This window comes from Paractinoplanes rishiriensis (assembly GCF_016862375.1).
In the GTDB taxonomy this organism is placed as follows: Bacteria; Actinomycetota; Actinomycetes; order Mycobacteriales; family Micromonosporaceae; genus Actinoplanes; species Actinoplanes rishiriensis.
On the sequence record NZ_BOMV01000016.1, the window covers coordinates 1 to 57671 of the forward strand.

Below are 57671 nucleotides of genomic sequence, written 5' to 3' on the forward strand. Positions count from 1 at the left end.
AGTGGAGCCGACGGGAGACAGGGACGCTCAGGCATCGCGATCACCTCACAGCTGAGGAAACAAGCCGCTGCCATATCGATAGCAACCGAGAGGCAGCCCTGTCAGCCGCCAAACGCGCAAGGTCATCCCCTCGACGCTCACCGGCCGTCCAAGAGCACACCACAAGGTGATCAGGCGTTCCTCGACCGGACCACCCGAACGGGCAGCGGTCTTTCCAACATCCTCATTTGGCGATGATAGTGCGCGCAACCCCGGGTCCGGATTCTCGTCGGCGAATGAGCCCGCCGCCCTGGCCGATGACGTTCTCCGAGGACTGATTTCCTGGATATGGGGCTCTCCCTTGATCCATTCAGGATCAAGGAACCAGGGCGCTCGACGGCCCCAGGAGAACCCTACCTCCTTGAAATTGGGTGCCGGCCACGGTAAGCCTAGGCGGATTGCGAACCGTGGCTGAATAGAGCACGTCTCGGAATCAATTTCTGAAGACGGAATCCAGAAGCGCCCGGACCGCACCTCCGACGATGCCGGATACGGTGGCGAGAAGAATTTTCCAGGTAGTTTCATGCCGACGGCACGGTTCCTGATCTCGCATTGTCATTTCTTCCTCCGGGATGTTCTGCCATGTCTCTGATACAAGAAAGCCACAGCGATCCGGTGTCCGGAAGGTGAGCGGACAAGGTCTGCCAGTAAACGCCATACTCGGACATCCGCGACCGGCAACGGCCGTCTGACGTGCGGTGGTCTGCGGTAGTCTCCGTGACAACATCGGACAGTCACGGACGATCGCGGACGGTGAAACGTGCGGCCTGACGATCTCGACCCGAGCTCCGTTGTAACGGGTACGGAGCTCGCGGGCCTGTTGCGGCGCCTGCATGTACGCTCCGGCATGTCCTATCGCGATCTTGAGCGCTGGGCGGAGAAGCAGCGCCAGGCGGGACGTGCTTCGGTGTATCTAAGCCGGGCTACGCTCACCGACGCGCTTAACGGGAGGCGCGTGCCCAAGAAGGAGTTCGTCCGGGCATTCGTCGAGGCGTGCGAGGTTCCCTTTGCGGAGCGATCCGGCTGGATCAGCGCGTGGCAGCGTGTCGCGGAGCAGCGGCACGACGCGCGGTCCACCGCCCGCGCCGGCCTCGAAACGCCGTCCCCTCCCGAAATTGCCCGGCCGCATGGCGAAATTGCACGGCTGCACGGCGAACTGGAGGCGCTCAAAGCCGACCGGTCGCGGCTGCTGAACGAACTGTCCGCGGAGCGCGAGCGGCACGAGACGACCCGGCGCGAACTGGCCGACGCTCAGCTCAGACTCAGCGAACTGACTGTGCAAGGGCTGGCGGGTGTGGCTTCGGCGGCCCGCCACCAGATCCTCGTGGCGGCCGTCGACGCGCTCTTGAACATCAATTCCCTCCGCGACCCGAGCGGCCGGAGGCTGCTCATTGACCTCCTGCAACGAGAGATGGATCGGCCGCTGAACCTCCACGACCATGCCGCCGCCCGACCACACATGGTGGAATTGGTCAGCGAATGCCTGAACCAGGAGGGCGGTCTGGAGGTTCTCGCGAGTTGCACCGAACTCCTGGATCCCAGCAGCCCGCGGACCGCACACCTCCGAGAATTGGCCGATGAATGGAGGACCTACCAACTCTTTCCGGGCTACGACTTCAACCAGGCTCGAACCATTCTTTCGCAAACTGAGGGAGCGCAGGAGGTGGCCACTCTGGAAGGTATCCCGGACCGGATCCGGGGAGGCGGAAAATCTGCCTGGAATATCTTTACGGCACTGACCGGCTGCTCTGTCAAAGAAGACGGCGAACCTCCCTTTCTTCCTTTTCTCCGGCGGATCAGGCCGAACTTACATAAGTTCGAAAGGGAAGAACTGAGTCGACTGATAGCGGCCTTGAGCGCCGAGGTATCCAAGGTCGGGTAGTACCCGCTTTCGAGATGGGTCAGATGCGCCAACGAATCCAGTGCCACGCTCGTCCAGAGATCAACCTATTATTTGCGTCGCCGATGCAGCAACCTCATCGGCCGCGTCGAGAGCATGCAGCGCCATACCTTGGTGACGCGTTGTGAGGTGTGACGGCCTCTGCTGCCTCGATCGGATCTGGCGCGCACACAAGGTGGCGCGGTGGACAAACCCTGGGTTCGATGGCCACGCCCGCAGTTCGGCCACCTGGGCGACAACTGGCGGCACGAGTGCACGGCCGGCAGCGAAGATCTCGACCCGCGTATCGTGCTCGGGACGGTGCCGGACCGGCTGCTGCCCTACTGGGGCTGTGGTGCTATCCCGTACGCGTACGGCGGTTGTTCGACGGCGATGACGACGAAACAACCGGTGCCCAACCCGCCGGCCGAGCTCTGGCCCTGGGCAAAGGCCCTAGCTCCGACGGGCAAGTACCGCCCGGCACGACACATGACCGGCGCTCTCACGGCCGACCATTGTGGGCCGCCGGGTTACCGTTTCGCGTGGAATGCCTCGACGATCGTGCTGGGGATCCGTCCGCGTTCGGAGACCTCGTAGCCGTTCTTGACCGCCCACTCGCGGATCGCCTGGTTCTGATCCCGGTTTGACCGGACCGGCTGCGCGGCGCGGGACGTGAGACGGCCGGTGCCGCCAATCCGGCCGACCTTCGTCGCGACCGCCAGGTAGGGGTCGAGGGCTTTGCGGAGCTTGCCGGCGTTCTTCTCCGACAGGTCGATGGTGTAATTCACCCCGTCGAACCCGAACTCGACGGTCCGATCGGCGTCCCCGCCGTCGAGATCGTCGGTGATAACCGTAATTACCTGCTTGGCCATAGTGTCACTCCCAGAACCTTGCCCGCGGCTACAAGTACCTACCTTCGGGTACGATAGACGATGAAATGACAGACAGCTGCAGCTCGTCGACCACGCCACACCGGCATGCTGCGGGCGCGTGCCGTTATGGACCGTCGTCACCTGCATCGAGTCGCAGGAGACTTAGTGCCCTGCGAGACAAGATCGGCTCCGCCTCTCATTGACCGTGGCAGCACGCGGACATGCCGAATTGAGTGCGTTCGGGAATGGTGTTCCCCGGCCACTCCGCCCCGATAGCGGAGATGGCCTGCCCTTTTCTCCGAAAGACTCCTCCTATTTCAGATGCCACGTGGCGAAGTTCCACAGTGCCGCAGTGGAGAGTCGACCGGCGTGCGAAGTGCGGGAACGCGCTGAGCGTCCCGGTTCGGTTGATGGAGCTGCCGACGGGCCGCGCTGGTAGCTTCTGGACCATGATTCCTGCGCCCAGAAAGTGAGACTACTGCCGATTTGCCGCCTTGGAATCATTCCTGCTCGCGGCGGGGACGCTTGCGGAAGTAGTCTGCCGATACCCCTCGAAGCCGATGGATCATTTCGTTGGTCAGCTGGTTCGGGCCGGCCAGCAGCTCGTCGATCATGGACACGTGGTGCGCCCGGAGTCTGTTTCTGCTCTCTAGCGAAACTATTGCATCGAGAATTACTTGGCCCGGGATGCGTGGCGCTTCCCTGAGTAGCATGCGCATAAATAAGGTGATCGCGAGAGTCGCGCTCTCAGGGACGTCCGGGCCGCCGAACCCTGATAAGGCGACAGCAGCGCGCTCGTAAGCTCCTTCCAACTCGATGCCATCGCTCAACTCGGACGCCAGCCAAAGCCGGATCAGGCTATGCGCGATGGACTCGAGCTCGCCCGTTCGTTGGATGACGAACGCCGAAAGTGTGTGTGGTATGGAGTCGATCAGTGGTTGAAGCGCATGCCGGAATGCATCGTCGCTCAAGTTACCGCTCAGCTGTACCGAGCGCTGTGTTGACTCGAGTTCAAAGAAGTTTGAGATCACCGAGGATGCCTCCCACGACCGTTCCTCGGCTCCCGGAGGAATACTGTGGGACCAGAATGGTTCGACCGATTCGATGCGACTCGTCGGGCTCGCGGATTCAAGCTCGATGTCGCGTCGACCATCGGACCAGGTGCGTCGGATGTCGAGTACCCGGGTGACGGCGAACCAGTGTTCGCTGGGCACGGCCGCGCGCCAGAGATGGGCGGCGTGGCGCAACGTCGACGCCGGATCGTCGTTCTCAGGCAGCAGCTCGCTCGCGCGAACCGGGCCGAGGCACAACGTGATCAATAGCAGGTTGAGGGCGTAGATCGCCGTTGCGTAATCGGGACCTCGCTCGGTGAGATCGCGGGGAAGTCCGTCTCCGCCTCTCCCTCTGTTCCACTGAAAAGTCGCAAACAGCAGCCGCATGCGGGCGATCAGCCAGTCTCGGAGCCCTGACCGATCGACTTCCCGCAGCAAGCTCGCGGTGAACGGCAGTACTGTGGTCCGGATTGACATCGGCATTGAGTCGAGTAGTGACTTGAGAAGGTCGTCGGTCGGTCGGCCGGTGCGGAGCGCCCGAGCCCAGAACCGGTCCCGGGCGGCGTCAGCGAGTTCCCGCACGACGAGCCGGGCGACCAGGTACTCGCCGAATGTGGCGTGCAGAAACTCGTACGTGATGAGGGCTTTGCCGTCTTGTAAGGCCTGCGTCCGCTGGATAAAGAAGAATCGTCCGACCAGCTCCTCGCCTGCGGTGAGGGTACCGCGGAAGGCGGTGCCGAGGGAGCGGACCGGGCTGATGCCGAGAGCGTCGAGGTCGGTGTCGAGCTCGGCTTGGGTCACCCATTGCCGAGAACGGTTGAACATGGCGAAGGCGACGATGGACAGCCGGGTCAGTTCTTCCTCAACGGCCATGGTCATTCTTGTCTCGGGCTGGTCCGGGTGCAGTCGTCGTACCTCGCGGCGAGCGAAATCGCCGAGCAGCCGCTCATACAGCTCTGTGGTGTCGAACGACGTGTCCGCCGCACGGCGCCGCAGTGCGCCGTCAGTGGCGTCGTAGAGAGCAAGCATGAGCAGCAGTAATGGCTGTTCGGTGAGCTCTGGGAACCGGTGGACTACGGCGCTCGGTAGCTCTGGGCGGCCGCGGGCCGTGCTGACCTGATTCCAGTTTGCCAGCCATTGGTCGACCTGCGGACCGTCGAATGGCTCCAGACGGGCGGCGAGTCCCTTTGCTGGGATCCGAGCTCGGTCGGCCACGGCGACCCGAGTAGTCACGACGACGGCTACCGGGCGGTCCTGCCGTGCCTCGCGTTGCTGAAAGGCGAGGACACGGCTCAGATAGTCGGACTGGTGGACGCCGGTCGCCTGCAGCAGCTCGTCGAAGCCGTCGAGGACAATGACAGGGAGGGCGCCGTCGAGGCTGCGTGCCAGGTCGGCCCAGGTGACAGTCTCGCCGATCTCGCGCCGCAGGGCGTGTTCGATCTGGTCCTGGATCTCTGCTTCGGCAGGTACCTCGCGTAACGGCACTCGCACGGCGAGGAAGTCCGCCGGCGGGAGGTGGGCGGCCAACATTCGCGTCAGCGTTGACTTGCCGGCGCCAGGATGGCCGAGTATCAGCATTGGTGCATCGGTGGCCTCGGGCGTGGTGAGGTAGCCCGTCAGGAAGGCAGTCAAGTTGGGCCGTGACGGGACTTCCCACCAGCCCTCGTCAGCGACTCGGACGCCAGGTGCGATCGCCTTGATACGAAACCGGGGGTCCACAAACGCGTCGCCTAATCGTGGGATGCCGATTTCTTCCGGCCCTCCCTCAATGATCGGCCGCAGCAGCGCCGCCCGGTACGAGCGGGCTACCGCAGCCCGGTGCCGGTCAGGGTCGCGGCCCGAGGTAGTCCGGACCAGGATCTCCTCGACTTCAGCCAGGGCGCTGGCCGCAGCGCGGGCTTCGAAGCGGCCGACCCACACCGCAAACTCGGGCATCTCAACCGTCAGGCGCCGGTGAGCGTCGTCGTATCGTTCGAGCGCTCGGCCGACCAGAGCGCCTTCTCGACCGACAAGACGTTCTTGATCGGCAGCCGCGCATGGCGTTCCGAGACCACCCACCTCGAGGTAGTCCATCAGGGACTGCTCCGCAGCCGCGTAAAACTCGCCGAGGTCACTGACAAGGTCGGAGTATGACCTCTCGGGCGACGGTGTCGGGATATCGCTAACCAGCAGGTAAACTAGCCAGTTCCGCTCGGTCGACTCGCCGAGCATGATCGCCAGTTGCTCGTCGCGCTTCACTTTGAGCTTCGCGGAGGCAAGCTCGTCCAAGGCCTCGAAAAAAGCGCTCACTACCAGGACGGCGTGTGCGGCTTGGAGTCGACTGCTCCGGTCGTGCCGGGCCAATCCGCGCACCCGATCGTGCAACTGGCCGGTGAGCTGCTGGCTGAGCCGGATGACCTCAGCCTTGAGGTCGAACAGGCCCAGCGCGACCGTGCTGCCGCCGGCCGTCGCCACTGCAAGCCCCGCACCGAGTAAATTGTCCAAGGCCGCGACTACGGGTCCCGATCCGCCAAGTACACGGACAGCGTCCAGATAACGAAGGCGGCGCGGCACCAGTCCAGTGTGGCGGCTGTGTCGTCGCGCTGTCGATACGATAGTGGGCAGATGCCTTCGATCGACAACAACCCGTCATTGTTCCGTATCATGGCGACGGCTTTGCTCGCCCGCCTGCAATCGCTTGTGCGGCGCTGCGAGTCGCCAAGATCCAGTGCACTGATCTGCCGCGACGCGCGCGTTACCGGATGGCGGGGTGGTCACGCATCGTCCGAGCGCCAGACGCTCTCGAACTCGGCGTCGGTGATCTGGAAGGTCTCCCAGTCCTCGTCGGAGTCAAGAGACTGGCTTCGCTGAGACCTCCGTAGCGATCTTCGTCGTGTCCAGGCCCATAACGGAGGACACGGCCTGCGTCGTAGACCTGGACCTGACGAACGGGCCAGCCTTCGTCGTCGGCGACGCCGGCATGCTCGGGGAATTCGTCGAGGGGGACTTGTTCCGCGCTGAGGCGATCGTTGTCGGTGCTCACGACTACGACACCCAGATCGGCGGACACACCGTCGCGCCGAAGCTGCAGGTCACGTCGATCAAGGCGGTCAGCGACAAGTAGACGCAGAGAAGCCCCACAGGTCATGTTCACCTGCGGGGCTTCACGCGTCGTACGATCAGAGCAGCACGTGAATGCCGATCATCACGATCAGCATGAGTGCGATCAGGCGGACGGTCCGGGCATTGCTTCCTACGGCGTACCGGACCGTCCGACCAGCCTCCACCACAGCAACGTCGAACATTGGTTGATCACCTCCTCTCCGAAGGTTCGGATGTGGAACCAACCATAAAGGTCACCGATGAGGTTTCCGGACCGCGCCAGTCCGTCCGGAAAGCAGAAGCCAGCGCCTGACCTGCGCTTATGCGCCACGACGCATCTTGCGCGGCCGCCTGTCCTGCACCTGGGAAAGCGTTACAGCAGCTGGGGTTTGACCACGTACGCCCAGCTCACGCGCCCGCTTGCCGACACCGCCGAAGCCATGCAGCACGTCCTGTCGGTAGCGCTGAAGTCGTGGCACGCGACGCCCCAGACCATGAACCAACCGCCCACCCCTGCACCGGCAAGGAAGCGGCGGATGCCCGCCGCAACGAAGCCCCGCCCAGCACTGCACTGTGGCGGGCTCAGTCTCGGTCCCTACACCAGTCATCGAGGTGGGCGACGAGTTGCAGTTGCTGAGAAACTGAAGAATTGGGCAGTGGCGGCCGGCCGAGCTCGTAATTCGGCCTTCTACGGGGCGCCGCCAACGCGTCTTACTTACCTGCCGTGAGTCGTTCACTACGGAGTGTGATCCCGGCCGGCATGACCGGCGATCGCTGAACTGGTCGCCCCGCTCGGAGACTACCGCCGAGTCCGGGGCAGCGCTGATGACGAAACAGCCGAGGTCGCGTTCATGCTCGCCGCCAGGCTGGCCGAAGCCGGCGCCTCCGATGAGGCTCGAGCTTGCCTGAACCACCTGGTCGGTACCCTCAATCAAGAACTCGGCCCGGGAACACAGCCGCATCATCTGGGTCCGCTTCCAGGCTGTTTATCTCAGCGCACGAACCGACGGCTGGCAGAACGCAGCCGAGGCGATGCGGGTACTTCTCGACGACGTGGATCGTCTTGTTACGAGGGGACGCCTCAACTCACCGAACTACGGGACCATATCGACCGATGCCTCAACGCAGGCTTCGATTGAATTCACGCGGGGGAAGACTCGGATGCTGGCGAAGGTGCTGCGGTCGATGGTGGTGGATGATCGGGGGACAGGCGGTTCGTGACGGCTTCGAGGTAGTGGGCTGCGGTGGTGGCGCCGGGGCGCAGGATGGTGGCCGTGCCGTCGTCCTCGAAAGCGAGCACCGCGCCCGGACCGGGGTCCGCGCCCGGTGTGTAACCGGCCTCTGTCATGAGAGCGGCCAGTTGTGGCCAGTACCGATCCAGCGCCGGGTGCTCGGGCAGGCCGTGTCGCGCTATTGTGGGCAGCCGGCGGAACCATCCCCAGTGCAGCGCGGCAACGGCGTGCGCGAACCGGGCTCCCGGCCGGCGGTCGGGGCCCCAAATGCGGTCGTCGCTGTCTACGTCGGGCGGGGTCAGCAGGAACAGTCTGCGGTGCCCGCCGGTCTTCCGCAGGTGGGTGAATTCCCACTTCGTGCCGGCCGACAGCGCCGGGACCGCGAGGATGCAGCGGGCGCGTCCGGCGGCCGCGGCAAGGTCGTCCTGCCAGCTTGTGTCGTGGGCGTAGCGGCGGGCGGCGCCGAGCGGGACGACGCGATCCGCCGGGCTGCCGAGCGCGACCATGGCGCCGATCTGCTTGTTCACCTCGTCCGCGAGGAACTCCTCGGCGGTCAGGTGGTGGAACGGCGAGTCGACCCGGAACGGCCGCAGCTCGGTGTCGAAGTCACGGATGAACAGGACGGTCGTTCCCGGCGTGTCGAACGGATCGCCGGCCGGGGGCAGGAACCGTCCGGCCCATCGCAAGGTTCCGACGCCGAGACCGACGATGCCGGCGCCGCCCATCGCGCAGATCAAGATGGCGATCAGGTGGTCGAACAGCGTGTCGTCCCAGGTGTCGATCGCGGCGAGCACGGCGATGGGGATCCCGCCGAGGGTGAGGAGGTAGCCGGTTGCACGAGTGACCTGGAACAGCGACGCCGTCACCCAGCCGACCGGCCCACCACGGCGGCGGCGAGGCAGCAGGCGCAGCCCAGCACGACGATGATCCCGGACGCGATCCCGCCGCCGCCGAGCAGGATCAGTCCGACCAGCAGGGCGGATCGGCCGTAGCTGACCGGTGCCACGACGATGAGCAGGGACGTGAAGACGAGGAAGAACACCACGCACATCAGGACGGTGAGCAGGTACTTGCCGCGCAGTCGTCCGCCGCGCCGGAGTATGCGCCCCGCCATGCCGCCGAACACGACCATCGCCACGCTGAAGACCAGCAATCCCGGAAGGATCGCCAGGAAGTAGACGATCCCGTCGAGCGCCGGTTCGACTAGGAGGCCCCACCCGTCGGACACGCCACCAGTCTGAACCACGGCTTCCGGTTTGACATCGACCAGCGAGACACTGGGTCAATCTGCACGTCGGCAATCGTGGAGCGGAGGGGACGTTCCTGATGGCGAAAATCAAGTCTTCCGACCTTCCCGTCGGCAGCGTCGTCGCCAACGACAAGACGGCGTTCATCAAATCCGCTCTCTCCACCACTGGCGGGGCACCGACGGCACGTATACGGACGATGGCGGGATCGACCGGCGGCTCAGGCGCGGCGCGGTGATTCTGCGCCGCGGTGCGAACGAGGTCTCTTGATGCTCAAGCCGCTGCGTACGAGACCGAACCTGCAGTTTGAAGCCTTGATCACGACCGCCCGGCAGTCGTCCAACCCGACGACTTCGCCCTGGTCGCGCTGCTGGGGCTGCTCGGCCTGCGGGCCTTCGAAGCCTGCGGTGCCAGCATCGGCGACCTGGGCGAAGAACACGGCCACCGGGTGCTGCGCGTACGCGGCAAGGGCGGCAAGGTCGTACTCGTCCCGCTGCCGCCCGCGGTGGCCCGCGCTGTCGACCGGGCCGTTGACGAGCGCACCACCGGGCCGATCCTGCGCACCACCGTCGGGACACGGATGGACAGGCACGCCGCGACCCAACGGCTCAAACAACTGTCCGCCACCGCGGGGATCCGAATGCCCCGCATGCACCCGCACATGCTGCGTCATACCTTCGTCACTACCATGCTCGATGCCGGAGTCAGCCTGCGTGACGTGCAGATTGCCGCCCGGCACGCCGACCCCAAGACCACGATGCGCGACGACCGGGCCCGGAAGAACCTCGACCGGCATCCCAACTACATCCTCGCCGCCTACATGGCCTCCGGAACCTGAACGCCGAGGCCACGGGCCCGATCGCCGGCTCGCGGACATGCCGATGACAGGGCGTTCATCTCGCGCATAGATATGCCCACATACGCGAATTCATTGATTCGATTAGTTCGCAAGTCCGAACGATGGCCCCTCGGAACGTTGCGTCCGACTCAGTGCCAATGCGATCTTGAACCCTGTCGTCCGCGCCTCCCCGATCTACCGGATAACCCCCTGGTGTCGCCCAGCCGCTGGTAGAGACTATGGACAGTGGGCACGCCGCGATGTACTGGATAGCAGCCCATTATCCAGTCTTCCGCTTGCGGCCGGTCAGATTCCGATCGTGCGGCGCGGCCGAAGTGGTGGGCGCGGCCACCAATCCGAGAGTCTGTGCGAGCAGCACCGTGGCGAGGCGGTCGGTGGTGCCCAGCTTTCGGTACAGGTTCTCCTGATGTTTGGTCACCGTGGACGGCATGACGCCAAGTCGGCGGGCGATTGCGATGGCCTTTAGTCCCTCGGCCAGCAGCGCGAGGACGGCCAACTCGCGTGGGGTGACGCCGAGGTCTGCGCTGTGATTGTCTCGGCTGACCGTCGAACTGGGGCACGGCGAACGATCTCGGAGCCGCTGGAGTTCGGTCAAGTGCCTGTCGAGGCTGGTCAGCAGAGGTTGAACGCGGAGGGCGAACTCGCGGTCGCGGGAACTGAAGTCCGTGCCCGAACGACAGACGATGAATGCCCGAACGGCTCCGGCCGGGGCGTGCAGCGGTATGGCCAAGTGCCGGACACCGCCGTCGAAGTCGCGTTTCGTGGCCGCGTAGCAGGCATTCTGGCGCCAGTCGGCTTCATTGATCACGTCGCTGACGGTCCATGGAGTCCTGTCGCCGGTGGCGTAGACGAGGGCCAGCGGATGGGTGGCTCCCACTTCCCGCTGCCGTTCATCGAGTGGAATGGTCCCAATCTCATCAGGCGTCCATGCCAGCACGTTGGCGGTGGCCAGGGCCGGCCGGAACTCACCATGAAATATCGCGGCGGCGCCACGGAGCGCATCGTTGAGTCCTTTGGTGATCACCGTCCATGGCGGATCAGGCTCTTGGCCATCCAGTACCGCGACGACGATGTCGAGGATCCGCTGATATTCCCTCACGCCAAGGTTGGCCATGGATACGAGGGTCCACCTGTCAAGAAGATTCTTCTACGGAGTTTTCCTAATACCAGCGACGGCGCTGGCGCCGCACTCTCACAACGGGCGCAACATCGACATCAGCGCGCATTAAGCCTGGGTCGGCCATCTGGCACCTCAGGTCTAGTGATCTTTTCCTTGGATGCTCGACTCTGTCGCCTGTTCGACTCAACCCGATGAAAATCGGCACAGACTGCTACCGAAATTTGGGATGATCATGGCATGGACGAGGCCGTGGCCGGCAACACGTGGCCGCGAATCGATGTGCGCGGGGATGGTGTTGGTCCTTGTTGCGGGGCTCGGCGCCGGGCTCGCTGGTCCGTCGGCGGCTGCGCTTGCGAATCCGAGTGGACCGCTGGCCGCCCAAGCCCACGGGGACAGCGCCACGGGTGGCTTGCCTGCAAGCACCGCAACGCCGTCAATGGCCGGCACGGTCGGTCCTGACGGGGCGTACAGGCACGGACTGAGCTTGGACGTTCCGTCGTTCCACGGGCTGGAGCCCCAAGTCGGCATCAGCTACTCCTCCGCCGCGGGAAACGATCTGGCCGGCTGGGGTTGGTCGCTCACCGGCGACTCGACGATCGAGCGGACCTCCCGCGGCCGCGGCGTACCGGCGCTTGACGCCAGTGACGTCTACCGCCTCGACGGCAACGACCTCATTCCGTGTGCGAGTCAGAAGCTGAAGGGTCCGAGTTGCCTCGCGGGTGGCACCCACTCGACGGAACGAGAGACCTTTCAGCGTGTGAGCCTCGAGGGCTCGAGGTGGCAGGTGTGGGATACCAACGGGACCCGCTCGACGTACGTCGACAGGTCACCATTCAGCGCCCCCGACACGGTGTGGAAGCTTGCGGAACGGACAAACACCCACGGCGACCGGATCATCTATCAGCGCTGGTGCGACAGTGGTGATGCGTGCTACCTGGAGGAGATCGAGTACGAGGACAGCACCGACCCGGCCCAACGCACCCGCATTCACCTGCGCTATGCGCCGCGTCCCGACCCCTACACGTACGGTGTCGGCCCGCTCGTGATCAGCGTCCGCTACCGCCTTACGGCCATGCTCGTCTCCACTGCCGGCGCGAACCGCAACGCCCTGGCCCTCCAGTACGAGCCCGCCTCGGCGCAGGAGCCCGGGAGGTACCCGCTGCGTACCGCGACGCGGTACGGAAACGATGTTGTCGTTGACGCAGCCGGCACCGTCACGGCCGGCACCGCTCATCCCCCCGAGACCTTCGGCTCAGCGTTCAACGCCGGAAACGATCCACTACCGCCCACCCACCTGCTCACCGACGCACTTGGCCCGCCGTGGACGTCGGACGGGGGCGGCAGCTCCTACGGCGAGTGGTCAACTTCAACGTCACTTCCTTATCGGGTTACGAGTGACCGTTGGATGAGTTTCGACGCCGACGGCGACGGGAGGTCTGACTACGTTGCCGGGCAGTGGGCGCGAAACGCACAGGGCGATGCTGTCGTCCTGTTGCGGACAGCCCTGCGGACCGGAGACAACACCTATATCTACAGCTCACAGCTCACACCGTGGCGCTTCGGGCCGCTCAAGGACACCTGGTGGCGACTGGTGCCCGGCGACTACGACGGGGACGCTCGAACCGACCTTGCGAACATATTCTGGGACCCACAGTCGAACCGGGTGATGGCGGAAATCGCCCTGTCCACCGGACACGGTGCCTTCATGCTGATGGGTGCTCAGCCCACCGGCATCTCCGGCTGGGACATTCATGCGCGCTGGATGTCGGGAGATGCCGACGGCGACGGCCGCGCCGATCTCATGAGCGCCCGCCCGCTTCCCCCCGACAACACTGTCTCGTACTGGCATGCGGGATTGACCGTGGGCTTTACCGCAGCCAACGGGAGGACCGGTTTATGGCGGGCAACGCCAACCGAGTGGGGTTTTACCCTTGGGGACGCGCCGTTCTGGTTCGTCGGTGACCACAATGCGGACGGCCGAGCGGACCTGCTGAGAGTCATGGAGGTTTGGGACCCCAACAACCAGTTCATTGCTGGTTGGCTCGCGACGGCGTTGTCGAATGGTGACGGCACTTGGACTCTCAACAAGGTCGACACAAGAAAAAAGTTCGAAGGAGCCGTAATGCGGGCGGGGCCTCGTTGGGCCGGCACCGGCGTTGGCGGCGACATGGCACACGCGGGCGACTTCGATGGCAACGGCAAGACAGACCTGATGTTCACAACATTCCATGTGGCAAACCAGCAGTTGCGGTTGGGGTTCACCGTCGGCCTCGCCAACGATACAGGCGGATTCGATCTGGTGCACTCCACTACTTCATTGGACGGCAGGTTCCAGAACACGGGCCGTATCATCCTGAGCGGTGGTGCCTCGTACCCGAATCAATGGATGGCCGGAGACGTAGATGGAGACAGCCTTACCGATCTGATCATCACGTCACCGCTGGACAAATCCGAAGCGCCGACGAAATTGCAGGTACTGACGCTTGCCTCAAAGGGCGACGGGACGTTCACCGAACCTGCCGACCTCAATAGTGCTTCAAACATTCCGTTCACCTGCGCGTGGCACAACGGCGAAACAGACGCGTGGTGCGGCGGCGGTGTTGAGCTTGAGGCCCTTCTGGGCGACGCCAATGGTGACGGGCGCATGGACGTTATGACAGCAGGGCTTGAAGGCGACGACTTGAATGGAACCACGCGACTGGACACCGTACTTTCCCCGAACAACGGCCTAGACGGGCATCGGTGGAAGACGACCGACATCACCGGCGACGGTCTCAGCGACCAGGTGTACGTCCAATACACCAACCCGGGTCTGAACGTACGATCCTCGATCGCTGATCCGGCCGCGCCTGCGGGCCGCCGGCAGGTAGCAGGTCCAGTGGCCAACGCCGGGTGGTTCAGCGAAGCCGATGTGCGACAGTGGATGGCAATCGACGTGGGCCGTCCGGGTGGTGGCGGACCAGACGGGCGTGCCGACCTCGTTCACCTGGCACGCGCCACAACGCCAGGAGCAACCGACAAGACCCTTTCCACCGTACTGTTGTCCCACGGCGACGGCACATTCGCGTTCAAGCAGTCAACCGCGGTCGCGCCCGACCCGGAAGCCTCGACCCGGTCATGGGTGCCAGAAGACGTCGACGGAAACGGCACGATCGACCTTGTACGTGCCTCCCCTAACGGCTCGAGCGGCCTAATAGTCGAGACGCTGATCGCCGACGGCGACGGCACCTGGACACACGTGTCGTCCCCCACGACTGTGCCGGTCCCGGTCACGGCACCACACCGGTTCGTCTCCGCGGACGTCAACGGCGACGGCCTCGGGGACCTCGTTCAGGTCCAGGCCAGCAGCTACGCCGCGCCGGGCAGCCCCACCGAGACCGTGCTGACACTGCTCTCCAACGGCAACGGGACTTGGGCGTCGCGGTCGAACACCACCCCGGCAGCCAACCGCGAACCCGTGATGACATGGCAACCGGGCGAGTTGAACGGCGACGGCCTGACCGACCTCGTCCGGGCGCGCCGTACCCCTGGCGGAGTCGCCTTCGATCGGCTCCTGTCGGCCGGCCGAGGCACATGGGAGGCCTCCGTCGGCACGACCCACACGATCGGTCTTCACGGAGCGCGGTGGCGCGCACTTGACGCCAACGGCGACGGGCTGACCGACCTCGCGATGCTCTCCACAGTGCTGAACGGCGACACCCGGATCTACTGGGCGATCAACACCGGAACCGACATGTTCGTGGACAGCCAAACAGCTGCGCTGTCCGATCGAAACGTCGCCCATTGGGTGGGCGGGGACATCAATAATGACGGCACCGATGAGCTGGTGATTCCCCGCCGAGCGGGCGCCGCCGTGTCGTTGGTGGCCCTCCAGGGACAGTGGCGGCGACAGCTGCTGCAAGGCGTGGAAAATGGTCTCGGGCTGGCAACCAGCATCAATTACCGCTCGGCCGGAGGCAACCACAGCTCGATGCCAGTCGGACAGCAACTGTCGGTGGTCAAGAGCATTCGTCGCCAAAGCTTGCCTGCAACCTCAGGCAGCCCTCCCGTCGTCAAGTACGGCTACGACGGCGGTCGGTACGACTTCACCCGAGGCCGGTTCTTGGGCTTCGGCATCGTCACCGCCAGCGAAGGCAACACGGCGACATCTACCTCCTACCGCCAGACACCTGGATGCGCCGGCCGGGCAGAGCAGATCGAACTGCGTGGCCTTGCTGGCCCGTACTGGCAGGACTCGGTGGCCTACGCCGATCCGAGTACGAAACAACAGGGCCCGTGGTCTTGTCTGCCCGTGGAACAGATACGCGAGGAATCGGAGCAGACGACGAAATCCCGAACTGTCGTCACCAGCAGAATGTTCGACTCCTTCGGCAACGCGACGCTCGTCGAGGAGAAGGGCGAGTTCGCCGACGCCAACCGCGACGGAGTTGACGACGTCGCCGACGACAACCGCACCCGCCGCACCAGTTTCGCGCCGAACCTGACGACCTATGTAGTGTCACTGCCGGCCAGGAGCGAACTCCTCAGCGGGAACGGGGTGCTGGTGGCCGCCGTGCGGACCATCTACGACGGCCAGTCCAGCCATACCATCTCACCACTGAAGGGTGACGCGACAACCCAGAGCGCCCTGGAGACCAGCAGCGGACGGTATCTCGACACGATCCGAACGTTCGACACCCACGGCAATCCCCGCCTGGTCACCGACCCCGCCGGCCGCTGGACGAACACCACCTGGGACCCGACGTTCGCGCGGTTCCCAGAACAGACCTGCGACGCATCCCTGTGCCGGAGGACGGCCTGGGACCTGGTCCTCGGGCAACCAGCCCGCAACATCGACGAGAACGCCCTCGTGACCGTGCACCACTACGACACGTTCGGCCGACACCGGCGCACCACCTATCCGGACGGGGGCTGCCTCCAGCACGCCTACCTGGGATGGGGAGCGTTCCTCCCGCCGTTCCCCCAGCGGATCCAGGAGTCCTACTGCGTAGTCGTCGGCGGGGGCAATGACGGTGTTGCTGGCACCGTATGGCGCGAACAGTCGCTCGACGGCCTCGGACGGGTGTGGCGCGAAGAACGGTCGGGTGGCTACCGGCGGGACCGTCGCTTCCTGGCCGCGACCCACCTGGTCGTCAGCGAGGACGGTTGGCATGACATCGCCGCCACACAGGTCACCACCCGCTACCACTACGACGACGCCCGCCGGCTACGAGACACCCTGCGACCCGACGGTTCGGTTGCCACCCTCACGTACGGAGTCGGCACCATCACCCAAGGCGGCGCCATCGGTCAGCACCGCACCGAGACGTTCGACGGCCGAGGTCGCGTCCGCGCGGTGATCGAGAAAGACACGGTAGGCGGGACGACAGCCGACCTACACACCAGCTACGACCACGACGCGCTAGACCAGCTGCGGTCGATCACCGACGCCGCCGGTCGGGCGACCACATGGCTGACCAACTCACTGGGCTGGGAACACGGTGCCTGCGATCCCGATCGGCACTGCCGTCGCCGCACCTTCGACGACGGCGGGCTTCCCCTCACCGAAACCGACCACCTGGGTCAACGCATCGACTACCTCTACGACGTCAGCGGCCGCCGCACCGGCAAGGCGCTGCACGACCCTGCCGGCAACCCCACGGACACGCTGCGCTGGGACTACGACGTCGACCCCGCAACCGGCCAGCCGGCCGGGTGGTCCGCCGGCCTCGTGACCTTCACCGAACACGTCAGCGCCAACGGCACAAGTGTCGAGCACCGGCAGTACGACAACCGGGCCCGCCCGACGCTGATACGCCGCTGCGTGGACAAGCAGTGCATAGAAGATCGCACTACGTGGGATCCGGCCGGGCGCATCGCGACCATCGAGTACCCCGACGCTACAGGCGTGGTGTCACCGTCGTCGGAGACCGTTGGCCACGGCTACGACGCGGCAGGGCGACTATCCAAGGTCACCGGCTACGTGACCAACATCGGCTACACCCCCGACGACCAGGTGGACACCACCACACTCGCCAACGGCACCGCCGAAAAATCGACCCATGACCCACTCCGGGCGACCCTGACCGGCATCGCCGTCCACGGTCCGAAGGGCATGGTCGCCGACACCGTTTACAGCTACGACACTGCCGGTCGGCTCAAGGGCGAGGACCGGGCTTCCCCACTGCCGTTCCAGACGCGTCCGCACTACGACGCGATGAACCGGCTCGAGGACGTGGTCGGGGCCACGCCGGACACCTTCGCCTACGACACCACCGGCAACATCACCGCCCGGCAGACCACCGGCAACTACGAGTACACCGACCCGCAGCACCCCCACGCGGTCACCCGCGTTTCCGGCCGTGAACTGAGTTACGACCGAGTCGGAAACCTCATCTCCGACCACAACCGACAAGAGTTCGAGTGGGACGCCGAGGGCCACCTGACCGCGGCGACATCGAGCGCCGGAAAGGTCACCTTCGCCTACGACGCCGACGGTCAACGCACCCGCAAACATGCCAAGGCCGGCGACAGCACCTACCACGGCCGGTACGCCGAAGTCGCCGCCAACGGCGACATCATCCGCTCCTACTACGCCGGCGACCGCCTCGTGGCCCGCTCAACCCTGCTCTGGGACACCCGCTATTACCACCCGGACCGGCTTGGCACGCCGATGATCATCACCAACGAAACCGGCCAGCTCATCGAGGTACTCGCCCACGACGCCTTCGGTGTCGTCACCGGCGCCTACAGCCAAGTACCCGACGACCGCGACTTCACCGGCGGACGAAAAGACGACGAAACCGGGTTGGTGCTCCTCGGCGACCGGTACTACGACCCAACGATCGGCCGGTTCATCTCCCCCGACAATGTAGTAGCCGACATAGGCCGGCCCCAGACACTCAACCGCTACGCGTACACCACCAACAACCCCGTCAACAGGGTCGACCCCAGTGGCCACATCGACACCGAAGCCGGACAGCATCAAGCGCCGCCACCTCCGCCTCCGCCGCCGCCAGCCTCGGGCATCACCATCGGTACGTCCAAGCGAAGCGCCAGCCTTGTTGCCGTACCTGACGCGGTCCTGCCACCAGCGGGAACACCGACGCCCGACGGAGCGGCCGGCCAAACCCCTAGCGGTTCCACGACGCACTACGTGGGATGGGGCGTGGGAATCAGTCTCGACCTCTCGTTCATCCAACCATTCACGTCCGGACAAGGCGGCAGCTTGGGAATCAATCTCCAGTTCCTTTCGGCAGGCCCAGACCGTGGATTCAAGATCTGGAAGTACGTGCCCGCCGCTGATCCGTCGGCAGGCCTATCCGTTGGTGCCAGCCTTCAGTTCAATCTCGCATGGGGAAATGGCGAATGGTCGGGACTATTCGACAATTACGGCGGCGGTGTGGGTAGATGGGGAGGGGCTGCATTCGAGTCTCCGGGGGCAGCCGAAACCCAAGAAGGGTGGCAGGGGGTATCCATCGGCCCCGGTGTCGGCCCCATACCGTTGCCGTCATTTTACGGGACGCGCACGAACTACTCTGAGGTGCCGATTCCAGGTGTCAAGTTCCGTTACCCGGGTCGAATATTCTAACCGGGACTCAAACGTCACGCCTGAACGCAGGTGATCGGCCACCCGGAAAGGCGTTTGATCTAGATAGGGGTACGGCGTGCGGTCGGCCTGCCGAATTAAAGTAGGTGTGGATTTCCTCGCCTCGACAAGGAGATCCCTGTCTTCAGCTCGTGCGGGATTGCCGCAATGCCAAGCTGCGGGTGATAGCGGCCCGTTATCCGATGCAGCGGCCGTCACATCTCCGCCGCTTCACCTTGTTTCACCACAGCCGCGAAATCGATCAACGGACACGCGGACCTACACCACCTCCGGCATCGGCCCCCGTGCATGACTATGCATGACCCGTGGCGATTGGAAACGCCCGGATTTGCCGCGATCCGAGTGCGTCCTGGGTGGTCGGCCTCGCGGTCTTTGGTGTCAGTCAAGCGAGGTGGCGGGCTGGCCGTCGTCGGTGAGGCCGTATCGGCGGATCCTGTTATCGCCGGTTTGGGAGTTTAGCCAGGCTAGTGCTTGCAGGGCGCTGGGATCGCCGTGGTTGACCGCTTGGCGGTACCGTGCTTCGGCGCCGTGGTGGTCGCCGGCTCGGTGGCGGAGTTGGGCGAGGTCTCGTAGTGCGGTGGTGTCTCCGTGGTGGGCGGCCTCGTGAGCGGCCGTGAGTGCTTCGGTGTGGTTGCCGGCGTGCTCGCTGAACCAGGCCAGCTCCCATAGGGCGGTGATGTCTGCGTGTTCGGCGGCCTCGCGGTAGAGCGCGGCTGCGCGCTCGTGGTCGCCGGCCTGTTCACGCAGGCGGGCCAGTTTGCGGAATGTGGTGGTGTCGCCGTGGTCGGCGGCTTGGCGGGCTGCCTGGGCGGCGCGATGGTGATCGTTGTTGCGGTCGCGGAGCCGGGCGAGCTTCCACAGCGCGGTGATGCGGTCGTGTCTTCGTGGGGCTTGTCCGTCTCGCCGGGCATGGTCCGACAGATTGTTGTCACTGTGGTCGCCGGCTCGGCGGACGGTCACGCCGGCATTGTCGAAGCCGCCGGTGCGCTCCCAGAGCCTGGCCAGCTCGCGCTGCGCGTCGATGTCGCCGTGGTCGCCCGCTTCCCGGTACAAGGACGCTGCGCCGTCATAGTCGGCCTTTGCCAGTCGGAGCATTGCCAGGTGCCACAGCGCCGTGGTGTCACCCAGTTCCGCGGCTCGGCGAGCGGCTGCAACGGCACCGTCGTGGTCTCCTGCTTCGTGGTGGAAACAGACCAGTTCCCGCAGCGCGTACGTGTCGCCGCGTTGCGCGGCTTGGCGTAGCAGGGCGACAGCGCGCCGGTATCGGCCGCGGTGATGGGCGGCCGTCGCGAGGACGCGAAGGGTGCCGGGGTCGGTGATGGTAGTGGCTGAGGCTTGCCAGAACGTGGCCGGAGGGAAACAGCAGGCGCGGGAGGTGCGGCCCGTTTCTTCGAGGTAGTCGGCCAGCCGGTAGGCAGGCTGGCCGACGTTTTGACCGCTTCGGGGTCGGATCCGGGTGAGTGGGCCGCGGGCGCCTTTGCAGGATTGGGCGGTGTAGGCGAGAGCCTGTTCCAGCCAGTTATCGGTGAGCGCATCCCACTCGCTGTCGTCGAGATAGCCCGGTGCTGCCTGTTCGAGGAGGCTGTGCGGAAGGGCGGGGGGATGACCGAGCCGGCGGGCGTCGATGGCGGCGTCGAGGATGGCCCGCGCCGCGGGTGGCGCTTTGTGATACCGCTGTAGCAGTTCGGGCGCGCCGGCAAGGTACTGCGTGACCCGGCCGTCGTCACTGTGCTCGGCGGCTTGCCGCAGCCTGGCGTCATCGGAGCGCCGCAGGGCGGCGAGGTCGGCGGCGGTGAAGGACGTGGGTACGTCAAGGTCGGTGCCGGTCAGTACGTCGCGGGCCTGCGCGTGCACATCGGGCTGGTCACGGCCGGGCCGGACGGTCAGCGTGTTCCAGTGTTCGGGCCACAACGTCGCGAGGATCAGCACGGGCCTGCGGCCCAGATCGTGCAGCAGGGTGCGCAATCCCGCCGCAATGCGTTCGCCGAGCCTCGTATCGGGCGGCGACAGGTAGAGCTGAGCCTCGTTGAGCCACACAATGGTGTCCGGCCCTACCCGCTCGATCTCGGCGGCGGCCGCCTCGGGACGGGTCGGGTCAAAGGGATGCCATACCCTCCACCGGCCTGGCTGCCGGGTCTCGAGACGGTGGACAAGTTCCCAGCAGGCCCGCGTCTTACCCGTCGAGGAGCCACCGACCAGGGTGATCATCCGACTCGCCCCGGTCGCGACGCCGACGGCGAGTTCGTCGAGCTGGGCATCATGAGCCCGCCGCAGATACGGCGGTAACTCGGGCAGAATGGGCTGCTGCCCGGGCAGCGTGATGACCCGGTGGACCTCCAGCTCCAGCGGATCGCATTCCTTAATCGGCTTGCCCAGGCGCGGCGATTCCGCCGGCGGCGGTGCGGTCCGAGCGGCGACCCACAGGTCGCGGACCTTTTCCGCCAGAGCGAAGGTGTCCTGGTGCCCGGCCGCGCGAGCGAGCGCGACGGCGACGGTCACCGTGTCCTGCTGAGATGCCAGACCGTCACCCGCGACTATCTGGCCGATGCCGTCTTTGCGGGGAGCGCCGGGAAGGCTGCTGTCCATCGCGATGACGTCGGCAAGCGCATCCAGGCGCGGGCAGTCCGCCAACGCGTAGAGGTGGTAGATCGTGTCGCGCAGGTCCCGGGCCGGGCCCGCGGGCAAGCCAACTCGCCCCACCGGGCGGCCGCTCGGACGCAGTGAGCGGTACTCGTCGGCCGTCAGCACTGCGCCCAGCGTCTCTGTCCTAGCCACCAGACGCCCCGTCGGTACTCGCCGGCGTTCGGTCTGGGCCACCGGTGCCGCCGTCAGCATGAATCCAGCTCGGCGGCACCTCGACCGCCGCCCAGATCCACCAGTCCAGGGAGCACGCCATGTATGTCGCCGATCTCACCGCCACCGCAGCCACCGCATACGTTCTCATCCATCTCGTCGGTGCCGCCCGGGACGTCGGCCTGCTGTGGATCACCGTCAGGCACGTCGCAGCGGACCAGCAGAGACGGCACATGATGATCGAACGGCGAACCTCCGCAGGCCAAAGTCCGGTCGGCAGGCCCCGCCAGCCCCGCACTCGCGTACGCCGCACCAGCTACGTCCGGTGAGCCTGACCCCCGAAAGGTGGCCGCGTGGCGGAGCAGGACCTCCCGCTGGATGAAGGCACGACAATCAATGCTTACTCGGCCGACGTGAGCTGGCTCGGCGCTGTACCGCAACCAGCCCGTCGATCGTCCTGGCACATCGAGGTGCCCGACCAGCGGGGTAGGAAACACTCGCACCGTCCCGTTGTTGACGCAAAGTGAACTGAACCGGCCTGTCGACGGTACCGACCGCACGGACTCACGCCGCGACCTGCGACGGTTCCGGCAACAACACGAAACGCGAATCGACCTCGGATGAAGATTCTGATGTGCCCTCGCGGTCGATTTCATTACCCGCGATCCGAGCGCTACGCAGCGTCATGGTGGGTCGAGCCGCTGACGTAACGGACATGCCGCAACTGGGTCGTTACACCGTGCAACTTCGGCTCCGGGTGGGTTGGACTTTCCCTTCCGTGTTCAGCTCGTTGTCCTGCGGTAGATTCGCCGCCGCAACGACCGGCGACGGGGAGGATTAGCGGGGATGGACGCCAGTACCGATGAACTGCGGCATGCGCACAACGTGCTGTCGGAGTGGTATGCGCAGAACTTGGCCGGGATGCTGGAAAGCATGCCGGTCGAGCGGGCGATGCTCGACCTGTTTGCCGAGTTGACCTTGGCCGTGGGTGCGGAGGTCGCTGACGTTGGCTGCGGCACCGGGCGGCTTCTTCCCTACCTCGCGGGCCGGGGCCTGTCGCCGCGTGGGGTGGATCTGTCACCGGGGATGGTGGAGGTGGCCCGGCGGGAGCATCCGGGTTTCGAGTACGAGGTCGCTGATCTACGGGAGCTGCCGTTCAGGGACGCGTCGCTGGCCGGGGTGGTGTGCTGGTATTCGTTGATCTTCCTGGCCCCGGACGCCCGGGTACCGGCGTTCACCGAGTTGGCCCGGGTCGTGCAGCCGGGCGGCTACCTGGTGGCGGCCTTCAAGCACGGCGACGGGACCGGGCATCGTAACGGTCCCGGTAGCCGGGTCGGCAGTCTTGGCATCGACTTTGATCGGTACTGGCTGTCGGCGCGGGAGATGGAGGACCGCTTCACCGCTGCGGGTTTCGCCCCGGTCTTCCAGGGCAGCACCCCACCCGAGGGCGCAGAGCCGCCGTACGGATACATGCTGGTCCGCAAGACCGGCTCCGGGAACGCATAGTGCGCGGATCTGCTGCGGAGAATGCGGCGCGGCGCCGCGGTGGGCGCGTCGAAGGCCGGCCTTATTCGGAGCGTGGAGCCGACGGGCGGTTGCGGGTACAACGCCCGCCGGCCTGATCAAGGGTACGGGTGCGGAGGTCGAGGGCCTGGCCCAGAGCGTTGGTGTGCCCCCGGACGTGCGGATTTGCCGGGTCTTCTCTTCGTGGTGTTTGTGCGGTGGACCTTCTTCTTGGGAGGGTCTGGCGGTGGCTGTGACGGGGTCGGCTGGGTCGTCCGCGATTCCGCCAGCGGTTGAGGTCGGTGCTGGTTGGCGCGCCGACCTGCGGTACAGGTGGGCCGCGTTCGCGGCGAGTGAGGCCGGTAGCGCGCTCGGGTACGCGGCGTTGCCGATCGTCGCGGTGCTGGTGCTCGAGGCGTCCGATTTTCAGGTCTCGCTGCTCAATGTGCTCGCGGGCGTGGTCAGTGCCGTCCTGGCGCTGCCGCTGGGTCCGTGGATCGAGCACCGTCGCAAGGTGCCGGTGATGGTCGCCGCGGATCTGCTTCGGTTCGTCGTGATCGTGTCGGTCCCGGTTGCCGCCTGGCTGGGCTGGCTGACCTTTTGGCAGCTGTGTGTGGTGGCGGCCGTGCAGATGACCGCCAGGTTGGTGTTCGACTCGGCCGGTGTTGCCCAGTTGCGCACGCTGGTGCCTGAACAGCAACGCGCCGCGGCGAACGGCCGGTTCGAGACGACGTTGTGGACCGCGAACACCGTCGGTCCGCCCGCCGGTGGTGTGCTGATCTCCTGGCTGGGCGCCACCGTCACGATGGTTCTGGACGCGGTCAGCTTCCTCGTCTCCGCACTGCTCCTGCGCCAGCTACGGACACCTGAACCCGTACCACCGAGCCGGCCGGCGCAGCATCATTGGGTACGCGACACCGTCGCCGGGTGGCGATACATCCTCGCTCACCGCGGGTTGACTGCTCTGTTCTGCAACTCGATTATCTTCGGGGGTTGCATCATGGCCCTCACCCCGCTGCTGACCGTGTTCGTGTTGCGTGATCTCGGTTTCCCGGCCTGGCAGTACGGCCTGATCAGCGGCGTGGCAGGCGTGGCGGGGATCGCCGGTTCGTATGCTGGCGAAGCCGGCGGCGACGCGGCTGGGCGGGCATCGGGTTCTGCTGCTGGCCGGTATCGGCCGCAACCTGTGGCTCGGGCTCATCCCGTTCGCTCCGGCATCGACCACGGGACTGGTCATGATCACCGCCGCCGAGTTCCTGCTCGTGTTCTTCGCGGGCATGTTCAGCCCCACCTTCGCGACCTACCGCATGAACGCCACCGACGACGCCCACATGTCCCGCGTGGTGATGGCGTGGTCGATCACCAACAAGACCGCCCAGCCGATCTTCATCGCCGCCGCCGGCCTGCTCGCCGCCACCACCAGCACCAAAACCGCACTGACCGTCCTCGCCGCGATCCTGCTCAGCGCAACCGTCTTCCTCCCCTGGCGCCACAACAGCGAAGACTCGGACCGCGCCCGCTGAGCCACCGCCAGCGTGACGGAGCCCAGACAACAGAGCCGACTCAGCCAGCGTCCCGCACGTCCCACCGAGGCCGACGCCGCCCGCCGCAGAGCAAATGATTACAGATAGTAGTCATCGGAGTACGTCAAGTACCCGGTCATGCCGAGAAGCGCGCACCCGATCATGCCTATGGGCCGACATCGATTGTGCGGATTTGACCACGTGCCGGCCCAATAGCGGATCGGCGGCGAGTGTGTTCTGGATTCGGATATGGAAGCCACGTGGCGCCCCCGCGACATGGACAAGTTCTGGCCAGGCGTGACGGTGGGCGCGGGCGCCCCTGATTAACGCCCTTGCGGCTTGGTCCTTATCCTTCGGCCGAGACGAGGCGCCACAGCACGACTCGGTTACCCCCGGTGCCCACCGCTAGTAGTTGCCCGTCCGGGCTGTACGCCACTGCGTTCGGGTAGTTGCGGTGGTCGAGGTGCAGGGCCTCTTGGAGATCGTCGGCCAGATCCCACACCCGCACCTTCCTCCCGACGGAGCTGCTTGCGGCCATGTTGCGACCGTCGGGACTGAATGCGACCGCGCTGGTTCCGACATCGATGCCTGGGGTAACGCGTGGCTTTTCCGCCGGAGGCTCCCACAGACGGACATTCACGCCGTCCACGGTGGCCAGAAATCGACCATCGGCGCTAAACGCCACCGCCTTGATCGGCGACCCGGAACGCTTGTCTAGCCTGAAGACCGGTACGTCGTTCAGGAGATTCCAGACGACGATGTCACCTCCGCCCCCCGTTGCAGCCAGCCTGTTACCGTCCGGGCTGAAGGCCACCCTGGTCAGCCAACCGCCGATCGGCACCGTGCGATGGAATTCACCGCCGGGCATTTCCCAGATCAGCACCTCAGGCCCGGCCCCGCAGGCCAGCAGCCGCCCGTCCGGGCTGAACGCGACCCCCTCCAGAAGGGGATAGCTGCCCAGCGTGTGCCTCGTCTCGCCGGTCGCGATGTCCGACACCCGCACCCTTCCGTCCGTGCTACCGGTCGCTATCAGTTCGCCGGCCGGGCTGAACACGACGTCGGTCACCGTTGCCGGGTGAGCCAGCACCTGCCGGATCTTACCGCCGGGCAGTTCCCAGAGCCGTACGCTCTTGTCGTCGCTGCCGCTGGCCAGCAGCGATCCGTCCGGAGAGAACGCCACGGCGTGGACGTTCCTGGACCCGAACAGGCCGACCTTGGACGGATGCCGCAGGATGGCGACCTCGGCGGCCCCGATGCGCCGGAGGGCTTCCGGGTCTGGGGTGTCGGGCCCGGCGGCCGGCTCCGCAAGGATCCTCTCGATGACCGACAACAGACGCCGCAGGTCGTCTTCGTAGCGGTCGTGGCTCAACTTGAGCGCATTCAACCGGGCGAGGTTCAGCAGATCGTCGGGAAGATCCTCTCCCCACAGTGGTTTCGCGTCGTCCACCAGCACCGGGATCACCCGCACGCCCATCTGCAACGCCGTCCGGATTTCCTCGCGCACGAGGTCACCCGGATCGTCGAGCCGCCGCCCGTCCCGGCCCTCGATCGTCGCCCAGCGTGGACCGACAAGCGCGACCAGCACTGCGCACGACTCGACCGCCTGCCTGATCACCTCGGCGAAGTCCTGCCCGGCCTCGATCGACTCGACGTCTATGAAGACGCGTGTACCCGGGAAACGCTTGGTCAGCTCTTCACGCAGGAGACGCGCGTAGGGCGCGGAATCCTTGCGACGATAATTGAGGAAGATCCCGTAGGGTGACGGATCGAGCACACCCGACACCTTAACCGCCCCGTTCAGAGTTGGATTTTCGCTGATCGAGGGTGACGAAACAAGGCGCACTTGACCTGCACGGGATGCGAATTTCTAGATCACCTTCACGGCAGAATCGGGTGCGCCTACGGCGAATGAGGCGCCACTTCGCCTTCGAGGATCTTGGTTAGAGCCTGGCGGGTGGTCGCCAGGTTGGCCAGCTCGCCCTCGTTCCGGCCACTCGGCGGCGAGTTTGGCCTACTCCTCGCGTAACTCGTAGAGGGCGGCGGACGCGACGACTTACGGGCGGCAATCAGGTCCAGAACGGTCGTCGAGTAGCTGTCAGGGCTTGCCTATGAGTAACCCAGCACATCCTCATCTAGCCGCGATCCGGGCAGTGCAGAACAGCAGCGCTCACCCGCCGATCGTTGATCACCCGGCACCCGACCAGATCCTGGCGGCTTAGGTACCTCCGACGTATAGCCCAGCCTCGGTGATGCCGGCGAACGATCGCTCTGGGACGGTGGGCGTCCCCACCGGATTCGTTTCCGGTACTGGACGATCATGGTTCGGTGACGGACGAGACGAAGCGCCGCGGCCGGTTGGTCGTGCTACGTGGCAACTCCGGGTCGGGCAAGACGACGACGGCGCGGGAGCTGCGCCGCCGGCATCCGGGCCGGTTCGTGTGGATAGAGCAGGACAACATCCGGCGGACCATCATCGACGAAGACGGCCTAGCCCAGCGACCCCTCACGGTCGACATGATCGAATGCTGCGCACGACTGGCGCTCGCCGGCGGCCGCGACGTCATCGTCGAGGGCATCCTGGACGCCGCCCGCTACGGCTCGATGCTGCATGCCCTGCATGCCGAGCACCCGTCGGTCTTCTGCTACTTCGCGCTCACATTCGACGAAACCGCACGCCGTCACGCCACCCGGCCCCTCGCCGACGCATTTGGCGTGCAGGAGATGGCTCGCTGGTACCGCGCCGACGACCGCCTGAGCGACGTACCCGAAGTTGTGATCGGCGCAGAGCAACCTCTGCACGAGACCGCCCGCCGCATCCAGGACGATCTGACCAACCTGCCCTGACCGACACCGAAGGAGACCCATTCGGCAGCGACCTACCTTCCAAGACAAACAGCACTGTGTCAGCTACCGCAACTGTCATGGTCAGGGCGTGATACTGCTGTCGCTGCACTGCGCTGCGTTCTTATGGTCCCCATGAGCTCATGATCAGTGCACGGGCGGTACAAGTCCATCGCCACCACCTTGACGTCCGCTCATGGCACCCCTCTGTGTCATCAAGGCGTGGCCGGCACCAGTGTTCTAGGCTGTGGTTCGGCGGGTCCGGGAAGTGACTTCTCCGAAGTGTCGGCCCAGGGGTTCGGGTCGGCCGCGCTGGATTGAAGAGTCGCCCCCACGTGTCCTCCCGGGCCCGTCTCGAGCCGTCTCGCGTCAGCGGTCATCTGCCGGTAGACGACGTCGGAAAGCCGCCGTTCCAGGGCGCGCATGGCTTCCATCGTGGTTTTGCCCTGGGCGAGTTTGCACCGGTAGTAGCGGCGGCCTTCGGTGTCGTTGCAAAGCTGGACGACTGCCATGATGTGCAGAACCGGAGTTGATGCGCCGGTTCCCAGCCCGGGAGAGCCGGTGGCGGTTCTGGTCGCCGGAGGACGCGTCGATGGGTGCGGTGCCGTTCCAGGACGCGAAGTGGGCGCGGCTGGTAAAGCGGCTGATGTCGGCGATGTCGCCGATCAGGCGCGCGGCGCCGGACTGGCCGATGCCATGCAACTGCTGCAGCCGGCTTCCGGTCGCGGACACGAGTTCGGTCAGTTCCTGGTTCGCGACCTTGATCTTCTTGTCGATCGTGACGAGCTCATGGATCAATTCGGAGGCCAGCCAGCGGCGGGTCTTTCCGACGACGTCACGCGGCCGGACGGTGTTGAGCAGGGCCCGGGCCTGCTGGGCGGACAGGAACTTCATCGCCCCGCCAGGCACCAGCTCGAGCAGCAGGTGATGCAGCCGGAACACGATCTCGGTCCGGGAGCGGCCGAGTTGGTCGCGGCGGTCAACCAACAGCCGCAACGCCACGGTCGTGTCGTCAATGACGACTTGCCGCAGGTCAGGGGTCCGCAGGGCGACGACGGCGACGCTGTGCGCGTCGACCGGGTCGGTCTTACGGCCCTGACCGGTGGAGAACACGCGGGCCCGGGCCGACAGCTTCGCCGGCACGTCTACCACGGTCCCGCCGTCGGCGAGCAGGCGCTGGGCGACGTGCCGGCCGATGCCACTGCAACCCTCGACCGCCCACTCGGCCGGTGTGTTCACGGCCGGCGGCGAGCATCGCCTGGTAACCGTCGCGGTCGGTGCCGAACCCGCCCGCGGCCGAGGACGCGTTCGCGCTGGTCGAAGACCTCGACGGTCGCGGAACGCTTATGCGGGTCCACCCCGATGATGACCTGGGCCACCTGCTGGCTCTCCCTTACGTTCGACAATGTGTCGACGGGAGGGCAGCGCTACTTTGAGCTGGGCAGTCCCCTCTAATAGCCACTCCGCGCCGCGGTGACCGGCAGGGCGCATGCCATGAGTGAGCCACACCAAACCGCGGTGGGCAGCCGCGAGCGAGCGATCCCGCCGGTCACCTCGACCAAGCCTGGCCGGGCTGCGGTCGTAGATCAATAAAACAAGTAGCCGCGATCCGAGTGGTGAGTCGGTGAGCGGCCGCTGCCTTGGGGATCCCGGTGTGTGAGCCGCCGAGCGGCAGTGCCGTGGCTTATTGCCGGTACGAGGCTGTCAGGGCTGTGGCGTCCTCAGCCAGGGGTGCTTATGGTGGAGCGTTCGCTACGTCCGATTCAGTACTTTGACCGCGAGTTCGATGATTGACGACGACCTCGAAGCGAACGCCGACGCGTTGGCTTGATCTTGAGGTGACAGAGGTGGGCTGGGTCGTTCCGAGCGGGGCAGCGCCGACCCGCGAGTCGCACGTGCAACGCGGCTCAGTCACCAGTCCGGTGGAGCGGGCGCATTGCAGATGCCGGGAGACCACCGGACTGGCGCACCAGGATCGGTAAGCTCACCAACGGATCGCTCACCGCCGCTGGGCGGCTGGAGTATGCCGCGCCAGATCACGGTAGCGGAGCCCAGAATATGTCGTCGCTGCGGCGTATGCGGCACGCTCGAGCTCATCGCTGTTGCTGATGCTGGCGCCGATCGAGAGCCGCCAGCGCGAGACTATGGCCACGTACGCTGGATGAATGAGCATCACATCGGCCTCGACCGTCACTTTGGGTACCCGGTTCGCGAGTGACCTTCCCGAGATGGCCGTTCCGTGGCGTGCCGAGGATCCACCCGAGTCGCGTCTGTTGGTGCTCAATGAGCCGCTGGCCTCGGAACTCGCCCTGCAACCCGCTTGGCTGCGCACGCAGCACGGAGTTGGCCTGCTGACCGGGACCACGCTTCCGGCCGGCGTCACCCCGGTCGCGCAGGCGTATGCCGGGCACCAGTTCGGCGGGTTCGCCCCTCGCCTCGGTGACGGACGTGCGCTGCTGCTGGGCGAGCGGATCGGCCGCGACGGCCGCCTGCGCGACCTGCACCTCAAGGGCTCGGGGCGGACGCCGTTCGCGCGCGGCGGCGACGGGCTGGCGGCGGTCGGCCCGATGCTACGCGAATACTTGATCAGCGAGGCCATGCACGCCCTCGGGATCCCGACCACTCGGTCTCTGGCCGTCGTGGCCACGGGACGCGAGGTGTACCGCGAGACGCCGCTGCCGGGCGCGGTGCTCGCCCGAGTCGCGTCCAGTCACCTACGCGTCGGCAGCTTCCAGTACGCCCGCGCAACCGGCGACGTCGACCTGCTGCGCCGTCTCGCCGACCACGCTATCGCCCGCCACCATCCGGCAGCGGCCGCGGCGGACCGGCCGTACCTTGCTCTGCTGCAAGCGGTGATCGCCGCTCAGGCGTCCTTGGTAGCGCAGTGGATGCTCACCGGATTCGTCCACGGGGTCATGAACACCGACAACATGACGATCTCGGGCGAGACCATCGACTACGGCCCCTGCGCGTTCCTGGAGGCCTTCGACCCAGCGACGGTCTTCAGCTCTATCGACCACGCCGGGCGCTACGCGTACGGCAATCAGCCGCTCGTGGCGGAGTGGAACCTTGCCCGCCTCGCCGAAGCCGTACTTCCGTTGCTGCACGAAGACCAGGCGCAGGCGGTCGGGCTCGCTACAGAAACGCTCAGCGGATACCGCCGGCAGTACTCGGCAGTCTGGTCCGAGGGAATGCGCGCGAAGCTGGGCCTGACCGAGGATGCGGACAAGACGGCGGTGTCGACGCTGGTCGACGAGCTGCTGCCCCGGCTGCACGAGAGCCGCGTGGACTACACCTCCTTCTTCCGAGCGCTTGCCGCGGCCGCCCGCGGCGACATCGGCCCGGTCCGCGGGCTCTTCGCCGATCCAGAAGCAGCCCAGGACTGGGTTGCGCGCTGGCGTGCCCTCGAACCGGACGGCGCAGCAATGGACAGCGTGAACCCGCTTTACATCCCCCGTAATCACCTGGTCGAAGAGGCCCTTGCGGCGGCCACCGACGGGGACATGGCCCCGTTCGAGCACCTGCTGGCCGTGGTGACGTCACCGTACGAGCAGCGCCCTGGGCAGGAGCGCTTCGCCGCGCCCGCGCCGCCGGATTTCGGGGCGTACCGCACCTTCTGCGGCACGTGAGCCACCAGCCGGTGTCCTGAGCCATTACCTGCTGTCAGTTCGTACGACGATAAACACCCCTCCCGCCACGGTGCACCAGTGGGCCGACATCGAGCTAGCCAAGAGTGTGCCCCGCTGCGGACACCGTCTGCAGGCGACGGTCGGGGCGGAGACCCTCGGAGCCTGTTTGCGATCTGGGAGTGCGTGCTCGGGGCCGTCCATCGATCGCCGCGATGCCGGATCAGGAGTTAAGAGACCACGTCGGCTCGAATCCGGCACCGCGAACGGTTCCTCCCGCGTGGTGTGGCTCCGCGATATGTCCCTGCGCCAGCGCCTGATCCATAAAGAAGAAGGCCGCCCGGGTGAAGCTTCCTGGGCGGCTTCCGTGTTTGCTATGGCAGTGCAATCGTCGTAGATAGGCTGGCCGACGGTTGGCCATCGGTTCGTGTCGATCTCCGGACACAAACCAAATCCCAACGGTGCGGCAATGGCAGGTAGTCGCTACCGGCGCCTTCGCCCAGCTCCGACCCCGCCACAGCGGTAAGCACCTGGACGTGAACGCCTGGTCGACGGTCAACGGCGGCAACATCCAACAGCGGACATGCAACGGAGCCAACAACCAGCTGTGGTCGTTCGCAGCCGCGTAAACTTGCTTCAACAGCGGCCCTGCCGCCTCAGTGATTCAGCGCGCGCGGCGGTAGTGCATGGCCACCGCGCCGTTGCGGAGCGGCTTCGCCGAGAGCAGCTCGAGCTGGCGCGTGCCGGGCAGCCCGCCCTGGTGCAGCGTCGGGCCGTGGCCGGCGATCCGGGGGTGGACGAGCAGCTGGTACTCGTCGATCAGGTCCAGCCGGTCGAGCTCGGTCGCGAGCTTGCCGCTTCCGAGGAGGACCCCGTCCGGGGTCGCGTCCTTGAGCTGCTGCACGCCCTCGCGTAGATCGCCGGCGATGTGGTGGCTGTTGGCCCACGAGTAGTCCTTGCGCGTCGAGGACACCACGTACTTGGGTTTGGCCTCCAGCTTGACCGCCCACTCGCGCATGGCCGGCGGCACGTCCTCGTCGCCGCGGGCGACAGCCGGCCAGTAGCTCTCCATCATCTCGTAGGTGACGCGACCCCACAGCATCGCCCCGCTCTCGTCCATGAGACGGGTGAAGAAGGCGTGCGTCTCGTCGTCAGCGATCCCCTCCTGGTGGTCGACGCAACCGTCCAGGGTGAGGTTGAGGCTGAAGATGAGCGGTCCCATGGCCGGCGAGTCTAACGCCACTTCCGGTGGGTCTCATTGGGCGTGAGTCTGGACTTGGACCGGCTCCGTCACGGTCGTCGGAGAGGTGACCGGTTGCCGCGGCGACGCTAACCAACGTCGGTCTGGCCACGGCCGGCCGAGAAGGCGCCCACCGCCGCGGCCGCGGCGAGAGCCACGAGCACGAAGCGTCCGGCCGCATCGGCGGGATCGGCCCTCGACCCGGACGGCACCTGCATCAGCAGCATGGCGATCACCGACAGCCGGGCCGAAAGCAGCAGCACCGGCCGGTCTTCGCCGATCAGCGCGACGACCAGGAGAGCAGCGACGAGCACGATCGAGTACGCCACCCGTTCGGCGCGGCCGGCATCCTGGACAAGGGTCCACACGAGCGCGGCGACCACCAGCGCGGCCGACAGCGCACCGAGGAGGAACGCCGGCCGGGCCCGCGTGGTGCGCCAGCGCAGCACGGACGCGGCCACCGCCACGACGGCGAGCAGCGACCCCGCCACGAACACGAGCATCGCCCACACCACGTGGTCACCCTGCTCAAGGAAAACCGCAACCGCGTCCGGGACGACAATGGTGACGGCCACCGCGACCAGGGCAAGCGTCGCGCTGACCACCGTCGCGACCGGCATGATCCCGCGCGGCCGCGGCAGCACCGGGAGCGTGACGCCGGCCAGGACCAGCACGGCGCCGCCCGCCGCGAGGTAGAAACCGGCCTCCACCATAGTCTGGAAGGAGCGGTAGCTGACCACGCCGACGAGCAGGCCGAGCAGGCCGGCGGCGAGACCGATTGCCGCCCCTTGGGCGACATCGCGTTCTTTCTTGTACGGTGCCAGCATCGCAAACAGCAACGCGGCCGCGACGAGTGCCCACAGCCCGAACGTGGCCGACCGGAGTTGCTCGGTGACGGGTGTCAGCGGAGCGGGATCTCCCAGCCGCATGCCGAAGCCAAGCACCAGCAGAACGCCACCCAGAGCCGCGAGAACCTGAGCGGGCACCAACCGGACGCCGACCCGGCGCGCGGGCGGTTCTCGGGTCGTGGCGGGCGATGCCGCGTCGGACATGGGCGGGATGTTCACCGCCGCAGGCGGCTGTGCGACTTCGGCGGGAGGCACCGGCTCGGGCGTACGCAATGCGGGCTCCGGCGGGACCACCGCCGCGGGCGGCGCGGCCTCGGCGGCCGGCCGGGGCGACGGGGCCTCGGCGTCCGGCGCGGGCGGTGCCGCCGAGCCGAGCGCCGCGGCGGCCGCCGCCGACACCTTGCGGCTGTCGTCCTCGGCCAGGCGGTCCAGCGCCAGCCGCGCGGCCAGCGCCGTCCCCGCGTGCCGGCCGCGCAGCAGCCGCTCCAGCTCGGTGACCGCGCCCAGCCGCACGCCGGTGAGCGGGTGTTCGATCGCCTCCTGCAGCTCCGGCTGCAGTCGCGCCGGGGTGGTGACCGGCCGGCTGCGGCGGGCCAGGTAGAGGTCACCCTGCACGTCGAACGTCCACTTGCCGGGAGTCTGGTGCGGGGTGGCCCGGCGGACCCGGTCGTAGACATAGTCGTACAGCTCGTCGAGGCCGATGAAGCCGTCCTGATCACGGTCGGCGTCGCCGGTCTCCAGCCCGGTGACCAGCGCGCTGGTGAAGACCGACGGCTGGCCGGGGCCGGTCTCGGCGAGTAGCTGGCCCTCGAACGCGTACTCCATCGCGCTGGAGGCGGTGATCACCGCGCGCCCATGCCCGCCGAACTGGTCCTCGATCGCGATCGCGTCGCCGGCGCGGGCGACCATGCCGCGCCCGAACGCGCCGGCATAGCAGCAGTCCAGGATGAGCACGATGCGCCGCGACCGGCTGCGGGTCATCCGCCGGTTAACGAACTCGGCGGCGACCGCCGTCGCGCCGAGCCGGTGCAGCTTGGTCGATGCGGCGGCGAAGAACAGCTCGCCGTCCGGGTCCTTCACCCCATGCCCGGAGAAATAGCAGAGCAGCAAATCGTCGGCGGTACGGTCGGCGAAGAAGTCCTCCACCGCCTCGTTCACCACCGGGCCGGACTCGTTGATCACCGACTGCACCTGGAACCCGCCGATCCCCGGGTCGCTCAGCACCCGGGCCAGCCGTTCCGCATCGTGCGCCGGAGCGTGCAGCCGGCGCAGGCCCGGGTCGTCATACGCATAACTGGCGACGATCAGCGCATAGCGGCCGCCACCCGGCCCCGGCTCTACAACGCCGCCGCCGGCAGCCAGCGACTCGGCGGACTCGCGGCGGCGCAACCAGGCGTCGGTCAGCCGGCGCTGCTCCGGCGTGGGCGAGCCGGACAGCTCCAGCACCTCGCCGTCCATCTCGACCCGTACGCTGCCCTGCCGGCGCTGGGTAAGCCAGGCGGAGATCGCGTTGACGACCGCCGCGAGCACCACCGACTGGGACAACGTCACGATGATGGTGCCGATCGCGGCCAGCTCGACCGCCCGGGCACCGAGCGGCGCGGGACCACCCGGCGCGCCCTCCACCGCCGCGTCGAGGTCGGCCAGTTCCCGGCGCAGCCGGCGGGTAACCTCGTCCAGCCGCTGCTCGTCGGCATCCTCGTCGTGGACGACGATCGTCACCTGCGCCATCTCGCACCACCTCGCGGCGCCAGCGTAGAAGCGGTCCGGAGCCCGCCGGAACCGGCGTTTCCAAAAGCCGACACCACCGATCGCGTCGCCGCCCGACAAAGCACCATTTCGGAATGCTCCCCGATCAATCATGAGCACTCTGTTGACGCTCGCCGAGCAATGGCCGTTGCCATCCGGTATTGCCGACAGAAACGGACATTGACTACTGTCGATGGCGAACCCCATGGTGGCAGAACGGAGGCCCACCCGAGCCTCTTCCCGGGAGGAGTGCCATGCGGAAGGCGCTTCACAGCTTGTGCGCCACGCTCGCAACGGCTGGGACTGTCCTCGTCCCGACCCCCGCTCACGCCGTCGGCCTCAGCCTGGCCTCCGCAAGTCCGCCCCCATCCGACCAGGTCGCAGTCGATCTGGTAACGGCCAACGGCTCGGGCTGCCCCGGCGCCACGGCCACGGCCACGATGTCGCCCGATAACACGGCCATAACGGTCAGAGGCGGCGCCCTCAACTACACGGCCCTCGTAGGCGTGGGTGCCACGCCCACCGACTGGCGGAAGAACTGCCAGCTCAACCTGAGCGTCAATGTGCCCACCGGGTTCACGTACGCGATCACCTCGGCGGATTACCGCGGTTTTGCCAGCCTTGCGACGGGCGCCGCCGCGATCGTCCGGGCGAATTACTACTTCCAGGGCCAATCCCAGACGGTCTACGGCAGGCAAAACTTCACCGGACCGCTCGATGACGAATGGCAGATCACAGACTGGATCCCACTGGCCGCGATGATCTACGCGCCCTGCGGTGGGCAGCGCAACCTTAACGTCAACACTGAGCTGCGAGCCATGGCGGGGACCTCGGACGTCAAGAACAGCACGAGCTACATCTCGATGGAGGATGGTTCCGACGCGATGGCGATCCTCCATTTAGGTTGGGCCACCTGCCCATCGGACACGCGGTGACGTGAGCGATATGCCCTGAGTCGGCAAGCCCGTTTCACACTTCAACCGCGCCGGCCGAGTCATCGGAGCTGACCGGCGGCACTGACAAGGCCGCAGGTCTCGACGTCACAGTGACTGTCACCCGGCGGCTATGGTTCGGGATGTGGGCGAGAGAACGGGCATCCTGGCGTTCGGCGACGACATCCCGGCGCGGCTGCGCAGCCGGCCGGTCGCGGACATCGACCGCACGAAGGAATTCGTCGAGATGATCCATCCCGGATACCTCGTCGAGCCGATCGGTGGCACTGCCTTGCGGTACGCCACCTATCCACCGGACGACGTGGTGTTCGCGTCGAGTTCCGCGGACCTGGACATAATTTGCGACCGGCGGCTCACGTTCGACAATCCGGCAACGCTGCCCGAGCACCTGCAGCGGATTGGCAGCGGCAGGCGGATTGCGACACTCGGCACGCATTCGGTCGTGGACTGGCTCTCCTGTGCGGCGTGGTCCGACGGCGTGCTCGTCCGTTCGCTCACCGTGTCCCCGGACGGCGGCATCATCGAGAACATCGGCGAGCCACTGCCGTTCGAGACGCCGTACTGGGCCGGCGAGCACCCCGTCGTGTCCACCGGCGAGGACCCGTACCCGCTGCCTTTCCACCCGCTCGACCTCGGACAGGCGGCACAGCGTCACCTCTTCGGCTTCGTCACCGAGGGCCCGAGCCACCCTGACGACGTGCCGACCGGCGAAGTCCACCTCCTCGGCTTCCGGGTGACCGATCCGACCGGCGAGGAAAAGGAAAAACGCGAGTTCATGGCCCAGATGCTCCGCGAGATCCTGGGACAACCACCGGTTTGAACTCGGACGCGATCCGGCACATTACGTTCGAAGATTCACCCGCCACACCGGCATTGGAAAGACCTCGCTGTGCGGTGCACTTTTCGGGGCCGGGAAATCAACGGGACCTGCCCGCCCAAGCCTCCGTGGCCCGGCGGCCGGGACCTGCACACCGCCGACGCCGCCGGCGGCAGTTGGACCTCACCGCGAGTCGATCGTGCGTTCGGCGCGCCATCCCATGCTCAAGATCGCCAGTTGCGACCGGCACCCACTGTCCTAAAGCGTCGCGTTCACGGCCAGGTGTCCAGCAGTTAGACGAACCTTGACACGCCCATGCTCGGGCTCCTAAGTTCTTCGCAAGTATCGGGTAGAGACCGCAAGTTTCGGGCCTGGCCGCGCTGCACAGCCAGCAGGGCCGGGTGTCGAACTCCGGAGAGTTGGCAGCGAGGCGGCTGCCCGTCGACTCGGGGCGAACAGACTTTTCCGACAAGGCCCGCCCTCGGGGAATGGGCGAGGTGTCAGCTACGGGGTTGGTCGCCGATGCGGCCCTGAACGCATCCTTGGCCAGAGCCTTTAGCAAGTTGCCTCAAGAAAAGGAGCAACTGAAAAATGAAGAGTGATAGATCATTAATCAAATCCTACCGCTGTCTCGCAGTCATCATACTGTTCTCCGTATTCGCGGTTGCCCCCGTCCCGGCCGCTGCGGCCGAAGGCGAACCGACACTTCCCCGGAACGGCGCCGACAAAGTTGGAGCCGTGGAGCTTGAGAGCGCCCGACATTCCGACATTATTGATGAACTGAACAAGCTCATCGCACAAGCCGAAGCTCTGCGGGCCGGCAACGCGGAATTCCCGCTCCAGATTTCCCGTACTCGCGACGGATCCGATGTAAACAAGGCTTTCCCATGGGTGTACGCCCGCGAAACCAAAGGTCTTGATCTCGCGCTTTGGTTCGCCCGCAGGGCACCGATTTTCTGGGCCGACGAAGCCACAGCCTGGCTTGAAAACGCAATGGAGGACTTCGCTGGCAAGATCAAAGCGAACGGTTCGGATCCTTATTTTCGCCTTGATCCGGGCCCCGGAAAATTAGCTATAGAAATTTCCGCGCCCACCAATTCCTGGACCGCAAGAGCCCCGCTTGACAGCCGCGTCCCCGCCGACTTTGCCGGTGGCACGTACGAGCTGATCCCGTATCCTTTTGCGGATTCCGAAGGCAAATCTGATCTGCTCAAGATCAATTATGCCCATAACGGGACGAGCACGTTCGGCGGAATCACCGTTCAATCTCCGTTGTCTCCGACGGTAGACGTCCCCGAAGGCTCAACTATTGAGTTTGATGTGTACTATCCCAAGAGCGCGCAGGGGAAGTACATGAGGTGGAGGATAAGAAACATCGACTCCAACCTCGATAGCTACCTCAGAGATTACGAGTACAACAATCTCAACCCCGACTGGGTCGGCAGCTACAACGGTGAAAGCTGGTTGCGGGCGCACCACAGCGTTACCTCCTCGGTAGGCATGTCCTCGAACTTCGTTCTTGAGCTCCATGGCGAGACAAGTCGTCCCGCAGAAACTGGCACGCTTCTTGTCGCCGATATCAAGATAACCGCACCCGACCCCAACGGCGTTGCGCTTCCCGACGTTGTCAACAGGGAAAACCAGAGCGTCGTAGCGCCGCTGAAGAGTGTTTACAACAGGGAAAACGAGCGGTTCATGGTCGGCGCAATCGGAACCGGACCAGTAACCGGAACCAGAGCCCGGCACTACAAGATCTTTGTCGACGGCAACAACCTCAAAGCCGAGAGCACTCATCCCCTCGGCCCAAGCTGGCTGAAGAGCGTTACTGGCGAGGCATTGAGTGGTGCGGACACCACGCCCGGCCTAGGTGAATACAATTTCCCGACCGACGCTTATCAAGCGATCAGGGATTCCGGAACTCCCGGAGAGTACAAGTCTCACGCCCACGTCCTGGCATGGTACAACCAGGCCCCCGCATGGATGAGACAGATTATCCCCGCGAACCTTCCCGCCGGATATAACGGCACAACCAATTTCTACGGATTGGGCAACGGCGTTGCTACCAAGGTTCCGGTAGACAAAGAAATGTCCAGGAGGGTGCAGTTCAATCACACCATGCATGTGATGCGGCACTTCCTGACCACAGATGCGAAGTATGGTTCAAGCGCATCCCGCGGAGTAATCCCATTCAATTCATGGGACGTACTCAACGAAGAGGTCCACGAAAGCCGCCACGGCGAACTCATCCCCCAGGATCCGAACAACTGGAGAACCAGCCTCAAACACACCAACTGGCTGGTCGCGATGTCGGACAATCTAATTGGCGGCGGCCTCGAAGAGCATTACATCTACCTGCTCTTCAAGTACGCGCACATCGCGGCCCCCAACGCCGAGATGGCGGCGGCCTACAAAGCCAACTACGCTGATCTTCCCGAGTACATGACGCTCGACGGACACGACGCCGGCGGCAGCATTGACGCCTACGTCGTTGACAATCCCCCGAAGCTGACCTACAACGATTACGGTATTGCGACCCGCAGCAAGGCGAGGACCGTATACAATATGGTCCGCGAGCTGAACACCGCATGGCTCTCAGATCCGCTGTACGACGGCAGACCACTTATCGAGGACATCGGTATCCAGGGACACGATTCGGTGGGAAAGACCCTGGCCAGCGACAACCAATACGCCATGGCCCTCTATGCCACTCTCGTTGACCAGGGCCTTGTCTCCGGTATTTCCTACTCCGAGTTTGACTTGAAGATGCCGACCAGCGCCCCCGGCGGCGGCGCGATCGCTCCGGCAGTGCTCAATGTCCGGCAGTCCGACGCCCTTGGGTACGAGTACGCGCTGATGTACAAACTGTTCACCAAGTTCGCCCCGTACATCGATCACATCATCAGCTGGGGCGTATCCGGTTCAGGATGGCAGGGAAGCTATGTGCTGTTCGACGGTGAGGACAACGCCAACGCCGGCTACTACGGCGCCGTGAAGCCGGACAGATTCATTCTTGGCCATTCATATCTAGACGACTACTTTGAAGGCGAATACGAGAAGATCCAGGACGGCTATCAAATCGACCTTGGCGATCTTGGAACCTACACTCGCTGATTTATAGGCAGTTGCCAAGCGCAACGCCCTGCGTCAAGCGGACAATGCAGGCACCATCGGATTCGCCGGGTGGTGCCTGCTGCGGACGGCGGCGATGAGAGCTCCGTCATGGACTGGACTGCGCAATCGCTTGACACGGACCATGATGCCCGGATGACCGACACGGAGGTACAGACAGATACCACCGGCCGGGCGGTCGTCGCCAAGCGGATCGCCCTGCTGCTGGCCGGTGTGCTCGTACTCGGGTACCTGATCGCGGTGGCCGGCGGCACAGTGTCCACGGACAACCGGCTGTCCACAGCGGAGATCCTGCTCGCGGTTGCCGTGGTGGCTGCGATGCTGGTCTCCGACCAGCTGTCGTTGTATTCGGTGAAAGACCTGTCCCTCGGGCCCGGCGGGATCAGCGCGAACTTCGAACGCATCGCCCAGAAACAGCGCGCCCTCGAGTCGGAGGTACGGGCGCTGCAGGTGGCGATCACCGGTCTGGTGACGAAGTTCGAAGTGATCCACCTGGAGAAGCTCGCCGCGGACGCGCCCGCGTTGATGCGTTTCGGTGAAATCATGATCGGCGAGCTGACGCATCTGGACGCGATGCAGTTCGTCCGCCCGCTGGACTCCCGCGGGCTGAACGCGATCCGCCAGGACCACGGCAGCGGGGTATCCGACTTCGACCTCAAGACGTACCTCGCGATCACCCGCGAGGGCCTGGAGTACCTGGCCCTGCGGGCCCAGCTCGGTGCCCGTACGGCCACCGAGCAAACCCGCCCGTAAGCAGCAATGTTCCCGTGACGAGTCGGCATCGAGGTTTCCGGTCGCATCGGGGCTGATCCTCGGGCGTGCCGGCCAAGCCTCGAGCGGTCAACCATTCACGGCATGTTGACCGAAGCTGTTCGTGGCGGCTGTCGCATGCCCGTCACCTCGCCGGCCCGGTGGAGCCCACACTGGTGCGCGTGGGTGACGACGCTCAGCGGAGCCCAGCTCGCCGGATCCTTGCCGGCAAGCTGGGCGTCGGCCTGCTGGTCGTCGTCGTGGCCGTGATCGGCAACCTGATCACCGACGCGCTCCCGGACTCCTGGATCTGGACGAGGTGGACCTGGGTGCTGATCCCGGCGGCCCTGCTGGGAGCGGGTGTCATCGTGGTGTTGGAGTGGCGCCACGAGCGGCTGACCACGCCGGATCCGGTCGACCTGAACCCGCTTCTCGAGCTCCTGCCTCCACAGCCAGCCGGGCCGGACATGATGGTCCGGCATCTGGAGTCCGTCGAACGCGGGCTCGACACGGATGTGTGGACCCGGCGAGCCGGATCAGACGAGATCACCCTGCGTGCGACCGCCCAGCGGTTGTCGGTGGAAGCCTATCCGGATCGCGGCTACGACGTCGCGTCCGCGGACCGCGAGGTGTGCGACGCGCTGGAACTGGTGGCCCGGTGCGACCGGGTGGTCCTGGTCGGCGGCCCGGGTGCCGGTAAGACGTGGCTGGCCCGCCGGATCGCTATCGACGCGGCCCGCGCGGCGGTACCCGCGATCAGGTCCGGCGCGGACCCGGAGAGCGTCGAGATCCCGCTCTTCGTCCGGTGCTCCGAGCTTCCTGCCGACTCGCCGCCGGACTGGGCTGCGCTCGTCATGACCGCGCTGCGCACGACCGCCGGAGGGGCCGACGACCGGGCCCTCGAGGCGGTCCGCCGGCGCCTGTTGGAGGTGCCGGGACGCTACCTTGTCGTGCTCGACGGACTGGACGAGTCGCCTGCCAGAGCCGGGCAGTTGCTGGATCAGCTGACCATGCCGGCGCAGCGGACGCTGCGGATCGTCGTGACCAGCCGGGCCGGCTCGTGGCGGCGTCAGCTCGCACTCGACGCGAAGTCCGATCGGCACCGGATCGCCGAGCTCCGGCCGCTGCGTTTCCCGGAGGACGTCACCGCTCTGGTGAACGCTCGGCTCGCGGATCGGCCGCAGGCCCGCGAGCGGGTGTCGACGTGGTTACGGGAAAACCCCGGGGTCGCCGAGATGGCCCGTACGCCACTGCTCTGCCTGATGTACTGCTTGATCGCCGAGCGGGGCGGCCAGCTGCCGGCCGGGCGGGCCTCGTTGTACGGCAAAGTGGTGCGCCGCCTGCTCGACGCCGACTGGCGCGCCGCCACCGAGGTCGACCTGAATGCAGCACTGACAGCGGTACGCGAGTTGGCCTGGGCCGCCGCGACTGACGAGGAGAAGACCGGCCTCGCCGCATGGCGGGAGGACGTGCCGTTCGAGCTGTCGCATCACCCGTGGACCGAGCGGGTACGCACCGCGGTGGCCAACGTCGCCCCAGCGCTGCCGTACGATCCGGACGCCCGGCCCAGACGCCAGTTCCTGCACCCTTCCATCCGCGAGTACCTGGTGGCCGAGCATGCAGCCCAGCACCGGCCGCCCGCCGAGGTAGAGCCGCATCTGTGGTATGACTCGCAGTGGACCCAGGTGCTTCCACTCGTCCTCAGCCTGCACGAGCAACGCGACGACCTGCTCCGGCGGCTGCTGGCGGGCGATGAGCGGTCGCCTGTCGACGCCGCGGCGATCGATCGGCGCGACGGGTTCGGCGAGCTGCGCGGCCTGCTCCGGCGACTCGCGGTCGAGACATCACCGGAGGACTGGCGGCCGGAGCAGGTCCACCTGATCAACCTCGAACTGGCCGCGCAGGACCCCCGGCAACCAGGTCAGCTCGTCGCCGCAGCAAACGGCTGGGCCGGGGCCCGTCCGGGGCAACGGGAAATCGACCGGCTGATCGGCGGTGAGCTGCCCTGGCGCGAGAACGAGACCCCCGAGTGGATCGGTCACCTGCGGCTTCAGCCGGAGCAGCGTCAGCGCCTCGTCACGGCCCTGGTCGAAACCCTGGCCAGCGGCAAGCGGATCGACGGCGTCCTCAACCGGGGGTGGGAGCCCGGACTCGCCGCGGTACTCGACGCCGTGCAACCGGCCGCAGACGAGCGGACGAGGGCCATCGACGGGCTCAATGCCCGGCTACGGCAGCGGGCGTACCCGAGCATTCCGGCCGCGGTCCGGGCGCTGGGCGGCCGGCTCGACCCCGGGGAACTGGCGCCGGTGCTCGTCGATCAGCTGCGTGCGCTCGGTGACACCGCGGGCCAGTCCTATCTGATCCCTGATGTCGTCGAGACGATACGTGACCTGCGCGCGGAGGAGGCGGTCGACCGTGAGGTCACCGACCTGATGCTGGCGCGGCTCGACGCCGTGCCGGCCAAACGGGAAACCTCGACGACGGGCATTCCACGGAGCACCGCGTTGCCGCCGATCCTTGATGCCTTGACCCGCTGCCGGCTGGGCGCCCGGGATCGCGTACGCGTCATCACGGTGCTGCTGGAGAGGCGTGCGGAGGCGGAGCGCTGGCGCCAGGAGATGCTCCTGCGGCAGGTCGAACGGTTCTGGCCGGCCGATTCGGAGGCCGGCGAAGTCCTCACGGGGTTGGGCACGAACCTCGGTCCGTGGCGCGATGTCCCCGCTGTGGAGGTGGTCCTCAGCAGGCTGACCTCGCGGGCCGCGGCGCCAGCACGAGCCGAGGCGGCCGACGAGTTCCGTCGTCGCCTGCCCGGCACGCCACCTGCCGAGGTTCCGACCTGGGCCCGGTGGTTCCGCGCCCTCGACCCGCCCGAGAACGTTCGGGAAGCCGTCGTCGACGAGTTGGTCGGGCGACGGACCGGTGCGACGCTCCCCCAACTGCTCCGCCTCGCGGACAGTGTGGAGATCCTCGGCTGTTCACCGGCTCAGTCCGAGACGCTGGTCAGCGAGTTCCTGGCCCGGTTCGACGGTCAGCGAGCCGAGGCGCGACTGGCCCTGTGCGAGGCGGTCCACCGGTTCAGTCCCGCCGAGCCGGCCCGATCGGCGACGGTGCAGGCGGCGATCACGGTGGCCGGCGAGTTACCGCCCACCTGGGCGGGACGGATGAAAATCGCGATGAACGCCATGACCCTCAACGACCAGGAGCGGCGCCAGCTCGCCCAGCGGCTCACCACGGCCCTGACCCAGGCGAACGGCCACCACGCGATGGACCTGGCCAGAATGATCACCTGGACCGGCGTCGTGGAGCAGCGCCTGGCCGCCGCGGAAGACCTCGCCGCCCGCATCGAGACCGAACCCGCCGAGACGGCCGTGGATCTAGGCTGGGCGCTACGGGAGCTGCAGCCAACCGCCGGCCAACGCTCGCGGATCGCCGCCCGATTCGACGATCTCCTCGCCCTTCCCGCCGGCGCGGCCCTCAACCCGTACGAGTGGATCGAATTGCTCCCCGACCTCACCCTGTCCGCCTCCGATCAGGAGCGGCTACTGGACGTGGTGCTCCCGAAGGCGGACGCCGCGGGCGCGATAGCCCTGGTTGCCGCCCTCGACCCGGACGGCGTTAATCCCGCAGTGACCGAACGGCTGTTCCGTGACCTTCCCGGGGTCAGCGACTTCTCCGCAGCGGAAATTGCTCAGGCGATTGCCGATCGGAAACCGGACCCGAAGTTGGCTGCGGCGGTCGCGGCTGATCTCCTCGTCCGTCTTCAGGACTCCCCGGGCCCGGAGCGCATGGCGTTGCTGGAGGCAGTGACGCGGTTCGACCTCGCCGCCGCGGAAGCCTCGTCCGTGGTCACGGCCGCCGAACACGCGTTGGCCGAGGGACGAGACGACATCAGCCGCCTGCTGGCCGTACTCGACGCGGTGGCTCGGCGATTCCCGGAGGCGTCCGGTGCCGTGATCGACACCGTCCTGGCGCGCATCGCTGGTGACGTGCTGCATCGCCTGGACGAACCGACCGCCGAGATCCTGCTGCGAATCGGCCTGGACGGCCCGGCAGTGGAACGGCTCGCCCGCCGGCTGGCCGGAACGAGACGAGCGTGGTCCGTCCTGCGCGACCTGGCCGCTGTGCTGCGGCGCACCACCACACCGACGCGGTGGCTGGCGATCCTTGACAGCTGGGCCGCGGTCCATCCCCGGCTGCGTACGACCGAGCCGCTTGTGCGGCGGCTCAGCCGACGCTGATGGTCACCGGGATCGGGCCGGCCGGTACGCGGGATGCTCCGTGGCTCCGGTCGTGGCGTTACCGCCAGTGCACGGGACGTCCTCCGACCATCCTCGAAGGATGTAGCTGGCCACTCGCGGTCGGCGGACGTTTCTGACGATTTCACTAATGGCACGCCATCAGAATCTACAGAAATCCCTTGGGGCCAGTGTGCTCGCCCGATCGATCATCAAGAATCGAGCTACCTCGATGGCACTTACGTGCGAGTTCATGCAGGCACGCTCGCTACGTGGCCGAGTGGCAACGATGACCGGTAAGGACCGAGATCCCGGATAGGAGCGAGGCTGGCCACCCGTGACGTGACTGAATTGATGGCTAGGTCCCCCAGCGGCCATGAATTCATTGCGCCCTGATTCGAACTCCTTTTCCGTCACGAAAAAGCGTGTGGAAGGGCTCGCGGTCCTACGGTGCCTGCTCCCCAGGACGGAGGCTTACGAGGACATGGCAACGAGACACATTGGTGGGCACCAGGTGGAAGGCTGTCCTGGCCTCAGCCGACGGGCGCTGCTCGGGTATGGCGTTGGGGCCGGCGCGTTAGGGCTCTTCGGCGCCACCACACTTACCAGCACCAAAGCGCTCGCCTCGATGGTGCAGCAGGAGGTGGAGATTGCGGCGACCTCGCCTCAATTCTTCGGCCGGATGTTCCCGGACATGCAGCCGTTCGTGAACACGGCAGACACGATCACGCTCCAGCGTACGATCGACGCGATCCGGGACATCGGCGAGTTCACCCACGCGATGGACGCCAAGGACGTGCTCGAAAAGGGGCCGGCCGCGCTGATCGTGGACCCGGCGTTGAATCTCGTCAATCAGAACAACCCCAACCAGCCCGCGGGTATCACGTTCTTGGGGCAGTTCCTCGACCATGACCTGACCTTCGACACCACCTCGCAGTTGGCCGTCGTGACCGACCCCAACACCACCCCCAACACCCGTAACCCGGCGCTGGACCTGGACTCGGTGTACGGCGGAGGGCCGACCGTCAACCCGGAGCTGTACAACCCCGCCGATCGGGCGAAGCTGCGGATCGAGAGCGGCGGACGCTTCGAGGACCTCCCCCGCCGCGCGGACGGTACGGCGATCATCTCCGATCCGCGTAACGACGAAAATCTGGTTATCGCCGGCTTGCAGGCTGCGTTCATCCTGTTCCACAACCGGGTCGTCGACCGCGTACGCTCGCAGAATCCGGGTGCCGACGCGACCGCCGTGTTCACCCTGGCGCGGCAGCAGGTCATGTGGCACTACCAGTGGATCGTGCTTACCGAGTTCCTGCCGCTGATCATCGGGCAGGACCGGGTCAACGCGATCCGCAACGGCGGCCGGCGCTTCTTCACGCCGGCCCCCGGCCAGCATTACATGCCGGTGGAGTTCCAGGGTGCGGCGTATCGCTTCGGCCACAGCCAGGTCCGCCCGTCGTACCGGGTGAACCTGGCCGGCAACCCGGACGGCAGCGCGTTCTTCGCGATGATCTTCGACCCGGCCGGCGAGGGCCAGGCCGATCCCGTCGACATGCGCGGTGGCCGCCGGGCGCCGCGGCGCTTCATCGGCTGGCAGACGTTCTTCGACTTCGGGCCGCAGTTCACCGACCCGGGCGCGACGACTCCGGCAGTCAAGCCGAACAAGCGCATCGATACGAGAATCTCCTCGGCGCTCTTCCGGCTGCCGCTCTCCACCATCTCCAGCGGCGACCAGCCGATCGCACTGCCGGTGCGCAACATGCTGCGGGGCATCACGTGGAACCTGCCCTCCGGGCAGAACGTGGCCCGGGCGATAGGTGCGCCGGTGCTGGGCGCCGCCAACTTCCCGGAGTGGAGCCGCTACAACGTCGGCCTCGAGGCGAACACTCCACTGTGGTTCTATGTCCTCAAGGAGGCCGAGGTAATGGAGCAGGGGCTGCGCCTCGGCCCGGTCGGCGCGACCATCGTCGGCGAGGTCTTCATCGGCCTGATGCAGGTCGCTCCCGGCGGGTTCCTGCTGGAGAATCCTGGCTTCCAGCCCAACCTGCCGGCCCGCACCCCGGGCACCTTCCGCATGATCGATCTGTTGACGTTCGCACAGGTGGACCCCACCAGCCGCGGTCAGTGATCCGTAGTAACTACCTGGCGGCCCCGGCACCTTTTGATGCCGGGGCCGTGACCGCAGCGGCCCGCTGCCGGCGCAGCGTCGTTCACGTCGCCAGGTTGGAGGCTCAGGGCCGGGCATGCCCGAGTGGATGTCTGGATCGGCTGGCGACGTGCCGGGGCGCGGATGTGGACAGGCCGTTTCACCAGCCCATCGTGCCGGGGCCGCCCTTGAACGGACCGGTGATGTCGGTGGTGATCCAGCCACCGTAGAAGTCGCCTCCTGCGGCTGGACGAGCTCGCCGGCTACCCGGCATTCGTCGACCCGGCTCGGATAAAAGGCGACAGCTCCGGCGATCTCCGTGTATCCGGGTGAGGGCCGTTCGTATGACCAGCCGGCTCGTTGCACCCTGGTGGTGCCGGCGATCAGGTCCCAGTAGCTGGCGACGCCCTTGAACTCGCAGTACGAGCGGCCCTCGCCCGGCTCGAGCACCGCGTCGGCGATGCCGTCGCGGGGTACGTAGTAGACCGGTGGGTGCGAGGTTTCCAAGACCCGCCAGCAGCGGTCGCTATCGACGATCACCCGACCCGCATGCACGACCGTCACCCGGGCCCTGGTGCGCTCCGCGCGAGGCGGGCGTGGGTAGTCCCAAACCGACTCCATCAGCTCAGCCTGCCAGACCACCAGTGCACTCTCATCGTCTCCGGTGGACGCACAGCAGCCGCCGCGACGAGATCAGCCCGTCGCGGCGGCTCGAGAAAGCCTCAGTGCTAAACGTGACCGGCCGTGCGTGACCCCGGCCGCAGATAAACCGCCCAGGTGATCACCACACAAAGCGCATAGAAGGCAATAAACGCCAGGTAAGCCGCGTCCGCGCTCTTAGTCTCCAGGAACGACTGCCGGAACGCCAGATTCACCAGCACCCCGCCAACCGCCCCGATAGCCCCCGCGATCCCGATCACAGCCCCCGAGATGCGGCGTGCCGTGAGCTCGTCAGACGCGTACTTGGTCCGGAAGATGGCCGGGATCATCTTGTAGGTCGACCCGTTCCCGACCCCGCTGAGCATGAACAGTGCGATGAACCCCACGATGTAGAGCGGCAACGACCGCTGCTGCGCCGCGATCAACACGATCGATGCCCCGACCGCCATCGCGATGAAGTTCACGAACGTGACCTTGGCACCTCCGAGGCGGTCCGCGAGGGCGCCCCCGAGCGGCCGGATCAACGACCCCAGCAACGGCCCGAGGAACGTCAGATAAGCGGCCTTGATCGGGGTGCTGAACTGCTCGGCGAACTGCACCTGGAGCACCTGGCCGAAAGCGAAACCAAAGCCGATGAAGGACCCGAACGTGCCGATGTACAACACCGACATGATCCAGGTGTGGCCCTCCCGGGCGGCGTCGCGCATCGCGTGCTTCTCGTTGCGGGCCTGGGAGAGGTTGTCCATGTAGAGCGCCGAGCAGACCGCGGCGAGCACGATCAGCGGGATGTAGATGCCGGCCACCAGGCCGGGGCTGGCGGCGCCGAAGAAGGCCAGCACGAACAGGCCGACCAGCTGCACCGCGGCCACGCCCAGGTTGCCGCCGCCGGCGTTGATGCCGAGCGCCCAGCCCTTGAGCCGGTTGGGGTAGAACGCGTTGATGTTGGTCATCGAGGAGGCGAAGTTGCCGCCGCCGACGCCGGCCAGCGCGGCCAGGACCAGCAGCGTCGAGAACTCCACCCCGGGCTTGATCAGGAACGCCGCGGTGACGCTGGGGACCAGCAGCATGGCGGCGCTGAACACCGTCCAGTTGCGGCCGCCGAACCGGGCCACGGCGAGGCTGTACGGGATCCGCAGTGCCGCGCCGAGCAGCGTCGGGACCGCGGTGAGCAGGAACTTCTGCGCCGGGTCGAGGCCGTACTGCGGTCCCAGGAACAGCACCATGACCGACCACAGCGACCACACCGAGAAGCCGATGTGCTCGGACAGGATCGAGAAGATCAGGTTGCGCCGGGCGATCGGCGCGCCGGTGGTGTTCCAGAAATCCGGGTCCTCGGGTCGCCAGTCGTCGATCCAGTGGCCCCGCACGGAGACAGTGGCCGTCGGTCGGGGCGGAGCGGGCAGCGTAGCGGTCATCTAGAGCTCCAGCAGAATCTGGTCGTTGTCGACGCGGACCGGGTAGGTGGCGACGGGGGGAAGGCCGCTGCGCGAGCAGCCGGTGGTGAGGTCCCAGGCGTACAGGTGCAGCGGGCAGACCACCTGCTGGAGGTCGATCTGGCCGTCGGCCAGCGGGCCGCCCTGGTGCGGGCAGACCGCGGAGAGGGCGCGCACCGAGCCGTCCCGCAGCCGGAAGACGGCCACCATGTCGCCGTCGATCGCGTAGGTGCGGCCCTCGCCCAGCGGGATGTCGTGGATGGACCCGAGCGGCGTCATGCGCGCACCGGAACCTGGGGCAGCACGGTCAGCGGCAGCGATGTCCGGAACTGACCAGGGGTAGCGGGCACGGCGCGCTCCTTCCACGGATCGCGGTAGGCGGCCACGGAGGCGTCCATGGCGGCGTCCAGTGCGGCGGCGATGCCGTCGGCGTCGTCGACCACCACGGCCCGGATCCGGTCGATGCCGACGCGCGGCACCCAGGCATAGGTGCGCTCCAGCCAGTTGCCGTTCTCCCGGTAGTACTGCAGGAACCGGCCGGTCAGCGTGATCACTTCTTCGGCGGTGTCCACGGTGGCGAGCAGGTCGCCCTTGCGCACGTGCGCTCCGGCCGCCCCGCCGACGTAGATCTCCCACCTGCCACCGTCAATGGCGACAACCCCAAGATCTTTCACGTACGCCTCGGCGCAGTTGCGCGGGCAGCCGGTGACCGCGAGCTTCATCTTCCCGGGGCCCTCGATGCCCTGGTACCGCTCCTCGATCGCGATGCCGAGCGCCGTCGAGTCGCCGACCCCGAACCGGCAGAAGTCCGATCCGACGCACGTCTTCACGGTGCGGAAACTCTTCGCGTACGCGTAACCGGACGGCATGTCGAGATCCGCCCAGATCTGCGGCAGCTTCTCCTTGGGGATGCCGAGCAGGTCGATGCGCTGGCCGCCGGTCAGCTTAACCATCGGCACGCCGTGCTTCTCGGCCACCTCGGCGATCCGCTTGAGCTGGGCCGGCGTGGTGACGCCGCCCTTCATCTGGGGCACCACCGAGAACGTGCCGTCGCGCTGGATGTTGGCGTGCACCCGGTCGTTGATGTACCGGGCGTCGCGCTCGTCCACGTAGTCGTCGCCCCACATCATCTTGAGCAGCGAGGCGAGACCCATCTTGCTCTTGGCGTCCTCCGCACCGCCCAGGGTGGCGAAGACCGAGGAAACAGACCTGAGGTCGTACGTGCGAATCGCCGTCATCAGCTCCGGCTTGGGCATCGGTACGCCGGGCACGTAGTACGACGCGGCCGGGTCCTCCTCGACCTCGCCGCCCGCGGCCCACTCGACGATCCGCTGCACCAGCCCCTTGCAGGTGCCGCAGCCCTTGCCGGCCCGGGTCTTGTCCATCACGCCGGTGACGGTCTTGCAGCCGGACTCCACGGTCGAGCAGATGGTGCCCTTGCTGACTCCGTTGCAGTTGCAGACCTGGTCGTCGTCGGCCATCTCGGCGACGCTCACCTCGCCGGCCGGCCCGCCCAGGTCGAACAGCAGCTCGGCGCGGTCCTCGGGCAGCTCCGACTTGCGGTCGAACGCCTGCATCAGGGTCTGTGCCTTGCGCGCGTCGCCGACCAGGGTGGCCCCGACCAGCACGCCGTCCCGGATGATGACGTTCTTGTAGATGCCCTTCTTCGGCTCGGCGAACTCGAGCAGTTCGTCGTCCTCGCGCTCGGGGTTCAGCAGCCCCATCGAGGCCACGTCGACGCCGGCCACCTTGAGCTTGGTGGCGACCTGCGAGCCGTGGTATGCGGCGCCGGGGTTGCTGCCGCAGAGGTGGTCGGCCAGCACCTTGGCCTGGTCCCACAGCGGCGCCACCAGGCCGTAGACCTGGTCGCGGTGCTGGGCGCACTCGCCGACCACGTAGATGTCGTCCTCGTCCTGGGCGCGCATCTGGTCGTCCACCACGATGCCGCGCTGGACGACCAGGCCCGAGTCCGCCGCCACCTGGGTGTTGGGACGGATGCCGGCGGCCACCACCACCACGTCGCACTCGATGTGCCGGCCGTCGGCGAGCTTCACGCCGGTCACGGCGTGCTTGCCGGTGATCTCGGTGGTCATCGCGTCGCAGACCACCTCGATGCCGAGCTTCTGCTCGACGGTGCTCTGCAGGGTCTTGGCGGCCCGGACATTGAGCTGCCGCTCCATCAGGTGGCCAACGGCGTGCACGAGGGTCACGTGCGGCATGTGGTTCTGCAGGCCGCGGGCGGCCTCGAGGCCGAGCAGGCCGCCGCCGATGACGACCGCGCGCTGGTGCTCCTTCGCGTACCGGATCATGGCGCGGGTGTCGTCGAGCGTGCGGAAGACGAAAACGCCCTGGTGGTAGCCGCGGCCGGGCACATGCGCACCCTTGATGGGTGGGACGAAGGCAGAGCTGCCGGTCGCGATGATCAGCTTGTCGTACGGGGTGGCGGTGCCGTCGGTGGCGTACACCATCTTCGCGAACCGGTCGATGCGCTCGATCCGGATGCCCGCGTGCAACATGATGCCGTTGTCGGCGTACCAGGAAAGGTCGTTGAGAAAGATCCCGGACTCGTCCTCCACCCCGGCCAGGACGTTGGACAGCATGATCCGGTTGTAGTTGCCGTACGGCTCGTCGCCGAACATCGTGATCTCGAAGTCGCCGTTGCGGGCGAGGATCTCCTCGACCGTGCGGGCGCCGGCCATGCCGTTGCCGATGACCACCAGACGTTGTTTCATCAGACCTCCACCAGGCCAAGGTCGACGATCACGGTTCCGGTCAGCCCGGCCGGCGCGGCGAGCCACAGCTCGACCGAGGTGCCGGCGTCGAGGTCCTCGAGCACGCGCAGCGACACGTGGACGTCGCCGCGGGCGCCGATCGGGAAGTACCGCATGGGTTTCCCGTCGCGCACGAGGACCGCGCAGACGAGTTCGGCGGCCGCGTTGCCGCCCCGGAAGTAGACGGCCTGTGCGGACACCCCGTCGGGCACCACATAGGCCAGTTCGGGGCCGAGCGGTGCCGGCCGGTCGAGGCCCTTGCCCTCGAAGGGGAAGACGCCTTGCAGGAAGCGGGGTGTCGAATGCGCCGTCACACCGCGGATATTTCCGGGTGATTGTTTAGCGGCGGGACCGTCGCGGTTGCGCGAACGTTCGGAAAACCCTACATGCCGGCCGGGGCGGATGTGAGGAGCGCGGACTCGTATCGGCGCAGCACCAGACCGGCCACCGCGGGGTCCAGACAGAGCGGCGGGGTGACCGTGTCGGCGCCGGCCCGGTGCAGCGTGCGGTAGAACAAACCGTCCGCGAGCAGGTACGCGGCGATCGCGATCCGCCGGGCTCCACGCCGCCGCAGATCGGCCACCACATCGGCCACCCGCGACTCCGCGCCGGCCGCGTAGGCGACGTGCGCCCCGCCGGGAATGCGAGCGGCGAGCGCGTGCACACTTTCCCGCCACGCCGGATCCGACGATCCGGCGGCGGCCAGAACCACTGCATCGGCTTCATCGGGTTTTGCCTTCTGTTCTCCGCCGCGGGCAGGCGCAGCCAGGTGCCGGGTCAGGCTTTCCAGGAGTACGTCGTCCGGGCCGAGTGGCGCGGTCACCGGTATCCCGGTGCCGCGCACCGCGTCGCCGATGTCCACGCGTACGTGATAACCGGCGGAGAGCAGCAGCGGGACCACGACGGCGTCGCGGACGCCGGGCACCACCGCGCCGATCCGGGGCTGCTGCACGTCGGCGTAGGACAGCCGCACGTCGAGGTCGGGCCGGCGCCGGGCGACCGCGGCGCACAGGTCGCGGATCTGCCGCTGGCCGGCCGCCGAACGGGTGCCGTGGGCGACCGCGAGCAGGGTGGGGCGAGGGTTCATGCGCTGCCCTTTCATGGTGGGCGGACGGCGGGCGCGCGCGGACCGGGCGGCGGCGGCCGGTCAGGCGGCGGGTTCGTCGACGCGCAGCCGGTAGCCGCGCTTGATGACGGTCTCGATGTGCCGGCCGGAGCCGAGCGCGGTGCGCAGCCGGGCCACCGCCACGTCGACCGCGTGGCCGTCGTTGCCTCGCGGCAGGGCGGCGATCAGCTGGTCCTTGGAGACCACCGCGCCGGGCTTGGCGGCCAGCGCGGTGAGGATCGACATGGCGGCCGGCGCCAGCGTGTGCGGGACCTCGTCGATCAGCACGGCGTGCCCGCGCAGCTCGAGCGTGCCGCCGGCGACCCGCAGCCGCACCGCCCGGCGGGGCAGTTCGTCGGCGATCGTCTTGATCAGCGCGCCGAGGCGGTACCGCTCGGGCATCACCACCGGCACGTCCCGGGCGGCGAGCGGCGCGGCGGTGACCGGCCCCACGCAGGCGGCCAGCGTGCCGGAGCGGAACCGGTCCAGCACCCAGCCCTCGGACTCGCCGGCCAGCTGCAGGAACGACTTGACCGCGGGCGCACTGGTGAACGCGACCGCGTCGACCTGCCCCGCAACGATCTGCTCGACCAGGCGGCGCACCGGCCCGGTGTCCGGCGGCGGCACCCAGCGGTAGACCGGCACCTCGTCCACGGCCGCGCCGGCCGCGCGCAGGGCGGCCACGAACTCGGTCTGCGGCTCGCCGTGCTCCTGCACCACGATCCGGAGTCCCGTGATGCCCTCGGCCAGCAGCCGTTCCAGAATCTCCTCGGTGGCCTCGGTCTTGGCCGCCCACTCCTCGCTGAGCCCCGCGGCCCGGATGGCACCGCACGGCTTGGGCCCACGGGCGATCAGCCGGGCCCGCCCGAGCACCGCACGCAGGTCGTCGCCGAGCCCCCAGTTCTCGGCCGCCTCGAGCCAGCCGCGAAATCCGAACCCGGTGGTCGCGATCACCAGATCGGGTTGCAGCCCGATGCAGGCCGCGGTGGCCGCGTGCAGGGCATCGTCGTCGGCGAGCGGAACAATGCTGATAGCGGACGCGGTGAGCACCCGAGCCCCCCGCCGGTGCAGCAGGGCAGTCATCTCATCCCGGCGCCGCTCGGCGGTGACCGCAACGGTGAACCCCGTCAGCACACCTTCGATCATCCGCTCCCTCTCCCGCCCGTTCCCCCCGCAAGCCTCGCTACCTGCGGTTACGCGGACGTCGAGCCAGCGTTTCCACGGCGTCAACGCGATGTCACAAAATAGGCAAGATCATTGTGAGCCCCACCGCCGCGTACCGCCGCGCCCTCCCAGCGCCGCTAATTAGTCTCCGGCGTCCTCGACTATTTTGCGGAGCTGGGCGTGCAGCCGGAACACCTCGAGCCGGCCGTCCAGGAACCCGATCCGGTAGTCGGCGCCGGTGCCCGGGTCGGCGGCGCGCTGCTGGTCGCGGCGGCTGGCCAGGCCGTCGGCGCGGCCGTTGGCGTAGGCCAGCAGGGCGTCCTCCATCAGGGCGCCTCCCCCAGAGCTTTGCGGACCGCGGCGATCAGCGCCGCCTCGAACGCGGCGACCTGCCCGTCGACCAGCCCGACCAGGTAGTCGGGGCCGGTGGCGGGGCTCTCCGCGAGCGCCGCGTCGCGCCGGCCGGCCAGGCCGTCGGCGTGACCCGAACCGTAGGCGTGCAGGGCGTCGTCCATCGCGCCAATCTGCCACGCGGCATCCGGACCGCCCACCCGCCAACCGGGCACCTGGAAATCCTCAAGTAGGAGGTCAAGCCCGCGATCAGCCAGAGTTGGGCCGCCTTTCCGCGGGTCAGGCCGGGGCGGTCAGCAGGCCCGATCGACGCCACAACGGCGCCCCGGGTCCCTTGATCAGGTCGAGATCCTCGAGGTAGGCCACCACCCGCTCGCCCGACCAGCGCAGCGTTTCGCGGAAGTGCGGGTTCGTCCACGCCGCCTTCCGGCCCGCCTCCGGGTCGATGCCGACCGAGCGGTACACCGCGGGGTGGATCAGCCGCCGGCCGCACAGGTAGGCTGCCCGGCCGATCACCAGCTTGTCGAAGGCCAGGCGGCCCTTGCCGGCCGCTCGGACCTGCCGGGCCAGTTCCTCGCGGGCGTACCGGACATGCCTTGCCTCTTCGACGACGTGGATCCGGGAGACCATCCGCACCAGGGGCTGCACCTGTTCGTGGGCCATCGCCTCGCGCTGCAGGGTGTCCAGGATCTCCTCGCAGATCAGGATGGCCGCGAACATCCGCGGGCCGGTGCCGGTGGCGGCGATCCACTTGCCGAGGAACTCGTTGACGCCGTCGGGGCGGTACACCGGGGTGCCCAGTTTGTCGATCATGCGGCCGAACATCACCGAGTGCCGGCACTCGTCGGCCACCTCGGTCAGCGCGTACTGCGCATGCGACGCGGTCGGGTCCTGCCGGTAGTAGTCGCGCAGCAGCAACTGCATGAGGATCGTCTCGAACCAGATGCCCAGGCCCGCGATGCTGGCCGCCTCGTGCCGGGTCAGCGTGATCCGCTGCTCCTCGGTGAGCGACTCCCACAGCACGGTGCCGTAGAGGCTGGACCGGTGCGGCGGCACGAAGTACAGATCCGGCGCGAGCGGCGCCTCCCAGTCGATCTCGACCACCGGGTCGTACGAGTGCTCGGCGGAAGAGCGCAGGAGCCGGGTGGCGGTGCGTTCCCGTTCGGTCGTCATCGGGAGCCCTCCAGAAAACTTGACGTTACCCGAGGTAACAGTTACCTCTAGTACTATGAATCGCGAGACCGACGGGCGCAAGGGTCGCTGGGCCGGCCACCGTGAGCAGCGTCGATCCGAGCTGACCGCGGCGGCCATCGAGGCGATCCGCGAGCTCGGCCCCGAGGTGGGCATGGACGCCATCGCGGCGCACGCCGGGGTGAGCAAGCCGGTGCTCTACCGCTACTTCGCCGACAAGTCCGAGCTGTGGCTCGCGGTCGGGCAGGAGGCGGCCGGCATGGTGCTCGACGCGATCGTCCCGGCCGTTGCCAACGTCCGCGAGGAGCGCGCGGTGATCGCCGCGGCCATCGACGCGTACCTGGCCCACATCGAGGCCGACACCAACCTGTACCGGTTCGTGGTGCACCAGCCCGACGTCACCCGGCACCGCGACGTGGTGGCCGACGTGGTCGACACGGTCGCCAGCGGCCTGGCCCGGATCCTCGGTGACCGGCTGCGGGCGCGCGGGCTCGACTCGGGGGCCGCGACCCCGTGGGCGTACGGCGTCGTGGGTTATGTGCAGTCGGTCGGTGACTGGTGGCTGCGCCGGCAACAGCCGATCAGCCGCGAGGCGCTCGGCGAATACCTCACCACTTTCCTGTGGGGCGGGGTGGCCGGCATCCGGCACGCCGCCGACATCCCCGGCGGCCTGGCCGCCTACCAGGAGGAGACCCAATATGGCGGATGAGGAGGAATACCGCGGCCCGGCCACGGTGCGCGTCGGCGAGGCCGATCTCCCGGTCGAGGTCCGGCTGTCGGCCCACTTCGAGCCGCTCGAGGGCCGGTTCCGCTGGGCCGGCCGCACCACCCCCGATCAGGTTCTTCGCGAACGGGTGAGCGGCGGCCTGCGGGAGGCGACGCTGACGATCCCGGGCTCAGAAAAGCAGAAGGTCCGGCTCAGCGAACCCGACCCGTGGGGTGGCGTCCGGCTCTCCGGCATCGGCAAGCCGCCGTGGTTTCAGTAACCGCGCCGCAGCTCACGCGGGCTGAGACCGTACCAGCGCCGCACCGCCCGGCTGAGCGCCGACTGCTCGGCCAGCCCGACCATCGCGGTGATCTGGCTGAACGGCAGTTCGGTCCCGGTGATCAGCCGGTGCGCGGCCTGCCGGCGCACGTCGTCCAGGATGGCGTCGAACGACGTGCTCTCCTCCGCCAGCCGCCGTTGCAGCGTGCGCGGGTGCAGCCCCAGCGAGCGCCCGACCGCGGCGATCCCGGCCGGCGCCGAGCCGAGCGACTGGGTGAGCAGCAGGCGCACCCGCTCGGCCAGGGTCCGCTCGGGCACCGGGTAGTGGCTGCGCATGTAGTCGAGGGCCACCTCGCGCAGCACCCGGTTGCCGCCGGCCACCCGGGCCTCGGTGAGCGCCGCCGGCACCCGGAGCACCGCCGCATCCTGGCCGAACCGGACGTCCGCGCCGAAGAACTCGGTGTACCGGGCCACCGGCACCAGCGGCCGGTGCGGCAGGTGCACCGAGCGCAGCCCGTACCGGCCGCCGCCGAGCAGCACGATGATCCGGTGCAGCAGGCCGAGGCCGTTGTCGGCGATCTGCGGCGGCAGCGGGTTCAGCTCGGTGCTGCCGTAACGCAGCCCGACCACGCCCGGGCGTCCGGACGGGTCGGCGACCTGGGCCACGGTCAGCACCGGCGAGTGCACGAACAGGAACCGGGTGGCGCAGTCCAGCGCGTCGCCGAGGGTGGCCGAGTTCTCGATCGCGATGGCCAGCGGCCCGAGGATCGCGATGTCCTGCCGGGCCGCCAGCCGCAGGCCCAGGTCCGGGCAGTCCAGCTCGGCCGCGGCCACCTCGAGCACCCGGCCCGCGGACAGCGACGAGATCACCGCGTCGTCCGAGTCCGGA

General features: G+C 67.0%; 42 protein-coding genes and 2 pseudogenes (1 of these 44 running past the window's edge). 20 read left to right on the forward strand and 24 right to left on the reverse strand.

What is annotated here, in order from left to right; all coding sequences use genetic code 11:
- Window positions 1-799 precede the first annotated feature (799 nt).
- Window positions 800-1921: an effector-associated domain 2-containing protein gene (locus Ari01nite_RS10450; RefSeq protein ID WP_203780961.1), complete on the forward strand. Its 1122-nt coding sequence runs from the start codon at window positions 800-802 to the stop codon at window positions 1919-1921.
- 527 nt (window positions 1922-2448) lie between these two features.
- Here the strand turns inward: Ari01nite_RS10450 and Ari01nite_RS10455 are convergent.
- On the reverse strand, window positions 2449-2790 hold the full coding sequence (locus tag Ari01nite_RS10455; protein ID WP_203780962.1) for a histone-like nucleoid-structuring protein Lsr2: 342 nt from the start codon (window positions 2788-2790) through the stop codon (window positions 2449-2451).
- Between the two features lie 500 nt (window positions 2791-3290).
- A complete protein-coding gene (locus tag Ari01nite_RS49750; protein ID WP_438872161.1) occupies window positions 3291-6395 on the reverse strand; it encodes an NACHT domain-containing protein in 3105 nt (1034 codons plus the stop codon).
- Window positions 6396-6446: 51 nt separating this feature from the next.
- On the opposite strand from Ari01nite_RS49750, the gene Ari01nite_RS10465 reads away from it, so the two are divergent.
- Together Ari01nite_RS10465 and Ari01nite_RS10470 are read left to right on the forward strand one after the other, a co-directional pair.
- Window positions 6447-6692, forward strand: a complete 246-nt coding sequence (locus Ari01nite_RS10465) for a hypothetical protein (RefSeq protein WP_203780963.1) — start codon at window positions 6447-6449, stop codon at window positions 6690-6692.
- Between the two features lie 22 nt (window positions 6693-6714).
- On the forward strand, window positions 6715-6945 hold the full coding sequence (locus Ari01nite_RS10470; protein ID WP_203780964.1) for a hypothetical protein: 231 nt from the start codon (window positions 6715-6717) through the stop codon (window positions 6943-6945).
- A 55-nt stretch (window positions 6946-7000) separates the two neighbouring features.
- Here the strand turns inward: Ari01nite_RS10470 and Ari01nite_RS50855 are convergent, their stop codons facing one another.
- From Ari01nite_RS50855 to Ari01nite_RS10480, 3 genes are all read right to left on the reverse strand, one after another.
- Window positions 7001-7126, reverse strand: a complete 126-nt coding sequence (locus Ari01nite_RS50855) for a hypothetical protein (RefSeq protein ID WP_275410839.1) — start codon at window positions 7124-7126, stop codon at window positions 7001-7003.
- A 938-nt stretch (window positions 7127-8064) separates the two neighbouring features.
- Window positions 8065-9021: a hypothetical protein gene (locus tag Ari01nite_RS10475; RefSeq protein WP_203780965.1), complete on the reverse strand. Its 957-nt coding sequence runs from the start codon at window positions 9019-9021 to the stop codon at window positions 8065-8067.
- Window positions 9018-9383 carry a hypothetical protein gene (locus Ari01nite_RS10480; protein WP_203780966.1) on the reverse strand — a complete coding sequence of 122 codons (366 nt, stop codon included), beginning with the start codon at window positions 9381-9383 and terminating at the stop codon, window positions 9018-9020. The genes Ari01nite_RS10475 and Ari01nite_RS10480 overlap by 4 nt, the downstream gene beginning before the upstream one ends.
- A 98-nt stretch (window positions 9384-9481) precedes the next feature.
- Here Ari01nite_RS10480 and Ari01nite_RS10485 point away from each other — a divergent pair, with 98 nt between their 5' ends.
- Window positions 9482-9640: a hypothetical protein gene (locus Ari01nite_RS10485; protein ID WP_203780967.1), complete on the forward strand. Its 159-nt coding sequence runs from the start codon at window positions 9482-9484 to the stop codon at window positions 9638-9640.
- On the opposite strand, the gene Ari01nite_RS10490 is transcribed toward Ari01nite_RS10485, so the two are convergent.
- On the reverse strand, window positions 9623-9847 hold the full coding sequence (locus Ari01nite_RS10490; protein ID WP_203780968.1) for a hypothetical protein: 225 nt from the start codon (window positions 9845-9847) through the stop codon (window positions 9623-9625). The genes Ari01nite_RS10485 and Ari01nite_RS10490 overlap by 18 nt on opposite strands.
- Here Ari01nite_RS10490 and Ari01nite_RS10495 point away from each other — a divergent pair.
- Window positions 9818-10240 carry a tyrosine-type recombinase/integrase gene (locus tag Ari01nite_RS10495; RefSeq protein ID WP_239162644.1) on the forward strand — a complete coding sequence of 141 codons (423 nt, stop codon included), beginning with the start codon at window positions 9818-9820 and terminating at the stop codon, window positions 10238-10240. The genes Ari01nite_RS10490 and Ari01nite_RS10495 overlap by 30 nt on opposite strands.
- A 280-nt stretch (window positions 10241-10520) precedes the next feature.
- Here the strand turns inward: Ari01nite_RS10495 and Ari01nite_RS10500 are convergent, their stop codons facing one another.
- Window positions 10521-11375, reverse strand: coding sequence for a helix-turn-helix transcriptional regulator (locus Ari01nite_RS10500; RefSeq protein WP_203780969.1), 855 nt, complete (start codon window positions 11373-11375; stop codon window positions 10521-10523).
- A 442-nt stretch (window positions 11376-11817) separates the two neighbouring features.
- On the opposite strand from Ari01nite_RS10500, the gene Ari01nite_RS10505 reads away from it, so the two are divergent.
- Window positions 11818-18951, forward strand: a complete 7134-nt coding sequence (locus tag Ari01nite_RS10505) for an FG-GAP-like repeat-containing protein (protein ID WP_275410840.1) — start codon at window positions 11818-11820, stop codon at window positions 18949-18951.
- A 396-nt stretch (window positions 18952-19347) separates the two neighbouring features.
- On the opposite strand, the gene Ari01nite_RS10510 is transcribed toward Ari01nite_RS10505, so the two are convergent.
- A complete protein-coding gene (locus Ari01nite_RS10510; protein WP_203780971.1) occupies window positions 19348-21717 on the reverse strand; it encodes a tetratricopeptide repeat protein in 2370 nt (789 codons plus the stop codon).
- Window positions 21718-21797: 80 nt separating this feature from the next.
- Window positions 21798-21995, reverse strand: coding sequence for a hypothetical protein (locus tag Ari01nite_RS10515; protein WP_203780972.1), 198 nt, complete (start codon window positions 21993-21995; stop codon window positions 21798-21800).
- Window positions 21996-22608: 613 nt separating this feature from the next.
- Between Ari01nite_RS10515 and Ari01nite_RS10520 the strand changes: the two genes are divergently transcribed.
- The 3 genes and pseudogenes from Ari01nite_RS10520 to Ari01nite_RS49760 all read left to right on the forward strand — a co-directional run bounded on the left by Ari01nite_RS10520 (window position 22609) and on the right by Ari01nite_RS49760 (window position 24788).
- Window positions 22609-23268: a class I SAM-dependent DNA methyltransferase gene (locus Ari01nite_RS10520; protein WP_203780973.1), complete on the forward strand. Its 660-nt coding sequence runs from the start codon at window positions 22609-22611 to the stop codon at window positions 23266-23268.
- Window positions 23269-23518: 250 nt separating this feature from the next.
- A pseudogene (locus Ari01nite_RS51380) lies at window positions 23519-24325 on the forward strand (MFS transporter); the annotation flags it as partial.
- A gap of 52 nt (window positions 24326-24377) precedes the next feature.
- A complete protein-coding gene (locus Ari01nite_RS49760; RefSeq protein WP_239162639.1) occupies window positions 24378-24788 on the forward strand; it encodes a hypothetical protein in 411 nt (136 codons plus the stop codon).
- A 346-nt stretch (window positions 24789-25134) separates the two neighbouring features.
- Here Ari01nite_RS49760 and Ari01nite_RS10530 read toward each other — a convergent pair whose 3' ends face one another.
- A complete protein-coding gene (locus Ari01nite_RS10530; protein WP_203780975.1) occupies window positions 25135-26562 on the reverse strand; it encodes a toll/interleukin-1 receptor domain-containing protein in 1428 nt (475 codons plus the stop codon).
- Window positions 26563-27113: 551 nt separating this feature from the next.
- Between Ari01nite_RS10530 and Ari01nite_RS10535 the strand changes: the two genes are divergently transcribed.
- Window positions 27114-27632 carry an AAA family ATPase gene (locus Ari01nite_RS10535; protein ID WP_203780976.1) on the forward strand — a complete coding sequence of 173 codons (519 nt, stop codon included), beginning with the start codon at window positions 27114-27116 and terminating at the stop codon, window positions 27630-27632.
- Window positions 27633-27998: 366 nt separating this feature from the next.
- On the opposite strand, the gene Ari01nite_RS10540 is transcribed toward Ari01nite_RS10535, so the two are convergent.
- Window positions 27999-28868, reverse strand: coding sequence for a transposase (locus tag Ari01nite_RS10540; protein WP_239162640.1), 870 nt, complete (start codon window positions 28866-28868; stop codon window positions 27999-28001).
- Between the two features lie 926 nt (window positions 28869-29794).
- On the opposite strand from Ari01nite_RS10540, the gene Ari01nite_RS10545 reads away from it, so the two are divergent.
- Together Ari01nite_RS10545 and Ari01nite_RS10550 are read left to right on the forward strand one after the other, a co-directional pair.
- A complete protein-coding gene (locus Ari01nite_RS10545; protein WP_203780977.1) occupies window positions 29795-31258 on the forward strand; it encodes a protein adenylyltransferase SelO in 1464 nt (487 codons plus the stop codon).
- A gap of 458 nt (window positions 31259-31716) precedes the next feature.
- Window positions 31717-31884 (forward strand): RICIN domain-containing protein, encoded by a 168-nt coding sequence (locus Ari01nite_RS10550; protein ID WP_239162641.1) that lies wholly within the window; start codon window positions 31717-31719, stop codon window positions 31882-31884.
- Between the two features lie 35 nt (window positions 31885-31919).
- On the opposite strand, the gene Ari01nite_RS10555 is transcribed toward Ari01nite_RS10550, so the two are convergent.
- Together Ari01nite_RS10555 and Ari01nite_RS10560 are read right to left on the reverse strand one after the other, a co-directional pair.
- Complete coding sequence (locus Ari01nite_RS10555) at window positions 31920-32477, reverse strand: dihydrofolate reductase family protein (RefSeq protein ID WP_203780979.1); 558 nt, start codon at window positions 32475-32477, stop codon at window positions 31920-31922.
- 107 nt (window positions 32478-32584) lie between these two features.
- Window positions 32585-35074 carry an effector-associated constant component EACC1 gene (locus Ari01nite_RS10560; RefSeq protein WP_203780980.1) on the reverse strand — a complete coding sequence of 830 codons (2490 nt, stop codon included), beginning with the start codon at window positions 35072-35074 and terminating at the stop codon, window positions 32585-32587.
- A 293-nt stretch (window positions 35075-35367) separates the two neighbouring features.
- Here Ari01nite_RS10560 and Ari01nite_RS10565 point away from each other — a divergent pair, with 293 nt between their 5' ends.
- The 6 genes from Ari01nite_RS10565 to Ari01nite_RS10590 all read left to right on the forward strand — a co-directional run bounded on the left by Ari01nite_RS10565 (window position 35368) and on the right by Ari01nite_RS10590 (window position 47104).
- Entirely contained in the window at window positions 35368-36027 is a 660-nt protein-coding gene (locus Ari01nite_RS10565; RefSeq protein WP_203781003.1) for a DUF4360 domain-containing protein, read from the forward strand.
- A gap of 142 nt (window positions 36028-36169) precedes the next feature.
- Window positions 36170-36865, forward strand: a complete 696-nt coding sequence (locus Ari01nite_RS10570) for a DUF6928 family protein (RefSeq protein ID WP_203780981.1) — start codon at window positions 36170-36172, stop codon at window positions 36863-36865.
- Between the two features lie 588 nt (window positions 36866-37453).
- The gene (locus Ari01nite_RS10575) at window positions 37454-39973 is read left to right on the forward strand and encodes an endo-1,4-beta-xylanase (protein WP_203780982.1); all 2520 of its coding nucleotides are present in this window, start codon (window positions 37454-37456) and stop codon (window positions 39971-39973) included.
- 153 nt (window positions 39974-40126) lie between these two features.
- Window positions 40127-40744: a hypothetical protein gene (locus tag Ari01nite_RS10580; RefSeq protein ID WP_203780983.1), complete on the forward strand. Its 618-nt coding sequence runs from the start codon at window positions 40127-40129 to the stop codon at window positions 40742-40744.
- A 179-nt stretch (window positions 40745-40923) separates the two neighbouring features.
- Complete coding sequence (locus Ari01nite_RS10585) at window positions 40924-44979, forward strand: NACHT domain-containing protein (protein ID WP_203780984.1); 4056 nt, start codon at window positions 40924-40926, stop codon at window positions 44977-44979.
- Between the two features lie 625 nt (window positions 44980-45604).
- Entirely contained in the window at window positions 45605-47104 is a 1500-nt protein-coding gene (locus Ari01nite_RS10590) for a peroxidase family protein (RefSeq protein ID WP_203780985.1), read from the forward strand.
- Window positions 47105-47446: 342 nt separating this feature from the next.
- On the opposite strand, the pseudogene Ari01nite_RS49765 reads toward Ari01nite_RS10590, so the two are convergent.
- The 10 genes and pseudogenes from Ari01nite_RS49765 to Ari01nite_RS10640 form a co-directional block, all read right to left on the reverse strand.
- Window positions 47447-47743: pseudogene (locus tag Ari01nite_RS49765) on the reverse strand (DUF427 domain-containing protein); the annotation flags it as partial.
- Between the two features lie 107 nt (window positions 47744-47850).
- On the reverse strand, window positions 47851-49197 hold the full coding sequence (locus tag Ari01nite_RS10600; RefSeq protein ID WP_203780986.1) for a nitrate/nitrite transporter: 1347 nt from the start codon (window positions 49195-49197) through the stop codon (window positions 47851-47853).
- Complete coding sequence (locus tag Ari01nite_RS10605; protein WP_203780987.1) at window positions 49198-49494, reverse strand: Rieske (2Fe-2S) protein; 297 nt, start codon at window positions 49492-49494, stop codon at window positions 49198-49200.
- Window positions 49491-51947, reverse strand: coding sequence for a nitrite reductase large subunit NirB (nirB, locus tag Ari01nite_RS10610; RefSeq protein WP_203780988.1), 2457 nt, complete (start codon window positions 51945-51947; stop codon window positions 49491-49493). The genes Ari01nite_RS10605 and nirB overlap by 4 nt, the downstream gene beginning before the upstream one ends.
- Window positions 51947-52300: a molybdopterin oxidoreductase gene (locus Ari01nite_RS10615; protein WP_203780989.1), complete on the reverse strand. Its 354-nt coding sequence runs from the start codon at window positions 52298-52300 to the stop codon at window positions 51947-51949. Before Ari01nite_RS10615 ends, nirB begins: the two co-directional genes overlap by 1 nt.
- Window positions 52301-52368: 68 nt before the next feature.
- Window positions 52369-53073 (reverse strand): sirohydrochlorin chelatase, encoded by a 705-nt coding sequence (locus Ari01nite_RS10620; protein ID WP_203780990.1) that lies wholly within the window; start codon window positions 53071-53073, stop codon window positions 52369-52371.
- A gap of 60 nt (window positions 53074-53133) precedes the next feature.
- A complete protein-coding gene (locus Ari01nite_RS10625; RefSeq protein ID WP_203780991.1) occupies window positions 53134-54237 on the reverse strand; it encodes a uroporphyrinogen-III synthase in 1104 nt (367 codons plus the stop codon).
- A 159-nt stretch (window positions 54238-54396) separates the two neighbouring features.
- The gene (locus Ari01nite_RS10630; RefSeq protein WP_203780992.1) at window positions 54397-54582 is read right to left on the reverse strand and encodes a hypothetical protein; all 186 of its coding nucleotides are present in this window, start codon (window positions 54580-54582) and stop codon (window positions 54397-54399) included.
- Complete coding sequence (locus Ari01nite_RS10635; RefSeq protein ID WP_239162643.1) at window positions 54582-54821, reverse strand: hypothetical protein; 240 nt, start codon at window positions 54819-54821, stop codon at window positions 54582-54584. Before Ari01nite_RS10635 ends, Ari01nite_RS10630 begins: the two co-directional genes overlap by 1 nt.
- 64 nt (window positions 54822-54885) lie before the next feature.
- Window positions 54886-55779 (reverse strand): AurF N-oxygenase family protein, encoded by an 894-nt coding sequence (locus Ari01nite_RS10640; protein WP_203780993.1) that lies wholly within the window; start codon window positions 55777-55779, stop codon window positions 54886-54888.
- A 55-nt stretch (window positions 55780-55834) separates the two neighbouring features.
- Here Ari01nite_RS10640 and Ari01nite_RS10645 point away from each other — a divergent pair, with 55 nt between their 5' ends.
- Both Ari01nite_RS10645 and Ari01nite_RS10650 read left to right on the forward strand, forming a co-directional pair.
- Window positions 55835-56506, forward strand: coding sequence for a TetR/AcrR family transcriptional regulator (locus Ari01nite_RS10645; protein WP_203780994.1), 672 nt, complete (start codon window positions 55835-55837; stop codon window positions 56504-56506).
- A complete protein-coding gene (locus Ari01nite_RS10650) occupies window positions 56496-56783 on the forward strand; it encodes a DUF4873 domain-containing protein (RefSeq protein ID WP_203780995.1) in 288 nt (95 codons plus the stop codon). The genes Ari01nite_RS10645 and Ari01nite_RS10650 overlap by 11 nt, the downstream gene beginning before the upstream one ends.
- Here Ari01nite_RS10650 and Ari01nite_RS10655 read toward each other — a convergent pair.
- Window positions 56777-57671: the 3' portion of an AraC family transcriptional regulator gene (locus Ari01nite_RS10655; protein WP_203780996.1), read on the reverse strand. Its footprint extends 110 nt past the window's final position; 895 of the gene's 1005 nt are visible here — the last part of the coding sequence; the start codon falls outside the window, past its right edge — the gene reads right to left on this strand; it ends in the stop codon at window positions 56777-56779. The two genes, Ari01nite_RS10650 and Ari01nite_RS10655, sit on opposite strands and share 7 nt — an antisense overlap.

Bases quoted from the DNA above. Each gene is read 5' to 3' on its own strand.
- Ari01nite_RS10455 (WP_203780962.1), bottom strand. From the start codon at position 2,790: ATGGCCAAGCAGGTAATTACGGTTATCACCGACGATCTCGACGGCGGG.
- Ari01nite_RS10465 (WP_203780963.1), top strand. From the start codon at position 6,447: ATGCCTTCGATCGACAACAACCCGTCATTGTTCCGTATCATGGCGACG.
- Ari01nite_RS50855 (WP_275410839.1), bottom strand. From the start codon at position 7,126: ATGTTCGACGTTGCTGTGGTGGAGGCTGGTCGGACGGTCCGGTACGCC.
- Ari01nite_RS10485 (WP_203780967.1), top strand. From the start codon at position 9,482: ATGGCGAAAATCAAGTCTTCCGACCTTCCCGTCGGCAGCGTCGTCGCC.
- Ari01nite_RS10500 (WP_203780969.1), bottom strand. From the start codon at position 11,375: ATGGCCAACCTTGGCGTGAGGGAATATCAGCGGATCCTCGACATCGTC.
- Ari01nite_RS10505 (WP_275410840.1), top strand. From the start codon at position 11,818: ATGGCCGGCACGGTCGGTCCTGACGGGGCGTACAGGCACGGACTGAGC.
- Ari01nite_RS10520 (WP_203780973.1), top strand. From the start codon at position 22,609: ATGGACGCCAGTACCGATGAACTGCGGCATGCGCACAACGTGCTGTCG.
- Ari01nite_RS49760 (WP_239162639.1), top strand. From the start codon at position 24,378: ATGCTGGCGAAGCCGGCGGCGACGCGGCTGGGCGGGCATCGGGTTCTG.
- Ari01nite_RS10545 (WP_203780977.1), top strand. From the start codon at position 29,795: ATGAGCATCACATCGGCCTCGACCGTCACTTTGGGTACCCGGTTCGCG.
- Ari01nite_RS10555 (WP_203780979.1), bottom strand. From the start codon at position 32,477: ATGGGACCGCTCATCTTCAGCCTCAACCTCACCCTGGACGGTTGCGTC.
- Ari01nite_RS10560 (WP_203780980.1), bottom strand. From the start codon at position 35,074: ATGGCGCAGGTGACGATCGTCGTCCACGACGAGGATGCCGACGAGCAG.
- Ari01nite_RS10575 (WP_203780982.1), top strand. From the start codon at position 37,454: ATGAAGAGTGATAGATCATTAATCAAATCCTACCGCTGTCTCGCAGTC.
- Ari01nite_RS10580 (WP_203780983.1), top strand. From the start codon at position 40,127: ATGACCGACACGGAGGTACAGACAGATACCACCGGCCGGGCGGTCGTC.
- Ari01nite_RS10590 (WP_203780985.1), top strand. From the start codon at position 45,605: ATGGTGCAGCAGGAGGTGGAGATTGCGGCGACCTCGCCTCAATTCTTC.
- Ari01nite_RS10600 (WP_203780986.1), bottom strand. From the start codon at position 49,197: ATGACCGCTACGCTGCCCGCTCCGCCCCGACCGACGGCCACTGTCTCC.
- Ari01nite_RS10605 (WP_203780987.1), bottom strand. From the start codon at position 49,494: ATGACGCCGCTCGGGTCCATCCACGACATCCCGCTGGGCGAGGGCCGC.
- nirB (WP_203780988.1), bottom strand. From the start codon at position 51,947: ATGAAACAACGTCTGGTGGTCATCGGCAACGGCATGGCCGGCGCCCGC.
- Ari01nite_RS10620 (WP_203780990.1), bottom strand. From the start codon at position 53,073: ATGAACCCTCGCCCCACCCTGCTCGCGGTCGCCCACGGCACCCGTTCG.
- Ari01nite_RS10625 (WP_203780991.1), bottom strand. From the start codon at position 54,237: ATGATCGAAGGTGTGCTGACGGGGTTCACCGTTGCGGTCACCGCCGAG.
- Ari01nite_RS10630 (WP_203780992.1), bottom strand. From the start codon at position 54,582: ATGGAGGACGCCCTGCTGGCCTACGCCAACGGCCGCGCCGACGGCCTG.
- Ari01nite_RS10640 (WP_203780993.1), bottom strand. From the start codon at position 55,779: ATGACGACCGAACGGGAACGCACCGCCACCCGGCTCCTGCGCTCTTCC.
- Ari01nite_RS10645 (WP_203780994.1), top strand. From the start codon at position 55,835: ATGAATCGCGAGACCGACGGGCGCAAGGGTCGCTGGGCCGGCCACCGT.
- Ari01nite_RS10650 (WP_203780995.1), top strand. From the start codon at position 56,496: ATGGCGGATGAGGAGGAATACCGCGGCCCGGCCACGGTGCGCGTCGGC.